The 54902-nt window shown below is 72.0% G+C and carries 55 protein-coding genes and 1 tRNA gene (1 of these 56 running past the window's edge); 17 read left to right on the top strand and 39 right to left on the bottom strand.

Going from position 1 to position 54902, the window contains the following annotated elements:
• Nucleotides 1–204: 204 nt before the first annotated feature.
• Together ACGFR7_RS22065 and ACGFR7_RS22070 are read right to left on the bottom strand one after the other, a co-directional pair.
• Nucleotides 205–747, bottom strand: coding sequence for a GNAT family N-acetyltransferase (locus ACGFR7_RS22065; protein ID WP_393321787.1), 543 nt, complete (start codon nt 745–747; stop codon nt 205–207).
• A gap of 419 nt (nt 748–1166) precedes the next feature.
• A complete protein-coding gene (locus ACGFR7_RS22070; RefSeq protein WP_393321790.1) occupies nt 1167–2303 on the bottom strand; it encodes a glycerophosphodiester phosphodiesterase in 1137 nt (378 codons plus the stop codon).
• A gap of 307 nt (nt 2304–2610) precedes the next feature.
• Here ACGFR7_RS22070 and ACGFR7_RS22075 point away from each other — a divergent pair, with 307 nt between their 5' ends.
• Complete coding sequence (locus tag ACGFR7_RS22075) at nt 2611–3279, top strand: 1-acyl-sn-glycerol-3-phosphate acyltransferase (RefSeq protein WP_085925955.1); 669 nt, start codon at nt 2611–2613, stop codon at nt 3277–3279.
• 104 nt (nt 3280–3383) lie between these two features.
• Here ACGFR7_RS22075 and ACGFR7_RS22080 read toward each other — a convergent pair whose 3' ends face one another.
• From ACGFR7_RS22080 to ACGFR7_RS22105, 6 genes are all read right to left on the bottom strand, one after another.
• A complete protein-coding gene (locus ACGFR7_RS22080) occupies nt 3384–5354 on the bottom strand; it encodes a bifunctional metallophosphatase/5'-nucleotidase (RefSeq protein WP_393321794.1) in 1971 nt (656 codons plus the stop codon).
• 267 nt (nt 5355–5621) lie between these two features.
• Complete coding sequence (locus ACGFR7_RS22085; RefSeq protein WP_393321797.1) at nt 5622–7166, bottom strand: MFS transporter; 1545 nt, start codon at nt 7164–7166, stop codon at nt 5622–5624.
• A complete protein-coding gene (locus tag ACGFR7_RS22090; RefSeq protein WP_350249912.1) occupies nt 7163–7714 on the bottom strand; it encodes a helix-turn-helix domain-containing protein in 552 nt (183 codons plus the stop codon). The genes ACGFR7_RS22085 and ACGFR7_RS22090 overlap by 4 nt, the downstream gene beginning before the upstream one ends.
• Before the next feature lie 154 nt (nt 7715–7868).
• Nucleotides 7869–9311, bottom strand: coding sequence for an argininosuccinate lyase (argH, locus tag ACGFR7_RS22095; protein ID WP_393321800.1), 1443 nt, complete (start codon nt 9309–9311; stop codon nt 7869–7871).
• 118 nt (nt 9312–9429) lie between these two features.
• Nucleotides 9430–10623: an argininosuccinate synthase gene (locus ACGFR7_RS22100; protein ID WP_393321803.1), complete on the bottom strand. Its 1194-nt coding sequence runs from the start codon at nt 10621–10623 to the stop codon at nt 9430–9432.
• A 117-nt stretch (nt 10624–10740) separates the two neighbouring features.
• A complete protein-coding gene (locus ACGFR7_RS22105; protein ID WP_393321806.1) occupies nt 10741–11109 on the bottom strand; it encodes a DUF488 domain-containing protein in 369 nt (122 codons plus the stop codon).
• A 151-nt stretch (nt 11110–11260) separates the two neighbouring features.
• On the opposite strand from ACGFR7_RS22105, the gene ACGFR7_RS22110 reads away from it, so the two are divergent.
• Nucleotides 11261–11334 (top strand) — tRNA-Pro (locus ACGFR7_RS22110).
• A 159-nt stretch (nt 11335–11493) separates the two neighbouring features.
• On the opposite strand, the gene ACGFR7_RS22115 is transcribed toward ACGFR7_RS22110, so the two are convergent.
• From ACGFR7_RS22115 to argC, 6 genes are all read right to left on the bottom strand, one after another.
• Nucleotides 11494–12579 (bottom strand): mechanosensitive ion channel family protein, encoded by a 1086-nt coding sequence (locus ACGFR7_RS22115; RefSeq protein WP_393321808.1) that lies wholly within the window; start codon nt 12577–12579, stop codon nt 11494–11496.
• A 268-nt stretch (nt 12580–12847) separates the two neighbouring features.
• The gene (locus ACGFR7_RS22120; protein WP_393321811.1) at nt 12848–13405 is read right to left on the bottom strand and encodes an arginine repressor; all 558 of its coding nucleotides are present in this window, start codon (nt 13403–13405) and stop codon (nt 12848–12850) included.
• An 8-nt stretch (nt 13406–13413) separates the two neighbouring features.
• On the bottom strand, nt 13414–14649 hold the full coding sequence (locus ACGFR7_RS22125) for an acetylornithine transaminase (protein ID WP_393321814.1): 1236 nt from the start codon (nt 14647–14649) through the stop codon (nt 13414–13416).
• Nucleotides 14646–15575, bottom strand: coding sequence for an acetylglutamate kinase (gene argB / locus ACGFR7_RS22130; protein WP_393321817.1), 930 nt, complete (start codon nt 15573–15575; stop codon nt 14646–14648). The genes ACGFR7_RS22125 and argB overlap by 4 nt, the downstream gene beginning before the upstream one ends.
• 64 nt (nt 15576–15639) lie before the next feature.
• A complete protein-coding gene (gene argJ, locus ACGFR7_RS22135) occupies nt 15640–16818 on the bottom strand; it encodes a bifunctional glutamate N-acetyltransferase/amino-acid acetyltransferase ArgJ (protein WP_393321820.1) in 1179 nt (392 codons plus the stop codon).
• Between the two features lie 76 nt (nt 16819–16894).
• Nucleotides 16895–17923, bottom strand: a complete 1029-nt coding sequence (gene argC / locus ACGFR7_RS22140) for an N-acetyl-gamma-glutamyl-phosphate reductase (RefSeq protein WP_393321822.1) — start codon at nt 17921–17923, stop codon at nt 16895–16897.
• Between the two features lie 237 nt (nt 17924–18160).
• On the opposite strand from argC, the gene ACGFR7_RS22145 reads away from it, so the two are divergent.
• The 3 genes from ACGFR7_RS22145 (at nt 18161) to rox (ending at nt 22236) form a co-directional block, all read left to right on the top strand.
• On the top strand, nt 18161–18982 hold the full coding sequence (locus ACGFR7_RS22145) for an alpha/beta fold hydrolase (RefSeq protein ID WP_393321824.1): 822 nt from the start codon (nt 18161–18163) through the stop codon (nt 18980–18982).
• A gap of 183 nt (nt 18983–19165) precedes the next feature.
• Nucleotides 19166–20293 carry an MFS transporter gene (locus tag ACGFR7_RS22150; RefSeq protein WP_393322385.1) on the top strand — a complete coding sequence of 376 codons (1128 nt, stop codon included), beginning with the start codon at nt 19166–19168 and terminating at the stop codon, nt 20291–20293.
• Nucleotides 20294–20757: 464 nt separating this feature from the next.
• Nucleotides 20758–22236, top strand: a complete 1479-nt coding sequence (gene rox / locus ACGFR7_RS22155) for a rifampin monooxygenase (protein ID WP_393321827.1) — start codon at nt 20758–20760, stop codon at nt 22234–22236.
• Nucleotides 22237–22299: 63 nt separating this feature from the next.
• Here the strand turns inward: rox and ACGFR7_RS22160 are convergent, their stop codons facing one another.
• The 3 genes from ACGFR7_RS22160 to ACGFR7_RS22170 form a co-directional block, all read right to left on the bottom strand.
• Nucleotides 22300–22833 (bottom strand): flavin monoamine oxidase family protein, encoded by a 534-nt coding sequence (locus ACGFR7_RS22160; protein WP_393322388.1) that lies wholly within the window; start codon nt 22831–22833, stop codon nt 22300–22302.
• 24 nt (nt 22834–22857) lie between these two features.
• Nucleotides 22858–23694 carry a class I SAM-dependent methyltransferase gene (locus ACGFR7_RS22165; protein WP_393321830.1) on the bottom strand — a complete coding sequence of 279 codons (837 nt, stop codon included), beginning with the start codon at nt 23692–23694 and terminating at the stop codon, nt 22858–22860.
• A 191-nt stretch (nt 23695–23885) separates the two neighbouring features.
• Nucleotides 23886–24467 (bottom strand): TetR/AcrR family transcriptional regulator, encoded by a 582-nt coding sequence (locus ACGFR7_RS22170; RefSeq protein WP_393321833.1) that lies wholly within the window; start codon nt 24465–24467, stop codon nt 23886–23888.
• A gap of 136 nt (nt 24468–24603) precedes the next feature.
• Between ACGFR7_RS22170 and ACGFR7_RS22175 the strand changes: the two genes are divergently transcribed.
• Nucleotides 24604–25722: an FAD-dependent oxidoreductase gene (locus ACGFR7_RS22175; protein ID WP_393321836.1), complete on the top strand. Its 1119-nt coding sequence runs from the start codon at nt 24604–24606 to the stop codon at nt 25720–25722.
• Between the two features lie 129 nt (nt 25723–25851).
• Here ACGFR7_RS22175 and ACGFR7_RS22180 read toward each other — a convergent pair whose 3' ends face one another.
• Nucleotides 25852–26235 carry a DUF5997 family protein gene (locus ACGFR7_RS22180; RefSeq protein ID WP_393321838.1) on the bottom strand — a complete coding sequence of 128 codons (384 nt, stop codon included), beginning with the start codon at nt 26233–26235 and terminating at the stop codon, nt 25852–25854.
• Between the two features lie 58 nt (nt 26236–26293).
• On the opposite strand from ACGFR7_RS22180, the gene ACGFR7_RS22185 reads away from it, so the two are divergent.
• Nucleotides 26294–27088, top strand: a complete 795-nt coding sequence (locus ACGFR7_RS22185) for a LysR substrate-binding domain-containing protein (RefSeq protein WP_393321841.1) — start codon at nt 26294–26296, stop codon at nt 27086–27088.
• A gap of 159 nt (nt 27089–27247) precedes the next feature.
• Here ACGFR7_RS22185 and ACGFR7_RS22190 read toward each other — a convergent pair whose 3' ends face one another.
• On the bottom strand, nt 27248–27439 hold the full coding sequence (locus ACGFR7_RS22190; RefSeq protein ID WP_350249934.1) for a DUF1059 domain-containing protein: 192 nt from the start codon (nt 27437–27439) through the stop codon (nt 27248–27250).
• Between the two features lie 179 nt (nt 27440–27618).
• Here ACGFR7_RS22190 and ACGFR7_RS22195 point away from each other — a divergent pair, with 179 nt between their 5' ends.
• From ACGFR7_RS22195 to ACGFR7_RS22205, 3 genes are all read left to right on the top strand, one after another.
• On the top strand, nt 27619–28707 hold the full coding sequence (locus ACGFR7_RS22195) for a class I SAM-dependent methyltransferase (RefSeq protein ID WP_393321844.1): 1089 nt from the start codon (nt 27619–27621) through the stop codon (nt 28705–28707).
• Between the two features lie 207 nt (nt 28708–28914).
• Complete coding sequence (locus ACGFR7_RS22200) at nt 28915–29664, top strand: LuxR C-terminal-related transcriptional regulator (RefSeq protein ID WP_393321847.1); 750 nt, start codon at nt 28915–28917, stop codon at nt 29662–29664.
• 223 nt (nt 29665–29887) lie between these two features.
• Nucleotides 29888–30340, top strand: a complete 453-nt coding sequence (locus ACGFR7_RS22205; protein ID WP_393321850.1) for a YybH family protein — start codon at nt 29888–29890, stop codon at nt 30338–30340.
• A gap of 33 nt (nt 30341–30373) precedes the next feature.
• Here the strand turns inward: ACGFR7_RS22205 and ACGFR7_RS22210 are convergent, their stop codons facing one another.
• Nucleotides 30374–30748 (bottom strand): DUF4333 domain-containing protein, encoded by a 375-nt coding sequence (locus ACGFR7_RS22210; RefSeq protein ID WP_393321853.1) that lies wholly within the window; start codon nt 30746–30748, stop codon nt 30374–30376.
• A 5-nt stretch (nt 30749–30753) separates the two neighbouring features.
• Nucleotides 30754–31470 carry a hypothetical protein gene (locus tag ACGFR7_RS22215; RefSeq protein WP_393321855.1) on the bottom strand — a complete coding sequence of 239 codons (717 nt, stop codon included), beginning with the start codon at nt 31468–31470 and terminating at the stop codon, nt 30754–30756.
• A gap of 218 nt (nt 31471–31688) precedes the next feature.
• On the opposite strand from ACGFR7_RS22215, the gene ACGFR7_RS22220 reads away from it, so the two are divergent.
• Nucleotides 31689–31982 carry a hypothetical protein gene (locus tag ACGFR7_RS22220; protein ID WP_393321857.1) on the top strand — a complete coding sequence of 98 codons (294 nt, stop codon included), beginning with the start codon at nt 31689–31691 and terminating at the stop codon, nt 31980–31982.
• A gap of 12 nt (nt 31983–31994) precedes the next feature.
• On the opposite strand, the gene ACGFR7_RS22225 is transcribed toward ACGFR7_RS22220, so the two are convergent.
• The 3 genes from ACGFR7_RS22225 to ACGFR7_RS22235 form a co-directional block, all read right to left on the bottom strand.
• Nucleotides 31995–32567 (bottom strand): histidine phosphatase family protein, encoded by a 573-nt coding sequence (locus ACGFR7_RS22225; RefSeq protein WP_393321860.1) that lies wholly within the window; start codon nt 32565–32567, stop codon nt 31995–31997.
• 43 nt (nt 32568–32610) lie between these two features.
• Nucleotides 32611–33063 (bottom strand): GNAT family N-acetyltransferase, encoded by a 453-nt coding sequence (locus ACGFR7_RS22230; RefSeq protein WP_393321863.1) that lies wholly within the window; start codon nt 33061–33063, stop codon nt 32611–32613.
• 189 nt (nt 33064–33252) lie between these two features.
• Nucleotides 33253–34758 (bottom strand): PLP-dependent aminotransferase family protein, encoded by a 1506-nt coding sequence (locus ACGFR7_RS22235; RefSeq protein WP_393321866.1) that lies wholly within the window; start codon nt 34756–34758, stop codon nt 33253–33255.
• On the opposite strand from ACGFR7_RS22235, the gene ACGFR7_RS22240 reads away from it, so the two are divergent.
• Together ACGFR7_RS22240 and ACGFR7_RS22245 are read left to right on the top strand one after the other, a co-directional pair.
• Nucleotides 34757–35746, top strand: coding sequence for a DMT family transporter (locus ACGFR7_RS22240; protein WP_393321868.1), 990 nt, complete (start codon nt 34757–34759; stop codon nt 35744–35746). The genes ACGFR7_RS22235 and ACGFR7_RS22240 overlap by 2 nt on opposite strands.
• A gap of 288 nt (nt 35747–36034) precedes the next feature.
• A complete protein-coding gene (locus ACGFR7_RS22245) occupies nt 36035–36244 on the top strand; it encodes a DUF1918 domain-containing protein (protein WP_393321871.1) in 210 nt (69 codons plus the stop codon).
• 123 nt (nt 36245–36367) lie between these two features.
• Here the strand turns inward: ACGFR7_RS22245 and ACGFR7_RS22250 are convergent, their stop codons facing one another.
• Nucleotides 36368–37597 carry a glycoside hydrolase family 10 protein gene (locus tag ACGFR7_RS22250; protein ID WP_393321873.1) on the bottom strand — a complete coding sequence of 410 codons (1230 nt, stop codon included), beginning with the start codon at nt 37595–37597 and terminating at the stop codon, nt 36368–36370.
• A 168-nt stretch (nt 37598–37765) separates the two neighbouring features.
• Here ACGFR7_RS22250 and ACGFR7_RS22255 point away from each other — a divergent pair, with 168 nt between their 5' ends.
• Both ACGFR7_RS22255 and ACGFR7_RS22260 read left to right on the top strand, forming a co-directional pair.
• Nucleotides 37766–38623, top strand: a complete 858-nt coding sequence (locus ACGFR7_RS22255; RefSeq protein ID WP_393321876.1) for a 3-hydroxybutyryl-CoA dehydrogenase — start codon at nt 37766–37768, stop codon at nt 38621–38623.
• 332 nt (nt 38624–38955) lie between these two features.
• Nucleotides 38956–39213: a hypothetical protein gene (locus tag ACGFR7_RS22260; protein WP_393321879.1), complete on the top strand. Its 258-nt coding sequence runs from the start codon at nt 38956–38958 to the stop codon at nt 39211–39213.
• A 55-nt stretch (nt 39214–39268) separates the two neighbouring features.
• Here ACGFR7_RS22260 and ACGFR7_RS22265 read toward each other — a convergent pair whose 3' ends face one another.
• From ACGFR7_RS22265 to ACGFR7_RS22275, 3 genes are all read right to left on the bottom strand, one after another.
• The gene (locus ACGFR7_RS22265; RefSeq protein WP_393321882.1) at nt 39269–39799 is read right to left on the bottom strand and encodes an NUDIX domain-containing protein; all 531 of its coding nucleotides are present in this window, start codon (nt 39797–39799) and stop codon (nt 39269–39271) included.
• Between the two features lie 59 nt (nt 39800–39858).
• Nucleotides 39859–41196 (bottom strand): transcriptional regulator, encoded by a 1338-nt coding sequence (locus ACGFR7_RS22270; RefSeq protein WP_393321885.1) that lies wholly within the window; start codon nt 41194–41196, stop codon nt 39859–39861.
• A gap of 186 nt (nt 41197–41382) precedes the next feature.
• Entirely contained in the window at nt 41383–41976 is a 594-nt protein-coding gene (locus tag ACGFR7_RS22275; protein WP_393321888.1) for a TetR/AcrR family transcriptional regulator, read from the bottom strand.
• 82 nt (nt 41977–42058) lie between these two features.
• On the opposite strand from ACGFR7_RS22275, the gene ACGFR7_RS22280 reads away from it, so the two are divergent.
• Nucleotides 42059–42997 carry an oxidoreductase gene (locus ACGFR7_RS22280; protein ID WP_393321891.1) on the top strand — a complete coding sequence of 313 codons (939 nt, stop codon included), beginning with the start codon at nt 42059–42061 and terminating at the stop codon, nt 42995–42997.
• On the opposite strand, the gene ACGFR7_RS22285 is transcribed toward ACGFR7_RS22280, so the two are convergent.
• The 8 genes from ACGFR7_RS22285 to infC form a co-directional block, all read right to left on the bottom strand.
• Nucleotides 42972–44192, bottom strand: a complete 1221-nt coding sequence (locus tag ACGFR7_RS22285; protein ID WP_393321893.1) for a PP2C family protein-serine/threonine phosphatase — start codon at nt 44190–44192, stop codon at nt 42972–42974. The genes ACGFR7_RS22280 and ACGFR7_RS22285 overlap by 26 nt on opposite strands.
• Nucleotides 44193–44565: 373 nt before the next feature.
• Nucleotides 44566–47091, bottom strand: coding sequence for a phenylalanine--tRNA ligase subunit beta (pheT, locus tag ACGFR7_RS22290; RefSeq protein WP_393321896.1), 2526 nt, complete (start codon nt 47089–47091; stop codon nt 44566–44568).
• Complete coding sequence (gene pheS / locus ACGFR7_RS22295) at nt 47091–48242, bottom strand: phenylalanine--tRNA ligase subunit alpha (protein WP_393321899.1); 1152 nt, start codon at nt 48240–48242, stop codon at nt 47091–47093. Before pheS ends, pheT begins: the two co-directional genes overlap by 1 nt.
• 227 nt (nt 48243–48469) lie before the next feature.
• Nucleotides 48470–49630, bottom strand: a complete 1161-nt coding sequence (locus ACGFR7_RS22300) for an ATP-binding protein (protein ID WP_393321902.1) — start codon at nt 49628–49630, stop codon at nt 48470–48472.
• Nucleotides 49631–49713: 83 nt separating this feature from the next.
• Nucleotides 49714–50568, bottom strand: a complete 855-nt coding sequence (locus ACGFR7_RS22305) for a TrmH family RNA methyltransferase (protein ID WP_393321905.1) — start codon at nt 50566–50568, stop codon at nt 49714–49716.
• A 131-nt stretch (nt 50569–50699) separates the two neighbouring features.
• On the bottom strand, nt 50700–51083 hold the full coding sequence (gene rplT, locus ACGFR7_RS22310) for a 50S ribosomal protein L20 (protein ID WP_006607577.1): 384 nt from the start codon (nt 51081–51083) through the stop codon (nt 50700–50702).
• Nucleotides 51084–51188: 105 nt separating this feature from the next.
• Complete coding sequence (gene rpmI, locus ACGFR7_RS22315) at nt 51189–51383, bottom strand: 50S ribosomal protein L35 (RefSeq protein WP_016576627.1); 195 nt, start codon at nt 51381–51383, stop codon at nt 51189–51191.
• Nucleotides 51384–51508: 125 nt separating this feature from the next.
• Entirely contained in the window at nt 51509–52219 is a 711-nt protein-coding gene (gene infC, locus ACGFR7_RS22320) for a translation initiation factor IF-3 (protein ID WP_159479917.1), read from the bottom strand.
• Nucleotides 52220–52551: 332 nt separating this feature from the next.
• Here infC and ACGFR7_RS22325 point away from each other — a divergent pair, with 332 nt between their 5' ends.
• Nucleotides 52552–52932: a DUF1844 domain-containing protein gene (locus ACGFR7_RS22325; protein ID WP_393321909.1), complete on the top strand. Its 381-nt coding sequence runs from the start codon at nt 52552–52554 to the stop codon at nt 52930–52932.
• A gap of 102 nt (nt 52933–53034) precedes the next feature.
• Here the strand turns inward: ACGFR7_RS22325 and ACGFR7_RS22330 are convergent, their stop codons facing one another.
• From ACGFR7_RS22330 to mycP, 3 genes are all read right to left on the bottom strand, one after another.
• Nucleotides 53035–53805: an MIP family channel protein gene (locus tag ACGFR7_RS22330; RefSeq protein ID WP_393321912.1), complete on the bottom strand. Its 771-nt coding sequence runs from the start codon at nt 53803–53805 to the stop codon at nt 53035–53037.
• A 115-nt stretch (nt 53806–53920) separates the two neighbouring features.
• Nucleotides 53921–54652 (bottom strand): SseB family protein, encoded by a 732-nt coding sequence (locus tag ACGFR7_RS22335; RefSeq protein ID WP_393321914.1) that lies wholly within the window; start codon nt 54650–54652, stop codon nt 53921–53923.
• A gap of 78 nt (nt 54653–54730) precedes the next feature.
• Nucleotides 54731–54902: the 3' end of a type VII secretion-associated serine protease mycosin gene (gene mycP / locus ACGFR7_RS22340; RefSeq protein ID WP_393321917.1), read on the bottom strand. 1001 nt of this gene lie beyond the right edge of the window; only the last 172 of its 1173 coding nucleotides appear in the window; the start codon falls outside the window, past its right edge; its stop codon occupies nt 54731–54733.

Genomic DNA, 54902 nt, shown 5'->3' on the forward strand with positions numbered 1-54902 from the left:
TAGGCGGATCTGCGCGCCCGTCCCTGTGGGGTGGTGGGGGCGCGGCGCCCTTCCCCCCCCGCCCGCCGCGTGTGGGGGGGCCCGGGGGGGGGGGGGCCCGGCCGGGGGCGGGGGCCGGGCCGGGCCACTCCCCATTTCTCACACCGGGGCGGCTTCACACCGGGGCGGCTTCACCGCCTGGGCAGCCTCACCGCCTGGGCGGCTTCACGCCTGGGCGGCGAACTCCCCCTGGCTCGGTTCGGCGGGCGTCCCCACGGCGGCGGCCTCCGCGCAAAGCTCCTTCTCCAGCGTCACCACGCTCAGCCGGGGGGTGCGCTGCTCGGTTCCCACGGGCGCATAGCCGCGGCTGCGGTACAACCGCAGATTGCCCTCGCTGCGGTGGCCGGCGAACAGGCGGTAGCGGGTGGCCGACCGCTCGGCCGCCAGCCGCTGCTCGACGGCGTCCAGCAGCCGCCCGCCCAGGCCGTGCCGCTGCATCCGCGGGTGCACGATGAGCTTGGCTATCCGCCCGGTGCCGTCCTCGTCGACCGTGCCGCGCACGGACCCGACCACCTCCTCGCCGAGCCTGGCCACCATGACGCAGCCCTCGCCCAGTTCGGCGCGCAGCGCCTGCAGCGTCTGGGTGAGCGGTTCGATGCCGTAGTCGTCGTACAGCGCGGCTTCCTGCTGGTAGCAGAGGTACTGGAGTTTGAGGATCTGCTCGGCGTCCTGGTCGGTCGCCGCAGAGATGGTCACGCTCGTGCCCATGCGCGTATGCCTCCCCTATTCGGTTCGTTGGTCCGGGCGCCGAGGGTGAGAGGGGTGCGCCCGGAACGATGTGCCCTGACGGACGGCGCCGTGGGGTACCCGTCGCCGCCATGACGTGGCTGACACTGCTTCTTCCGGGTTCCCCGGTATGTGGCAGCGGCAATCTCCGCCGCGAGCATTCTGCGCAGGCATATGGGGCAGACGGAACGGACCGGCACCGAGCTCTCCTGTGACATTCCCAACTCAGATGAGAGTGCGGGGAAGTCGGCGGAGAGCGCAGGGGAGATGGTGCCGGTCCGGACTCCGCCACGGCGGCGGTCCACCGCAGAGGGACCGCACCGGGGACGCGCCGGGGCCACGACGGGCCCCGGCGCGTCCCCGAAGGGCCCCCGAAGGGCCCCCGAAGGGCCCCCGGAGGGTCAGCTCTTGCGGAACTCCGCGGCCGCCAGCAGCGCGGTGTCCGGGTTGTCGGAGAACAGGCCGTCGATCCCCGTCCCCAGGAGCGCCTTGAAGAAGCGGAGGGAGTCGCCGTAGGCGTTCGGGTCGGTGCCGCGGCGCAAGTCCGCCGGCAGGAAGGTGTTCTCGTTGCGGACCGTGTAGGGGTGCAGCACCAGTCCGGCGGCGTGCGCGTCCTTGACCACGGAGCTGGGCTCGCCGAGCTTGCCGTCGGCGTCCCGCGGGATGATCACGGTCAGGTCCGGGCCGATGCCCTGGGCGAAGCCGGCGAGCCACTTCAGGCCCTCGGGCTTGACCAGGTCGGCCACGGTGCGCGGGTCACCGGACACCGTGAAGTCCCAGGGACGGTCCTTGAGGGTGCCCAGCAGGACGACCTTGGGGCAGTCGACCAGCTTGTCCAGGCGCTGGATGCTGCTCGGCTCGAAGGACTGCAGGAAGTTCGGGGAGTTCTTCCGGTGCCGGCCGTGCGCCCGCAGCGCCTTGGCCAGCCGCTCCTCCAGGCCGAGGCCGAGCTTCCGGAAGTAGGTGGGGTGCTTGGTCTCGATGTGCAGCCAGACGCGGCGGCCCCGCTTGCGGCCCTCGCGCTCGGCCCACTGCAGGACCTCCTCGAAGGTCGGCACCTCCCACACACCGTCGTAGAGGGTGTTGTGCTGGCGGGTGCCCGGTATGCGCTCCTTTGCGCGCAGGGTCTTGAGCTCCGCGAGCGTGAAGTCCTCGGTGAACCAGCCGGTCAGCTTGGCGCCGTCCACGGTCTTGGTGGTCTTGCGGTCCGCGAACTCGGGGTGCGCGGAGACATCCGTGGTGGCGGTGATGTCGTTCTCGTGACGGCAGACCAGGTGCCCGTCCTTGGTGGGGACGAGGTCCTGCTCGATGACGTCCGCGCCCATGTCGAGGGCGAGTTGGTAGGAGCCGAAGGTGTGCTCGGGGCGGTAGCCGCTGGCGCCGCGATGGCCGACGATCAGCGGCACCGGCAGCTCCTGGGGTGCGCCCTCGCGGGCACGGGCGCTCGCCTGGCCGGCTCCGCCGAATACCGCCGCTCCCGCGCCGAGGGCCGCGGCCCCCAGCACCGTCCGTCGTCCCGGCTGCTGCCACTTGTGCATGCCCACGCTCCTTGTCCGAGGTGATTTCGTGTGTTCCAGGTGCTTCCGGGTGTTTTCCGGCGTGCGGTGAGGCGTGTTGCACACCGGCCCACGGAACCGGGCCGATCGTAAGCACGGACGGGTCATGCCGGGGAGACGCCCACCAACATAGGGGGGAACATGGAGGTAACACACGTCAACCGTGGGTCAACTGTGCGTATCGACGTCATGAACCCGATGTGCGAGCCGCAGTGACCCGCGAGTATTGTCCTGGGCTGCAGAGGTCTGCGCCCGCTTGACGTTGACCAGTCGCGACCCGGAGGGCCCGTTGTCCCGCATTGTGCTGAAGGCGATTCTCGGATTCGTCATGCGTGTCCTGTACCGCCCGAAGGTTGAGGGCATGGAGCGCATTCCGGCGACCGGACCGGTGATCCTGGCCGGCAATCACGTCACCTTCATCGACTCGCTGTTCCTGAGCCTGGTGGTCAAGCGCCCGGTGTACTTCATCGGCAAGGACGAGTACGTCACCGGCAAGGGCGTCAAGGGCCGGCTGATGGCCTGGTTCTTCACCAGCGCCGGCATGATCCCGGTGGACCGCGACGGCGGGCACGGCGGTGTCGCGGCACTGATGACCGGCCGCCGGATCCTGGAGGAGGGCAGCGTCTTCGGCATCTACCCCGAGGGCACCCGCTCCCCCGACGGCCGTCTCTACCGCGGCCGTACGGGTATCGCCCGGCTCACCCTGATGACCGGCGCGCCCGTCGTCCCGTTCGCGATGATCGGCACCGACAAGGTGCAGCCCGGCGGCAAGGGCCGCCCGCACATCGCCCCGGTGACGGTGCGCTTCGGTGAGCCGCTGGACTTCTCCCGCTACGACGGCATGGACCGCGACCGCTATGTGCTGCGCGCCGTCACCGACGAGGTGATGAGCGACGTGATGGAGCTGTCCGGCCAGGAGTACGTCGACATCTACGCCACCAAGGCCAGGGCCGCCTGACCCGCCCTCGACCCGCAGCACGGGCCCCGTCCGATTCCCGGACGGGGCCCGTGCTGCGTGCGGTGCTCCCGCCCGAGGTCAGCAGGTACCCGGCCCGCCCCGGTTCAGCACGGCACCCGGAAGCCGCCGGGGGCACGCTGGCCCTCGGCGCCGCCGGTCAGCGCCGTACGCAGCGCCGCCTCGGGCCGCGGTACCACGCTGCCGTCGGCCTGGAGCAGTTGCTGGCGTTGGGTGACGGTGCCGGTGCGGGCGCCGGGCACCCCCGCGTTCTTGACCCGCACCCGGTTCAACGGTGCCGGCGTGAGCTGCTTCTTGGTGCGGACGAAGGAGATGAAGCTCTCGTAGTCGCGGGTGTGCCGGACCGGTGCGGTGAAGCCGGTGAAGGCGCTGAAGCCGTCCTGGTTGATGAGGGTGTACGAGGGGGCGGCGAGGCGGTAGCGGCGGGCGGTGTCGAGTGCGGTGCCGTCGATGAAGACGTCAGCGGGGTCGATCCGCCGGCCGACCCGTCCCGCGGCGTCGAAGGTGTAGCGGACGTTTCCGGAGACCGCGAGCGGTGAGAAGCCGAGGCCGCCGCCGGCGGTCGGCGCCCACTGTTCTTCCAGCGCGTCATGGATCTGCCGGCCGGTGACGGTGACGGTCAGGATCGGGTCGCCGAAGCCCACGGAGTTCCAGGCCTGCGCAAAGGTGACGGTGCCGTCGGTCTCCTGGCTGCGGATCAGATCTCCGGCGATCACCGCCTGGCCGACGCGCGGGGCGACCGCGATCACGGCGAGGTCGGCGGGGGTGTTGGGGTGGTCGGCGGGGTCGTCCATCGGACCGTGCGGCTGCCGGCCCGCCCACAGCGCCCAGTCGGCGACGAGGTTGCCCATGGTGGACTCCCCCAGCGCGTTGCGCCGCCGGGTGAAGGAGGCGGTCTGGGTGCCGATCTTGGTGCGGGCGCGGCGGGAGGCGTAGCCGGCCCAGTAGCCGGCGATCGAGCGCAGCTCGGGATCCGGCGTCACATCGCGGGTGTTGGGGTGGTTGGTGGAGGTGGTCAGCTCCCGGATCACCGCTCCGGTGTCCGGGTCGAGGCGGAGGTTGATCTCGTTGATGATCTGCCCGTAGCAGCCGGCCTCGACGAAGGGGCGGGGGTCGCCGTTGGGGTCGGGGAGCATCATGGTGAAGGCGCGGTGCCAGTGGCCGGTGACGATGGCATCGATGTCGGGCGAGACGCGCAGTGCCAGTTCGTAGGCGGGTCCCGAGGGGTTCTTGCCGCTGGAGAAGTCGCTGCCGGCCACCGCGCCGTCGTGCATGCTGAGCACGATCGCATGGACGCCGCGCTTCTTGAGCTCCGCGGCACAGCGGTTGGCGGTCTCCAGTTCGTCCAGGGTGCGCAGTCCCGGCTGGTAGGAGCCGGGGAACGACTCGGTGCCGATGGCGGTCAGATGGATGAAGCCGATCGCCAGCCGGCGGCCCCGGCCGGCGTCCACGTACTCGATGTTGTACGGCGCCAGTACGGGCTCGCCGGTCGCGTTCCACACCATGTTGGCGCAGTAGTAGGGGAACTTCGCGCCCTCGAAGCGGCGCCCGGTGGAGTCCTTGAAGTCGTCGTCCCGTCCGACCACCGGGAAGGCGTCACCGTCGCCCATGTGCGAGGTCAGGTAGGCCGCCGACTTGTCGAACTCGTGGTTGCCGGTCGAGGCGAAGTCCATGCCCATGGCGTTGAGCGCCTCGATGGTGGGCTCGTCGGCGAAGGAGGAGGCGTCGAACTCCCAGCCGGAGAAGAGGTCGCCGGGGGCGAAGAAGAGCGAGTTGTCCCGGCCGTCTCTCAGCCGCTCCAGGTGGGCGGCCATGTAGGCCACGCCGCCCACGGTGTACGTCTTCCCGCCGGCACCGGTGATGAGGGAGTTGGCGCCCGGGGCGCCCTGCAGATAGCCGTGCAGATCGGTGATGTTGAGGAGCTGGACATCGACGTATTCGTCGGCGGTGGCCGCGTCGCGGGCGTGGCCGGTGGCGTAGGCGTTGCTTCCGATGGCGCTCGCGGTGGCCAGGGCCCCCGCGGCGGTGATGAAGGAGCGTCGTCCGATGTCGCGCACTGCGTCACTCTCCTGAACGAGCCGTCCGTAGGGGGACGACGGGAGAGTCAAACGAGCCGCGCCGGACGGCCGGTCACCAGCACACGTACCGGGCGTGAACGGGCGAGGGACAGTCGCCCCCAGGGCGTGTCCCGTGGATCATGGCCGGTGCACGGCACCGTGATCCACAGGACACGCCCTGAGGCGCGGTGGGTGCCCGCCGTCCGGCGGATCGGCCCTGGGGTGTTCCCCCGGTCTCGCGGCCCGCGGAGTGCGGCGAAACGCCCGCTAGCTGTTCGCCAGCTCCTGGCCGCGGAGCAGGAACCAGGCGGCCACCGCGGCGGACAGCAGGACCGCCGCACCCACCGCTGCCGCGGCGTCCACCCCCGCGACGAAGGAGTGCTGTGCGGCCTTCACCAGCGCCGCGGCCTGGTCGGCGGGGAGGTGGCGGGCCGCCTCGAAGGCGCCGCCGAGCGATTCGCGGGCGGCGTCCGCGGCCGGTGCCGGGACCCCGGGCGGGGCGGTGAAGCCCCGGTAGATGCCGGTCACGATGGAACCCAGCAGCGCGATGCCGAGCGCGGCGCCCAGCTCGTACGCCGTCTCGGAGACCGCGGAGGCGGCTCCCGCCTCCTCCTTGGGGACGCTGGAGAGGATCACATCGGCGGTGACGGTGAACGAGAAACCGGCGCCGATGCCGACGACGAAGAGGATCAGGCACAGTGCGGCGGTGCCGGTGTCGCCGTGCAGGGTGGTGCAGCCGACCAGCGAGAGCCCGACCACGGCGAGGCCGCCGGCCACCACGATCCGCACGGACAGCCGACGGGCGACCCAGCCGGCCGCAAGACCGGCGCCCACCGCGCCGATCGCGGCCGGTAGTTCGGTGAGCCCGGCGTTCAGCGGCGAGCGCAGCTGCACCATCTGGAGGAACTGGGAGAGGAAGAAGACCAGGCCGGAGAGTCCGAGGATGGTCAGCAGGTCGGCCAGCACCGCCCCGGAGAAGCCGCGGTGGTGAAAGAGCTTCATGTTCAGCAGCGGCGAGGCGAGGGTGAGCTGCCGCCGGACGAACACGAACAGGGCGAGCACCCCGATGACGGCGGCCAGCGCGATATCCCAGCGGTAGCCCTCCACCGCCGCTTCCTTGATGGCGTAGACGACGGCGACGATGCCCACCAGGGCCAGCAGCACGCTGGGGATGTCCCACGGACCGGGATCCGGATTACGCGACTCGGGGATGACCCTGGCGCCGACGGCCACCAGCAGCGCCATCACCGGCAGGTTGATCAGGAAGACCGAACCCCACCAGAAGTGGCCCAGCAGGAAGCCACCGAGGACCGGCCCCACCGCCATACCGGCCGAGGCCATCGCGCCCCAGATGCCGATGGCCAGACTGCGTTCCCTGGGGTCGTGGAAGAGGTTGCGGATGAGCGCCAGGGTGGCCGGCATCAGCGTGGCGCCGGCCACGCCCTGCAGCGCACGTGCGGCGATCATCATCTCCGGGGTGGCGGCGTACGCGGCGAGCACCGACATGGCGCCGAAGCCGACGGAGCCGATCAGCAGCAGCTTCTTCCGGCCGATGCGGTCGCCGAGGCTGCCCATGGAGACCAGCAGACCGGCGATGACGAAGGAGTAGATGTCACCGATCCACAGCAGCTGCGTCCCGGACGGCCTGAGGTCTTCGCTGAGGAAGGGGGTGGCGAGGCCGAGGACCGTGGCGTCGACGCCGACCAGCAGGACGGCGAGGACGAGGACGGCGAGCGCGAGCCAGCGTCCCGGCCGGGGCTGGTCGTCCACATGAGCCGAGCCGGCCGGTTCTGACGCTATGGTCTCGGTCATTTCTCCATGCTCCGTCGGATGCCGCCGAGCAGCAGCTCGGCGATCGAGTGGTTGAGGTCATTGCGGGCGACCCGTCCTTCGTGGACGGCCCAGGCCCCGGCGCCGATCAGGCCGTAGAAGGCCTCGGTGAGCCAGGCGGCGCTCAGCTCGATGCGGAAGTCGCCCTCTTCCTGGCCGCGGCGGAAGAGGGCGGAGATACGGGCGTCCAGCTCCGCCCAGCCGGCGTTGATCTCGCCGTCCTCGAAGAGCTGGTTCTCGGTGAAGAGGAAGGCCAGGACGGCGGCGACCGGTTCGGCCTCGGCGATCAGCCGGCGCAGCGCCTCGACGGCGTCCCCCTCCTCCAGCCGCGCCGCGTCCATCGCCTGCACGAACTGTGCGATGCCGTGCTCCTCCAGCGCCCTGATCAGTGCGTCCCGGCCGGCGAAGTGCCGGTGCAGCGTCGCGCGGCTGATGCCCGCGGCGCGGGCGATCTCGTCCATCGGCGTCGATGCCCGGCGCGTGAGCAACGCGGCGGCTTCCTTGAGTACCCGTTCACGATCCACAGCCATGAGACACACAATAGCTGAATGAGACGCCGATGTCTCACATGACCCTCGCCGCGCACACGACGACGGCCCGCCCCCCGGTCTGACCCGGGGGCGGGCCGTCGTCACACACTCCTGCGACCAGGGGGTTCTCCCCCCAGGACAGCTCGATGGCCTGCTATGACAACGCGGTGGCCTGCTTGGCCGCCGCCCACTCCTGCTGCTTCACCAGATCGGCCCGCACCTCGGCGAGCTGGACAGCCACCGCGGAGGGCGCGGTGCCACCCCGGCCGCTGCGCGAGGCGAGCGCGCCCGGGACGTTGAGGACGCCGCGGACCTCGGGGGTCAGATGCGGTGAGATCTTGGCGAACTGCTCGTCGGTGAGCTGGTCCAGCTCGATGTCGTGCGCCTCGCACTCCGTGACGCACTCACCGGCGACCTCGTGTGCCACCCGGAACGGCACGCCCTGCTTGACCAGCCACTCCGCGATGTCGGTGGCCAGCGAGAACCCGGCCGGGGCCAGCTCTTCCATCCGCTCACGGTTGACGGTCAGGGTGGCCATCATGCCGGTGAACGCCGGAAGCAGCACCTCCAGTTGGTCACAGGAGTCAAAGACCGGCTCCTTGTCCTCCTGGAGGTCACGGTTGTAGGCCAGCGGCAGCGCCTTGAGCGTCGCCAGCAGGCCGGTCAGATTGCCGATGAGGCGGCCCGACTTGCCCCGCGCCAGTTCCGCGATGTCCGGGTTCTTCTTCTGCGGCATGATCGAGGAGCCGGTCGAGAAGGCGTCGTGGAGCGTGACGAAGGAGAACTCCTTCGTGTTCCAGAGGATGATTTCCTCGGCGATCCGCGAGAGGTTCACCCCGATCATCGCCGTGATGAAGGCGAACTCCGCGACGAAGTCACGGGAGGCCGTGCCGTCGATGGAGTTGCCTGCCGAGCCGTGCTCGAAGCCGAGGTCGGCCGCGACCGCCTCGGGGTCGAGGCCGAGCGAGGAGCCGGCCAGCGCACCCGAGCCGTACGGGGAGACGGCGGTGCGCTCGTCCCACTGCCGCAGCCGCTCCGCATCCCGGGACAACGACTGCACATGCGCCAGTACATGGTGCGCGAAGAGCACCGGCTGGGCGTGCTGGAGGTGGGTGCGGCCCGGCATCGCCACGTCCGGGTGGGCCTCGGCGAGGGAGACCAGCGTCTCCTGGAGGCCGGCGATCAGCCCGCCGATGATCCGCGCGTGGTCGCGCAGATACATCCGGAAGAGCGTGGCGACCTGGTCGTTGCGCGACCGGCCGGCCCGCAGCTTGCCGCCGAGGTCCGGGCCGAGCCGCTCCAGCAGCCCGCGCTCCAGGGCGGTGTGGACGTCCTCGTCGGCGATGGTGCCGGTGAACGAGCCGTCGGCGACGTCCGCGGCGAGCCGGTCGAGGCCGGCGAGCATGCGGGTCAGCTCGTCGTCGGTGAGCAGCCCGGCCTTGTGGAGCACCCGGGCGTGCGCACGGGAACCGGCGATGTCGTACGGGGCCAGCCGCCAGTCGAAGTGGACGGACGCCGACAGTTGGGCCAGCGCCTCGGCCGGCCCATCGGCGAAACGACCGCCCCAGAGCCGGACGTCACCGGTATTGCTGCTCACTGCTGCTCCTCAAGGCTGCTTCGGATACGCGACCTCCCCCTGGGTCCCGAGGACCAGGGGGTACCCCCGCCGCGAGAGGCGGGGAGGCGGGCCGTCGTACGGAGGTAACGAGACGGGCTCAGGCCAGGTCGCGCTTGGCCGCGATCTTGCTCGACATACCGAAGAGCTCGATGAAGCCCTTCGAGAGCGACTGGTCGAAGGTGTCGCCGGTGTCGTACGTCGCGAGGTTGAAGTCGTAGAGCGACTGGTCGGACTTCCGGCCGGTGACCACCGCGCGGCCGCCGTGCAGGGTCATCCGGATGTCGCCGCTGACCTGCTGGTTGGCCTCGTTGATGAAGCCTTCCAGGGCGCGCTTGAGCGGCGAGAACCACAGGCCGTCGTAGACCAGCTCGCCCCAGCGCTGCTCGACCTGCCGCTTGTAGCGGGCCAGTTCGCGCTCGACGGTGACGTTCTCCAGCTCCTGGTGCGCGGTGATCAGCGCGATGGCGCCGGGCGCCTCGTAGACCTCGCGGGACTTGATGCCGACCAGCCGGTCCTCGACCATGTCGATCCGGCCGATGCCCTGGCCGCCGGCGCGCTCGTTGAGCTGCTGGATGGCCTGCAGGACGGTGACGGGCTTGCCGTCGATCGCGACCGGGACGCCCTCCTTGAAGGAGATGACGACCTCGTCGGCCTCCCGCTGGGTGGCCGGGTTCTCCGTGTACTCGTACACGTCCTCGATCGGCGCGTTCCAGATGTCCTCCAGGAAGCCGGTCTCCACGGCCCGCCCGAAGACGTTCTGGTCGATGGAGTATGGCGACTTCTTGGTGGTCGCGATCGGGAGGTTCTTCTCCTCGCAGAACGCGATCGCCTTGTCCCGGGTCATCGCGTAGTCGCGGACCGGGGCGATGCACTTCAGGTCGGGTGCGAGGGAGGAGATGCCGGCCTCGAAACGGACCTGGTCGTTGCCCTTGCCGGTGCAGCCGTGGGCGACGGTGGTGGCGCCGTGCTTCTTGGCGGCGGCCACCAGGTGCTTGACGATGGTCGGCCGCGAGAGCGCGGAGACCAGCGGGTAGCGGTCCATGTACAGGGCGTTGGCCTTGATCGCCGGGAGGCAGTACTCGTCGGCGAACTCGTCCTTGGCGTCCGCGACCTCGGCCTCGACCGCACCGCAGTCGAGCGCACGCTTGCGGATGACGTCCAGGTCCTCGCCGCCCTGGCCGACGTCCACGGCAACGGCGATGACCTCGGCGCCCGTCTCCTCGGCGATCCAGCCGATACAGACAGAGGTGTCCAGGCCGCCCGAGTAGGCGAGTACGACGCGCTCGGTCACGGGTTTCTCCTTACGGTGCATACGCTGATGGGTATAAGTATGCACTCCACCGTATGTTTCGTCAACGGGAAGGTGAACACGCAGGTCAAGCGGCGGGCCGCCGGCGCAGCGGAACCCTCAGGCCTCCTCCCGCAGCACCTCGACCAGGACGTTCACATGACTCACGGAGACGTCCTTCGTGGCCGTCAGCAGCGTCAGCGGCCCCTGCGCCGCCCGCTCCCGCAGCCCCTCCAGCGCCGGCCGCACCGCCTCCTGTGCCAGCTCCTGGCGATATCGCTCGGCGAACTCCGCGAACCGCGGTCCCTCGTGGTGGAACCAGCGGCGCAGCTCCGACGAGGGGGCCACGTCCTTGCACCACTCGGTGAGCTGCGCGTCCTCCTTGGACAGCCCGCGCGGCCACAGCCGGTCGACCAGCACCCGCGCCCCGTCCGCCGGCTCCGGCGCCTCGTAGACCCGTCGCACCCGGAGGTCTTCCTTTGCGGACATTTCATCCATAACACCATCGAACCACGCCGGCCGGGGCTTCGCCGGAGGCCCGGGACGACGCCTGCGAGCACCCGCTTTGGATTCATGGCCCCGGACAGGGTATTTTTCTTCTGCACGCCCCGGCCGGGAGTTCTCCGGCCGGCACGGGCACCGGGACGTGGCGCAGCTTGGTAGCGCACTTGACTGGGGGTCAAGGGGTCGCAGGTTCAAATCCTGTCGTCCCGACGGTGCAGAAATGGGCTGAGAGCCCAGGTCAGGGCCTTGTTCTCGCTTCGGCGGGAGCAAGGCCCTTGATCGTTTTCTGCGGGAGAGTGCCTTACGGTGCGAACCCGGCCGCCCCGGCGGGGGAAGGCCCGCGCGGGGCGGCCGGGTTCGCGGCCGGGTCTACGGCACCGGCGGAACCGGGGCCGAGGCGTCGCGCTGGTGCGGTATCGCGATCTCGTCCGGCTTCTGGAGGGCCACGGTCCGGGCCGGGGAGGGGATCCGGATGCCCTCGGCACGGTAGCGCTGGTGCAGCCGCTTGATGAACTCGTGCTTGATCCGGTACTGGTCGCTGAACTCGCCGACGCCCAGGATCACCGTGAAGCTGATCCTGGAGTCGCCGAAGGTGTGGAAGCGGACGGCCGGCTCGTGGTCGGGGTCGCCGCCGTCGACGCCCTTCATCACGCTCTCGACGACCTCGGTGGTGACCCGTTCGACATGGTCGAGGTCGCTGTCGTAGCCGACGCCCACCTGCACCAGGATCGTCAACTTCTGTTCAGGGCGGGTGAAGTTGGTCATGTTGGTGCCGGCCAGCTGGGCGTTGGAGATGATCACCAGGTTGTTGGAGAGCTGGCGGACCACGGTGTTCCGCCAGTTGACGTCCACGACATAGCCCTCCTCGCCGCTGCTGAGCCGGATGTAGTCACCGGGCTGCACCGTCTTGGAGGCGAGGATGTGCACGCCCGCGAAGAGGTTGGCGAGGGTGTCCTGGAGTGCCAGCGCGACGGCGAGGCCGCCCACCCCCAGGGCGGTGAGCAGCGGGGCGATGGAGATGCCCAGGGTCTGCAGGACGACGAGGAAACCCATCGCCAGAACGATGATGCGGGTGATGTTGGCGAAGATGGTCGCCGATCCGGCCACCCCGGAGCGGGACTGCGCGAAGGTCTTCACCACTCCGGTGATCACCCGGGCCGCGGTGAGCGTGACGACCAGGATGAGCAGCACCGTCAGCGTCCGGTTGACGGTGCGTCCCACCGCCTCCGTCAGCGGCAGCGCCGCGGCCGCCGCCGCCAGACCGCCGGTGATCGCCGCCCAGGGCACCACCGCCCGCAGCGCGTCAACGAGAATGTCGTCCCCGCTCCACCGGGTTTTGAGGGCGTGTCTGCCCAGCCACCGCAGGGCGACCCGCAGCAGCAGGCCCGCCACGATGCCGGCCGCCAGCGCGGCCCCGGCCACGATCAGATCGTGCAGTGTCACCGCGCGGTTCACCGGCCGGCTCCTCCTGCGACCGGAAGGAGCGAACCTGCTATGAGCCGGATGTGATGTCTCGTCACCATGCCACCTGCTTGTCTCTAGGGCTGCGTAGGCGCCGGGACATCCGGGGACGTCCCGGCGCGAACTGCCATCCTGCCGTATGGGGTTCGGCAGGCAGCGGGTGGCTCGGGTGGGATGGTGCACGGTGCGCACGGCCGCCGCCGGGGGCGGCGCGGTCCGCTCCCCGGCGTGACGAAAGGCGCGGGGAGCGGCGCGGGTGGTGTCAGTGCGCCTTTTGCGCCAGGCGCAGCAGATGGTCGGCGAGGGCCTGGCCGCCCGCCGGGTCGCGGCTGATGAGCATCAGGGTGTCGTCGCCCGCGATGGTGCCGAGGATGTCGTGGAGTTCGGCCTGGTCGATGGCCGAGGCCAGGAACTGGGCGGCGCCCGGCGGGGTGCGCAGGACCACGAGGTTGGCGGAGGCCTCGGCGGAGATGAGGAGTTCGCCGGAGAGGCGGCGCATCCGCTCCTCCTTGGCCGACTCCCCCAGCGGCGCCCGCGGCTTGCGGTCGCCGCCCTCGCTGGGCACCGCGTAGATCAGCTCGCCGCCGGTGTTGCGGATCTTCACCGCGCCCAGCTCGTCCAGATCGCGCGAGAGCGTCGCCTGGGTGACGGACAGACCGTCGTCGGCGAGCAGCTTGGCGAGCTGGCTCTGGGAGCGGACCGGCAGCCGGTTGAGGATGTCCACGATCCGGCGGTGGCGGGCGGTGCGGGTCTGCGGTACGGCCTGGCCGCCGTTCTGCGCCTCGTTGTCCTGCGCCTCGTTGCCCTGCAGCTCGGTCATCGTTGTCGTCAGTCTCCGGCTCGTCGTTCCCCGTCGGCCCCTTGGCGGACCGTGTTCAGGACGCCGGGGAGCTTGTGGAGGAACACTTCCGCTTCGTCGTCGGAGACGATCAGCGGCGGGGCGAGCCGGATGACATCCGGCGCGACCGCGTTCACCAGCAGGCCCGCGTCCTGAGCCGCCTGCTGCACCTGTGGCGCGAGCGGCTCCGTCAAGACGATACCCAGGAGGAGGCCCGCACCGCGGACCTGGCCGACCAATGGGTGGCCCAGGGCCTCGGTCCCGCTCCTCAGCCGCTCGCCGACCCGCTTGACGTTCTCCAGGACGCCGTCGGCCTCGATGGTGTCCAGGACGGCGAGGGCGCCGGCGCAGACGACCGGGTTGCCGCTGAACGTCGAGCCGTGCGACCCGGGCGTGAGCAGCTGGGCGGCCGGGCCGAAGGCCAGCGTGGCGCCGATCGGCAGACCGCCGCCCAGGCCCTTGGCGAGGGTGACGATGTCGGCCTCGATGCCCTGCGCCTGGGACTCCAGCCAGTGTCCGGTCCGGCCGATGCCGGTCTGGATCTCGTCCAGGACCAGCAGGGTGCCGGTGGCGGCGGTGATCTCGCGGGCGGCCTGGAGGTAGCCGGGCGGCGGGACGATGACGCCGTTCTCGCCCTGGACGGGCTCCAGGATGACGAAGGCGGTGTCGGTGGTGACGGCGGCCCGGAGCGCTTCGACGTCCCCGTACGGGACGTAGTCGACGTCACCGGGCAGCGGCGCGAACGGTGCCTGCTTCGCGGGCTGGCCGGTGAGGGCGAGGGCGCCCATGGTGCGGCCGTGGAAGCCGCCGGCCGTGGAGACCATGTGGCGGCGCCCGGTCAGCCGGCCGATCTTGAAGGCGGCTTCGTTGGCCTCGGCTCCGGAGTTGGAGAAGTAGACCCGGCCGGGCCGTCCGGCCAGCGCGAGCAGGCGCTCGGCGAGGGCCACGGTGGGCTCGGTGACGAAGAAGTTCGAGACATGTCCGAGGGTGGCGACCTGGTCGGAGACCGCACGGACCACCGCGGGGTGGGCGTGGCCGAGGGCGTTGACCGCGATGCCGCCGAGGAAGTCCAGGTACTCGTTGCCGTCGGCGTCCCACACCTTGGCGCCCTCGCCCCGGACGAGCGGGATACGGGGGGTGCCGAAGTTGTCCATCATGGCGCCCTGCCAGCGGCCGGCGAGTCCTGCGTTGGTCACCGGGCCGTGGCCGTGTGCCGCGTCGTTCATGTCGCCCCCTCGATCGTGTTCGCGTCCGGCACGACCATCGTGCCGATTCCTTCGTCGGTGAAGATCTCCAGCAGAATCGAGTGCTGGACCCGCCCGTCGATGACCCGGGCGGTGTGGACGCCGTTGCGGACGGCGTGCAGGCAGCCCCGCATCTTGGGGACCATGCCGCTGGCCAGGTCGGGCAGCAGCTTCTCCAGTTCACTGGCGGTGAGGCGGGAGATCACCTCGTCGCTCTGCGGCCAGTCCTCGTACAGCCCCTCGACATCGGTGAGCACCATCAGCGTCTCGGCGCCGAGGGCCGCGGCCAGCGCGGCCGCGGCGGTGTCGGCGTTGACGTTGAAGACACCGGAGGCCCCTGAGGCGGTGTCCTCCGCGTCGCTGCTGCGGGCGATCGAGGAGATGACCGGGATCCGGCCGTCGTCCAGGAGCGCGTGGACGGCCCCGGGGTCGATACCGGTGATCTCGCCGACCCGGCCGATGTCCACCCGCTCGCCGTCGATGTCGGCGAAGTGCTTGGTCGCGGTCATCAGATGGGCGTCCTCGCCGGTCATGCCGACGGCGAGCGGGCCGTGCTCGTTGAGCAGCCCCACCAGCTCGCGCTGCACCTGGCCGGCCAGCACCATCCGCACGACGTTCATCGCCTCGGGCGTGGTGACCCGCAGGCCGCCCTTGAACTCCGACTCCAGGCCGAGCAGATCCAGCTGGGCGCTGATCTGCGGGCCGCCGCCGTGCACGACGACCGGGCGCAGTCCGGCGTGCCGCAGGAAGACCACGTCCTGGGCGAAGGCCCGCTTGAGCTCTTCGTCGACCATGGCGTTGCCGCCGAACTTGATGACGACGGTCTTGCCGTGGTGCCGGGTCAGCCAGGGCAGCGCCTCGATGAGGGTCCGGGCCTTGGGGAGCGCGGTGTGTTTGCGGGTACTCATGAAGGGGCCTCGCTTCTGGGAGCGCGCCGCGGGCACGGCACGCGCCGGTGATGGATGCACTCGCTCATGAGGAGTACGCGCTGTTCTCGTGGACGTAGTCGGCGGTCAGGTCGTTGGCCCAGATGACCGCGGACTCGGTGCCGGCCGCGAGGTCGGCGGTGATGCGGACCTCCCGGTAGCGCATGTCGACCAGGTCGCGGTCCTCGCCCACCGAGCCGTTCTTGCAGACCCAGACGTCGTTGATGGCGACGTTGAGCTGGTCGGGCTCGAAGACGGCGGAGGTGGTGCCGATCGCGGACAGCACCCGGCCCCAGTTGGGGTCCTCGCCGTGGATGGCGCACTTGAGGAGGTTGTTGCGGGCGATGGAGCGGCCGACCTCGACCGCGTCGTCCTCGTCGGCCGCGCCCACGACCTCGATCCGGATGTCCTTGCTGGCGCCCTCGGCGTCCCCGATCAGCTGTCGGGCGAGGTCGTCGCAGACCGTGCGCACGGCCTCGGCGAACGCGGCGGTGTCCGGTACGACCCCGGAGGCGCCCGAGGCGAGCAGCAGGACCGTGTCGTTGGTCGACATACAGCCGTCGGAGTCGACCCGGTCGAAGGTGGTGCGGGTCGCTTCGCGCAGCGCCGTATCGAGCGCGGCGGCCGGCAGATCGGCGTCGGTGGTCAGCACGACGAGCATGGTGGCCAGGCCCGGTGCGAGCATGCCGGCGCCCTTGGCCATCCCGCCGACGGTCCAGTTGTCCTGGGTGACGACGGCGGTCTTGTGCACGCTGTCGGTGGTCTTGATGGCGATGGCGGCCTTCTCACCACCGTGCGGGGTGAGTTGGGCAACCGCCTGGTCGACACCGGGCAGCAGCTTGTCCATCGGCAGCGTGACGCCGATCAGGCCGGTCGAGCACACGGCGACCGTGCCCGCGTGATGACCGCCGGTTTCGTCGTACCCCGCGGTGTTCAGCGACTCGGCGACCTTCTCCGCGGTGGCGTGGGTGTCCTGGAAGCCCTTGGGGCCCGTACAGGCATTGGCGCCACCGGAGTTGAGGACGACGGCGGACAGCTCTCCGCTCTTGAGCACCTGCTCCGACCAGAGCACCGGCGCCGCCTTGACGCGGTTGGAGGTGAAGACACCGGCGGCGGCCAGTCGTGGCCCGTTGTTCACCACGAGGGCGAGGTCCGGGTTGCCGTTCTCCTTGATCCCGGCGGCGATGCCCGCCGCCGTGAACCCTTGTGCTGCCGTGACGCTCACTGCTTCTTCTCCTCCATCACTTCGCCGGCCTCGCCGGCCCCGCCCCTCACGCCCTGCCGCCCCGGGTCCGTCCCTGTCACGGCGCCACCCCGACCTTCGGAAGCCCGGTCCCCTCCGGGAGGCCGAGGGCGATGTTCATGCTCTGCACCGCGCCGCCCGCGGTCCCCTTGGTGAGGTTGTCGAGGGCGCTGATCGCGATGATCCGGCCGGCCGCCGCATCGAGCGCCACCTGCAGCTGGGCGGTGTTGGACCCGTACACGGCGGCGGTCGACGGCCACTGCCCCTCGGGCAGCAGCTGCAGGAACGGCTCGTCGGCCAGCGCCTTCTCGTACGCGGCCCGTACGGCACCGGCGTCCACGCCGGGCTTCGCCTTCGCCGAGCAGGTGGCGAGGATGCCGCGCGACATGGGAGCCAGGGTCGGGGTGAAGGAGACGCTGATCCGCTCGCCGGCCACCGCGCTCAGGTTCTGGATCATCTCGGGGGTGTGCCGGTGCCCGCCGCCGACGCCGTACGGGCTCATCGAGCCCATGACCTCGGAGCCCAGCAGATGCGGTTTGAGGGCCTTGCCGGCGCCGGAGGTGCCGGTGGCCGCGACGATCACGGCCTCGGGCTCGGCGAGCCGGTCCGCGTACGCGGGGAACAGGGCGAGCGAGACGGCGGTGGGATAGCAGCCCGGGACCGCGATGCGCCGGGTCCCCTGGAGCGCGGCGCGGCCCCCGGGCAGCTCCGGGAGGCCGTACGGCCAGGTGCCCGCGTGGGCCGAGCCGTAGAAGGCCTCCCAGTCGGCGGAATCGCTGAGCCGGAAGTCGGCGCCGCAGTCCACGACCAGCACCTCCGGCCCGAGCTCCTCGGCGACCGCGGCGGACTGGCCGTGCGGCAGCGCGAGAAAAACGACGTCGTGCCCGGCCAGCACCTCGGCGGAGGTCGGCTGGAGCTCCCGGTCGGCCAGCGGCGCCAGGTGCGGCTGCAGCCCGCCCAGGCGCTGCCCGGCGTTGGAGTGCCCGGTCAGCGCCCCGATCTCCACCTCCGGGTGCCCCAGAAGCAGGCGCAGCACTTCACCGCCCGCATACCCGCTCGCACCGGCCACTGCTGCTCGTACCGTCATGGACCTCTCCTCCTTGATGGCATGACTATACGGATAGCGGCAGGGTTATGCAATGGGCCAGGGGTGCGGATGCGGAGGCACGGCCGAGCACTCCGGTCGGCGACACGGCGGCCGGCGGGCTCGGCGCGACGAGGGGCGGCGCGCACTCGACACACCGAGATTCACGCGAGCGCATTTAAACATACGTCTTATACGTTCGTCTTGTACGTCCGTACAGATCTGCTCTACGGTGAAACCATGGACACCGCCACCGCCACCGCCACCGACACCGACACCGACACCGCCAGGCGCTCCGCGCTCACCGTCGCCGGCCGCGCCCTTTCCTACGTGGACTTCGGCGGCCCCGGCCGGCCGCTGCTCGCCCTGCACGGGCACATGTCCGAGGGCCTGTCGTACGCCGAGCTCGCCGCCCGTCTCACCCCGGAGTGGCGGGTCATCGCCCCCGATCAGCGCGGCCACGGCGAGTCCGACCGGGCGGCCGACTACGGCCGGGAGGGCTACCTCGCCGATCTGGAAGCCCTCATGGATCACCTGCGTCTGGACCGGGCGGCCCTCCTCGGCCACTCGCTCGGTGCGATCAACGCCTACCAGTTCGCAGCCCGCCGCCCCGAGCGCGTCACCGCACTGATCAATGCCGAGGGGTGCGCCGAACTCGGCCTGGACGGCAGCAACCCGCTGGCGTTCGTCCTGAACCTGCCGGCGGGCAGCACCCCCGGCCGGGAGGCGCTTGTCGCGCAACTCGGCCCGCTCGCACCGCACTTCGAGTCAGCCGTCCGCGAGCGGCCGGACGGCACCTGGGGCCTGCACTTCCACCCCCAGGACATCTACGACTCCGAGGACCACGTGCACGGCGACCACTGGGCCGACTGGACCGGCTCCACCTGCCCGGCGCTGCTGGTGCGCGGCACCAAGGGAGGCGTGCTGCCGGCGGACCAGGCAGAACGGATGGTCACCCGACGCCCCGGCACCCGCCTCGTCGAACTGGAGACCGATCACTTCGTCTACGCCAACGACCCGGCCGGCTTCGCGGCTGCGGTCCACGGCTTCCTCGCCGGATGAAACGTTCACCCAGGACGTGGTGAGGCCGAGCCGGGAATGGGGTTGCGGCGGGACCGCTGAGCCCGGTGAGCTACTTCCATGAACGGTGCCACCGAGCAGGAGCGACCGGTGAGGGCAGGGAGAGTCCGTGCGATCACCGGGCGACCGGCGCCTTGGCACGGACCGGCAGTGCTCGTGGCCCTGATGCTGGCCGCCTTCACCTTCAACACCGCGGAGAACCTGCCGATCGGCCTCCTGGGGCTCATCTCCGTGAGTCTTCGGGTGTCCCTGCCGGCGGTCGGCCTCCTGGTCACGGGTTACGGCGTGACGGTGGCCGTCGCATCGTTGCCGCTCGCCCACGCCCTGCGGGCGGTGGCCCGACGACATGTACTCACGGCGCTACTGGCCGTGCTCGTCGTCTCCAGCCTGGTCGCGGCGCCGGCCACCTCCTACTGGCTGCTCCTCGTGGCACGGCTGCTGACCGCGCTCGCCCAGGCCCTGTTCTGGGCCGTGGTGGGGCCGGTCGCGGTGGGCCTGTTCGCGCCCCAGGTCCGCGGGCGTGTGGTCGGGGCGCTGTCCGTCGCCGGTTCACTCGCCCTCGTGATCGGTGTTCCGGCCGGAACCTGGCTGGGTCAGCACAGCGGCTGGCGGGTGCCCCTCGCCCTGCCGGCGGCCCTGGGGCTCATCTCCCTGGTGACGATCGCCGCTCTCCTGCCGACCTCGCGTCCGGAAGAAGAACCTGCTGCCTACGGAACCGTCCCGGATGCCCGCCGGTTCGGTACGGTGCTTGCGGCCGGGGCCCTGTCCGCCACAGGGGCGTTCGCGGGATACACCTACATCGTGAAGTTCCTGGGCGACGTGAGCGGGTTCTCCCCGGGCACGGTCAGCGCCCTGCTCGTGGCTTTCGGCGTCGCGTGCCTGGCCGGGGTGAGCATCACCGGCGCGCTGCTGGATCGCTTTCCGCAGTCCGCGCTGGGCACTGCCGTCGCCACGCAGGCGGTGGGGATGCTCGGCCTGTACGCGGCCGGCACCGACCCGGTGGCGGCGGTGGTGTTCCTGGTGCTGATGGGCGGTGCACTCGGGCCGGTGTTCATGGCCACCCAGAACGCGATGCTGCGTTGCGCACCGGGCCGCACGGACCTCGCACTCGCGGCGAACTCCGGTTCGTACCATGCCGGTATCGCGGCGGGCGCCGCGCTCGGGGGGCTGATCCTGCCGCTGGCCGAGGTGCGGGGCACCTTCCTCGCCGGCGGGCTGCTGACGCTCGGGGCCTGCGCGGTGCTCCTCGGTGGGGCGGTGCTCCTCGGTGGGCGGGTGTCCGCCCGGCGGTGACAGCGCCCGTACCACTGCGCCGGCAACGGACTCCACCGACAACGGGCTCACCAGCCCGGCCGGCCCGCCACCCCGCCGCGGCCATTCGTTCTTCACTGGGCCCCAACGCTGGCGCTGTGCGGCCGCGAAACGGGCGTCTTCGCCGGGGGTTTGTCCGTAAACCGTTCACGGTCGGCACCGGCAACACAAGGCAAAGGCAAGGAGGTTGCCCACTCCTTGCCACTCTTAACTTATAGCGCACCGGGGGGCTTGCGGCAAGGCCCAGGGTGTGCCGCAGAATGCTCGACCAAGGCCAGGACCTGCGGAAATCGCAGATTTGCGACGTTCGTGGGCTGTTGTTGGCGTAGCTCGATGCAGGTCGGCACCCGCCAACGGCGCAGAGGGGCGGCGGTGCGGTGTACGTGCCGCCGGACTGCGCGTGGGGCAGCCGGCCGGAATCCCATCTCGTGGAACGGGGCGTTTTGATGATTGATGTGATCGTGGCCGGCGGCGGGCCGACCGGGTTGATGCTCGCCTGCGAGCTGCGGCTGCACGGTGTGGGGGTGGTCGTGCTGGAGAAGCTGACCGAGCCGACCGGGGAATCCCGCGGGCAGGGTCTGCACGCGCGCAGCGTCGAGCTGATGGACCAGCGTGGCCTGCTGGACCGGTTCCTCGCGGTCAGTGAGAAGTTCCGGGCCGGCGGGCTCTTCGGCGGCATCATGAAGGCGTGGCCGGACCGGCTGGAAACGGCTCACCCGTACGCACTCGCCGTCCCGCAGCCGGTCACCGAGCGGCTGCTCCATGAGCGTGCCGTCGAACTCGGCACCGAGATCCGGCGCGGCTGCGAAGTGGTCGGGCTGAGCCAGGACGAGGACGGGGTGACCGTCGAGCTGGCGGATGGGGGTACCTCCGCCCATGGGGGCGTGGCCGCCACGGGCGGAGGAGGGGGAGGCACACACCTGCGGGCGCGCTACCTCGTCGGGTGCGACGGCGGCCGCAGTGCGGTGCGCAAGCTGCTCGGCGTCGGTTTCCCCGGCGAGGCCGCCACCGTCGAGACGCTGCTGGGTGAGATGGAGGTGACCGAGGATCCGGCGACGATCGCCTCCGTCGTCGAGGAAGTCCGCAAGACCCAACTGCGGTTCGGTGTCGCCCCCCAGGAGAACGGGGTGTGCCGCGTCATCGTGCCCGCCGACGGGGTGGCCGAAGACCGTGCGACCGCGCCGACCCTGGAGGAGTTCAAGCAGCAGCTGCGGGCGACGGCGGGCACCGACTTCGGGGTGCACTCGCCGCGCTGGCTGTCCCGGTTCGGTGACGCCACCCGGCAGGCCGAGCGCTATCGGGTGGGCCGGGTCCTGCTGGCCGGCGACGCGGCGCACATCCACCCGCCGACCGGCGGGCAGGGGCTCAATCTCGGCGTGCAGGACGCGTTCAACCTCGGCTGGAAGCTGGCCGCCGAGGTCGGCGGCTGGGCGCCAAAGGGGCTGCTGGACAGCTACCACGCCGAACGGCACCCGGTGGGTGCCGCCGTGCTGGACAGCACCCGCGCGCAGATGACGCTGCTGGGAACCGACCCGGGGGCGACCGCGCTACGGGAGCTGTTCTCGAAGCTGATGGATTTCGAGGAGGTGAACCGGTACGTGACCGGGATGATCACCGCGGTCGCGGTCCGCTACGACTTCGGCGAGGGCCACGAACTGCTCGGCCGGCGGCTGCGGGACGTGCAGCTGAAGCAGGGGCGCCTCTACGAGCTGATGCACGGCGGCCGCGGACTGCTGCTCGACCGGACCGGCCGGCTCTCGGTGGCGGGCTGGGCGGACCGGGTCGACCACGTCGTCGATGTCAGTGAGGAACTGGACGTGCCCGCGGCGCTGCTGCGGCCGGACGGCCATGTGGCCTGGGTCGGTGACGACCAGCACGACCTGCTCCGCCTGCTGCCCCGGTGGTTCGGCGCTGCCGGCAGCTGAGCACGGCGGCGGTCCGGCCGCTTCGAGACGCGCGGGCCGGGCAAGCGGGTCGGGGCAGGCGGGTCAGGGAGAGCGGTCCGGGAGGCCGGCGGTCTGCCGGGCGCGTGCCAGCGCGACCAGGATGTCCTGGGCGGCTCGCTCGCCGGAGCGCACCGCTCCCTCCATCAGGCCGTGCATCAGCGTGGCCGACTCGGTACCGGCCCAGTGGATCCGGCCCACCGGCTCGCGCAGCGCACTGCCGTAAGGGACGGGCGACCGGGGTGCGAGTGTCTGTCCGGACAGGTGCTGCTCGCGCCAGAACGGCTGTGGGTACACCGTGTGCACCCGGATGATCGCCCCCGGCACCACCCGCTGCGGCAGATGGCTGTAGAGAGCGGGCAGCGGCGGATCGAACGTGATCCGCCCCGCCGGCACCGGGGGCGTCGCCACGATCACCCGCTGCGCCCGCACGGTGAGCGAGGGGGAAACCACCTCGATGCCGGTGGCGTCGTGGGCGATCCGCTGAACGGGGCTGGACAGGTGCACCCATGCCCCCAGCTGCTCGGTTGCGGGATGACGCGCTGTCCGGGCGGTGAGGTGCCGATCGGGTGGTGGAATGCCAACGGTGGTGGGGTGCCTGCTTTATCGGGCGGTGGTGCGCCCGGCGCGCAGCACATGGCCGCTGAACGCGTCGGCATCGGTGACGGCGTCGGTGTCGCCACCGGGAGCGGGTTCGCCCAGGTATCGCGCCAGCAGTTCGGGCCCCGTGAAGTCCTCGATGTCGTCCAGCTTCATCGCGCGCAGCTCATCGGCGATGCCGTCCGGGGTGAAGTGGCTGAGCCAGGGTTCGCCGAACTCCGCCACCCGCCGTGTGGCGGCCTCGTACGCGGCGCGGAGCTCCGGCGCCATCGACGGCGACGGTTCGACGTAGTAGTCGAACACCACGTGGACGGGCGCGGTGTGCTCGGCCACGCAGCGCAGTGTGGCGAGGACGGCGTCCCGTGTCAGGTAGGGCGTGACCCCGAGCCAGATGAAGAACGCCGGTCGGGTGCGGTCCAGTCCGGCCGCGTCCAAGGCCTCGGCGAGGGTGTCGCGTTCGAAGTCGGTCGGCGCGAAGGCCAGCGACGGCGGGAGGGCGATCCCGGCCGCGGCCATCTGCTGCCGCTTCCACTCCTGGGTGTCCGGATGATCGACCTCGAACACCGTCAAGCCGGCGTGGGGGTTGCGGTAGGCGAAGGTGTCCAGGCCCGCGCCGAGGACCACGGCCTGCCGGGTGCCGGCGGTCACCGCGGCGGCGAGCGAGTCCTCGGCGAAGCGGCTGCGCGCGGCGACGAACCGGATGTTGTGCCGGGCGACCGGGTCGTCGGGCGGTGGCGGCAACGCGCCGGGCTCGAGGTGGAGGACCTTCGACGCCAGCGGGTCGGTGAAGACCCTCCGGGGATCGGCCTGGTGGCGCGCACGGGCGTGCGCTGCCCTCATCGCGGTACGGCTCGGCTGACCGGCTTCCATGTGTACCCCCAGAAACTTCCGACTCAAGGACCTCAGGCATTTCGTGTGCAACGCCGGAGTATGCCGTGTGTGACGCCGGTCCGTCCGGGGTTTCCGGTCTTCTCGCCCCGCCCGGAGCTGGTCGGTCCTGGTCGGCCCCGGTCGGCCCCGGTCGGTCCCGGTCAGTCCTCGGGGTGGGTGGCCGCCCAGCCGTGTTCGAGCAGGGCGAAAGCGCCTTCGGCGGCCCGGCGCGGGTCGGTGTGCCGCTGGAGGAGCCCACGGGTCTCCAGCGCGAAACGGGCGAGGGCGGCGCAGGTGACGTCGCCCTCGGGGGCGCCGGTCTCCTCGGTGATGGCCCGTGCGACGGCCGTTTCGTGGCGCATCCACATGCGGTGGGAGTAGTCGCGCAGTGCCGGGGTGTCCTCGACCATGCGCAGGAACGGGGCGCACCTCGGGTCCTTGGCGAGGTCCTGTGTCAGCAGGATGTGCGCGCACAGCGCCTGCGGGATCGACTGTCCGGGGGCGCGTTCCCGCACGGCGGCGACGAGCGCCGCCTCGATGTCGTCCTCCTCGTCGAAAACCAGCGCTTCCTTGCTGGGGAAGTGCTTGAACAGGGTGGTCACCGACACGTCGGCGGCGTCGGCAACCTCCTTGACGGAGACCTGGTCGTAGCCGCGGTCGAGGAAGAGCTCCAGTGCGGCGTCGGCCAGCGACTTGCGGGTTCGGGCCTTCTTGCGCTCACGGCGCCCGGTCGGTTCGGTCACCGTCGCAGCGTATCCCGAAGGGCATCACGAAGCGCACTCACTGCGAAAGTAAACTCATTGCACTTATTTAGTGGGTGTGCTTTCTTGGTCGTGCCGGATCTCCCGGCGGATCACCCACGTCCGAGGGGACAGCCCCATGCACTCCACTCGTCACCCCCGCATCGCCGTCGTCGGCGCCGGCCCGGGCGGCCTTACCTGCGCCCGCGTCCTGCAGCGCCACGGTCGCTCCGTCACCGTCTTCGAACGGGAGCCCTCCGCCGGAGCCCGCCCGCAGGGCGGCTCTCTCGATATGCACGGCAGCACCGGTCAGGCCGCCCTGCGCGCGGCGGGGCTGCTCGACGGCTTCCGCGCCCTCTCCCGCCCCGAAAGCCAGGAGTGGCGCCTGCTCGATCCCGCCACCGCCGCCGTCCTGCCAGCGCAGGGCCCGCCGGACGACCACGGCGAGGAGGACAGGCCGGAGATCGACCGCGGTCAGCTGCGCGGTCTGCTCCTGGATTCCCTCACCGCGGGCAGCGTGCGGTGGGACCGTGCCGTCAGCGGCGTCACCCCGCTCGCGGACGGCACCGGCCGCCTGCTCTTCGGTGACGGCACCACCGAGGACTTCGACCTGGTGATCGGCGCCGACGGCGCCTGGTCGCGGGTGCGCCCGGCCCTGTGGGACGCCGTACCCGGCTATACCGGTGTCACCTTCGTCGAGGCCGGCTTCGACGACTGCGACACCCGTCATCCCGATCTTGCGCGGATGGTCGGCGCCGGCACCATGGTGGCCAGGGCCGACAGCAAGGTCCTGTTCGCCCAGCGCAACAGCGACGACCACCTCCGCGTCTACATAGGCTTCCGCGGACCGGAGGACTGGCAGGTGGCCGCGGGCGTGGAGCTCGGTGACACGGCGGCCGTGCGGGCGCACCTGCTGACGATGTTCGACGGCTGGGACGAGCGCCTGCTCGCTCTGCTGCGCGACCACGACGGCGACTTCATCCAACGGCCCCTCTTCGCGCTGCCCGTCCCGCCCACCTGGGAGCACGTCCCCGGCGTCACGCTGCTCGGCGACGCCGCGCACCTGATGCCACCGCTCGGGCTCGGCGCCAATCTCGCCATGCTGGACGGCGCCGAACTCGCCCAGGCCCTCGTCACCGAACCCGCCGTCGACGATGCCGTCCGTGCGTACGAGAGCGTCATGCTGCCGCGCTCGGCCGAGGCCGCCAAGGGCTGTGCGGAGGGGCTGGCGCACCTCCTTCCCCCGACGGGCGCCTGACCACGCCCCGGTGCCACTACGGGTACCGGGTCGGGGCGGCCGGGCGGGAAGGAGCGGGACCAGCGGCAGGAGCCGGAGCGGGGATCAGACGCGAGAACGGGACCGGGACCAGGAACGCGGACGGCCGGGCTACTCGCCCCGGGCCGCGTTCTTCTCCTTGATACGGGCCGCTTCCTTGCGGACCTCGGCCTGGGTGGCGCGCTCCTTCTGCAGCCACTCGGGGCTGTCCTTCTTCAGCGCATCGATCTGCTCCGTGGTGAGGGGCTCGGTGACACCGCCCCGCGCGAGGCCGGAGATGGAGATGCCCAGCTTCGCCGCGACCACCGGCCGGGGGTGCGGGCCGTTGCGCCGCAGGTCCTGCAGCCACTGGGGCGGATCGGCCTGCAGGGCGTTCAACTCGGTGCGCGAGACGACACCCTCCTGGAACTCGGCGGGGGTGGCCTCGAGGTACACACCCAGCTTCTTCGCCGCGGTGGCGGGCTTCATCGTCTGGGTGCTCTGGTGCGACGTCATGATGTCCAGGGTATCGATCGTGTGCGCTACCTCCGACCACGACCGGTAACCTGTCCACGTGACTGGCCCGGAAGATTCCCCTTCGTTCCGTCTCGCGTATGTCCCGGGGGTGACGCCCACGAAGTGGGTGCGGATCTGGAACGAGCGGCTTCCCGACGTTCCCCTGACCCTCGTCGCGGTGTCCGCCGCGGAGGCGTTCGGCGTCCTGCGGGGCGGCGACGCCGACGCGGGCTTCGTGCGGCTGCCGGTGGACCGGGCGGACCTCAGCGCGATCCCGCTCTACACCGAGACGACCGTCGTCGTGGTCCCGAAGGACCACCTCGTGACGGCCGCCGACGAGGTGTCCGCCGAGGATCTGGCCGACGAGATCGTGCTGCACCCCCTCGACGACACCCTCGACTGGGAGCACCGGCCGGGACGGCCCGCGAACGAGCGCCCGGCCACGACCGCGGACGCCGTGGAGCTGGTGGCGGCGGGGGTGGGCGTCCTCGTCGTCCCGCAGTCCCTCGCCCGTCTGCACCACCGCAGGGACCTCACCTACCGTCCGGTGTCGGACGCCCCGGCCTCACGGGTCGCGCTGTCGTGGCCGCAGGACGAGACCACCGACCTGGTGGAGGACTTCATCGGGATCGTCCGCGGGCGGACCGTCAACAGCTCACGCGGGCGCCGCCCGGACCCGGACCCGGCGCAGCCGAAGGGCAAGCGCGGCGAGACGGGCGGCGCGCGGCGAAAGCCCACGGCCGGGAAGCCGTCCGGAAAATCGGCGGGGAAGCCGTCCGGCAAGAGTCCACGGGGCGGCGGTTCCGGCGGTGCGAGGGGCGCCAAGCGCGGCAAGCCCCGGCGCCGGTCGTAGCCCGCGGGGGCTGCCCGCGGCACCCGCGCGACCGCATCCGGACAGCCCGAGGCCGCCGTCCCGCCACGGGGACGGCGTACCACCGACCACGCCTCAGACGTACCGCCGCATCGCCTCGGGCATACCGCCGCCGCACCTCGGGCCTGCCGCCGCCCTGCCTCAGGCGTGCTGCGGAACCTCGTCCTTCATGGCCGCCCTGATCTGTTCCCGCAGTTCCGGGCTGTCCTGGTGTCCGTGGACGGATACCGCGTGTTCACTGGCGGCGCGGAGCACTTCTTCCTCCTCGCCGGCGATGACGAGGGTGCAGTTCATCTCGCTGGGCTGATCCCGGCAGTCGATCTTCTTGCGCATGGTGCACCTCCATGTCCCCTTGTGTCCCCCTCGTATCTCCTCCTCTCCTCCAGTGTCGTCCGGGGGCGACACCCGCCGTATACGGCGAATCCCGTATGGCGCGCGGGGTGACCGTCCTGCTGCAGTGGGACAAGGACGAGAGTGGGACAAGGACGAGGAGGGACGGGGAGGTGAGAGACATGACGGCTTCCGCGGATGTCACCTCCGGCGCCGCGGTGGACGAGGACCGGGTGCAGGAGTTCCTGGAGAGAGTGATCGCCGACAGCGGCGCCGCGATGGCCGGCCTGTGCACCTCGCTCGGCGACCGGCTCGGCCTGTACCGGGCGATGGCCGGCGCCGGTCCCCTCACCTCCGCACAACTCGCCGCCCGCACGGGGCTGGTCGAGCGCTACGTACGCGAATGGCTGACCTCCCAGGTCGCCGGCGAATACATCGGCTACGCGCCCGGCACCGATACCTACCTCCTGCCCGACGAGCACGCCGCCGTCCTGGCGGACCCGGATCTGCCGACGTACGCGGCGGGGTTCTCGACCGTGCTGCAAGCTGTCTACGCCACCGAGGACATCCTCCTGGAGGCCTTCCGCACCGGTGAGGGCATCGGCTGGGAGGAACACGGAGCGGCGCTGTTCGCCGGCACCGCGAAGTTCTTCCGCCCCGGTTACTCGGCCGCGCTGGTACCGGAGTGGCTGACCGCGCTGGACGGCGTGGTGGAGAAGCTGGAGCGCGGCGCGCGCGTCGCGGACGTCGGATGTGGCTACGGCTACTCCACGACGCTCATGGCACAGGCCTTCCCCCGGTCGCGCTTCGAGGGCTTCGACTTCCACCGGCCGTCCGTCGAAGCGGCCCGCGGCATCGCGGCCGAGCGGGGACTGGACGACCGGGTCAGCTTCCAGGTCGCCACCGCCCAGGACTTCCCGGGCGAGGACTTCGACCTGATCACGTTCTTCGACTGCCTGCATGACACCGGTGACCCGGGCGGCGCACTGCACCACGCCGAGCAGGCACTGGCCGACGGCGGCACCTGCATGGTCGTCGAGCCGAACGCCTCGGGCAACGCCCAGGAGAACGTCAACCCCGTCGGACGGGCGCTGACCGCAAGCTCGGTTGCCGTGTGTCTGCCGTCCGCGCTGGCCCAGCACGGGCCGCAGGCACTGGGAAACCACGCGGGAGAGGAGGTGATGCGGCAGCTCGCCGACGAGGCCGGACTCCTTCACTGGCGACTCGCCGCACAGAGCCTCGTCAACCGCGTCTATGCCGTCGGGCGCTGAGGCGTCTGACGCGCCCGGCCGGTCTTCCCCCGGCCGGCCGGGTGGCCCTCGTGCGACCGTCCTGTGCCCGCCGGCACGCGTGTGACCGGCCTGTGCCCCCCTCGGCACGCGTGTGACCGGCCTGTGCCCCCTCGGCACCCGTTTGACCGGCCTGTGCCCCCTCGGCACCCGTTTGACTGGCCTGTGCCCCCTCGGCACGCTGGAGGTATGAGCGCGGCCGCGGAGGCCGGCCTGCGGCGCATTCTCGCCGTCGTGGACCTCCTGATCGATGCCGTCGACGAGGACACCCTGGTCCCGGCGCTGCTGCCGCTGCTGCTCGGTGCCATCCCCGGTGACAGCATCATCTGGTCCCCCCGCGCCGGCTCCACCGACCGGCCGCTCACGATGCCCGCGGGTCTGTTGACCCAGGACATACGGGAGGCGTTCGCCCGCGAGTCGGCGGCCGATTCCCTCGTCACCCACACCACCCTGGGCCCCGGCACCCCGATGCGCCGCTCCACGCTGCAGACCCGCAGCGCCTTCCACGCCCTCGCCGCCTACGCCGACGTCTACCGGCCGCTGGACGCCGAGCAGCAGCTCGCGATGTCGTTTCCGGCAGGCTACGCGGCCGGTGTGCCGCGAAAGGTGTGTGTGGCGATCAGCCGCAGCGGCAGCGACTTCTCCGACGACGATGTGGCGGCCGCGGCCCTGCTGCGCACCCGGCTCAGCCGCGTCCTCAACCGGCTCGCCCCGCCCACGCCTGCACCGTCCCCCGTCACCCGCCGCGAGTCCGCCGTACTCACCCTGCTCGCCCGGGGCCTGACGAACCAGCAGATCGCCCGCCGGCTGGCGATCAGCCCGCGCACGGTCGACAAGCACCTGGAACACGCCTACGCAAAGCTGCAGGTGGGCGGGCGGGTGGAGGCGGCGAACGCCTGGCTGACCCGGGGGCCGACGGCGCTGCGGCTCGCGCCGTAGGGCCAGGCCCGCGCGGCGGTTCCTCGCCCCCTCGCTGCCTCCTCGCTGCCCCCTCGCCTCCTCGCTCCTCTCCTCCCGCGGGGTTCGCGACTTCCGCGGGGTTCGCGACTCCCGCGGGGTTCGCGACTCCCACCGATGATTTTCCGTCCGCGGCGGCGTCTACCCGTTGCACGGACATTCCGTGCGCACGGCGCCCCGGCGCCGTCCGACGGGAGGAATCCTCATGACCACCGACACCACACGCAGCGCCGACGAGGCGCAGATCCGGGAACTGCTGGAGGACCGGGCGGCCGCGACGACACAGCGGGACGCACGGCGGTTCCTCGCCGCCTGCGCGCCGGACCTGGTGGACTTCAGTCTCGCTCCTCCGCTGCAGTTCACGGGGCCACAGGCGCTGGACCAACAGGCCGTCGAGACCTGGTACGCGACGTGGCAGGGACCGATCGAGGTGTCACTGACCCAGGTCGAGGTCACGGTCGGCGACGACGTCGCCTTCAGCCACAGCATCAACCGGATGCACGGGACGAAGACGGACGGCTTCGAGGTGGAGCTGTGGAGCCGGGCGACCGTCGGCCTCCGCAAGATCGACGGCACCTGGAAGATCACGCATACGCACAGCTCGGTGCCGTTCCTGATGGACGGGTCGGGGCGTGCCGCGCTGGACCTCAAGCCGTAGGGCACCGGGCGTCCTTGCCCGCACCGGCACCGCTCACCGCGGCAGGGCGTGGCGCCGGTAGGTGACCTTGTTGTGGCGGACCTGGGTGACCTCGACGCTCAGGTGCCGGTCCAGCCCGAAGGGGAAGTGAGCCGTACAGCGCACCTCGTCGTACGGCACGGGCCGGAGGTCGCCGGAGCAGTGCACCGCATCGGGCCCGTTGCGGAAGGGCAGGTTGAGCTGGCCGCTGAGCGTTCTGGCGATCTCGGTGCGCAGCACGGTGTGGGTACCGCCGTCGACCTCGCTGGTGGCGTCGCGGGCGAGGAGGTGGACGGCGGCGAGGGTGCACACGCCCGCGAGGGTGAGGACCGCGGTGAGGACGGTGACGAGGCCGATGAGCAGGCCGCGCCGTGGTGGGTCCGTGGTCACGTCCGTCAGCTCCCGGTGCCGCGGGGGTGCCGCCGGCGGGCGAGGGCTCCCCAGCCGGCCGCGGCCAGCAACAGCAGTCCGCCCGCGGTCGTGGCCACCCGGCCGGTGCCGGCCGCGCCGCCCAGGCCGGTGTCCGCGCCGCCCTGGGGCACGACCCCGTCGGCGCCGCCGGAGACGATCATGGTGCCGGTGAGGGTCTTCCGGCCGTCGCCGGACTGCTCCCCGTACTCCTCGCCGCGTCCGCTGCCGTGGCCTTCGCCGTCCTCCCCGCCGCGCACCGCGCCGTCTTCCTCGTCGCCCGCCGGGCCGGTGTCCAGGGCGCTCTGCCGGGCCCGGGAGGTGCCGCCGCAGGTGAGGGTGACCCGGTAGGAGCCGGGCGCGGTGTTCTCCGGCAGGATCGCGGTGCCGCCGAGCCGCCCGCTCCGGCCGGCGAGCTGCAGCGGGGGGATGCCCGCGTCGTCGAAGGTGGCCTCCGCGGTGTCACCGGAGCACTGCCCGCTGTCGGAGACGGAGAAGGCGGCGCCCGGTGCCACCGGGTCGGGCTGTACGACCACCGCGTCCGCGGTGTCCGGCGCGGAGCCGGGCTCGGCGGCGGCTCCCGTCACCGTCCCGGTGACGGCCTCGGCAGCGGCATCGGCACCGCCGTCGTCGCCGAAGAGCAGGACGGACAACGCCAGGGCGCCGGCCGCCAGCGCGTACAGAGGAATCTGACGTATGGGCATAACCCGAGAGAAGCGTCCGGCCCGGCGGCGCGCACCTCGATGGCGGGCCCCGGCAAGGCCAACTTCCGCGGGAGACGCCGACCCACCGCCTCTTCCCGCAGGTCACAAGGGTGCGCACGCCCCGGACGGCGGAACGCGCCGGATGGGCTTTCCGGGTGGTGCCCGAGGGTTACCCCGGCACTTGAACCTCACGCCGCGTGAGGATGCATCGTTGCTCCATGAACGCCGCCACCCGGCAGGTCGGGGCCCTCGCCGAGGCGAGCGGATTGACCGTACGCACCCTGCCGGTCCTCACCGACTACCTGGACCTGGCGCCATGCACCGTCGCACCTTTCCGTATCGCCGTGGCCTCGACGCTGCCCGCCCTGCTCGCCGTTGTGGCCTGCGGTGTGCTCGCCGCGACCGGCGCCCTCGTCTGGCAGGTCCCGTGTGCCGGGCCGGTCGCGCTCGTGTTCCAGGGGATGCTGACCGCTGTGCGGCTGCGCCGCGGTCCGGTGGGTGACGCGTCGTAGCGCGGGGCCGCCTCATGCCTCCAGCTGGAGGTCCCACTTCTTGCCGGACCGGCCGGTGAGGGTGGTCACCGAGAGCGGCTGGACGTCTATCCGCCAGTACGAGTGCGGTGGTGCCTGGAGCGCATAGACCAGGGCGGCGCGGACGACACCGGGCTCGGCGACCGCGAGGAGTCCGTCGGCGTCCTCGACCGGCCGGGTGTCCAGCCAGCCGCCGACGCGCGTGATGAAGGCCAGCAGGGACTCACCGCCGTGCGGTGCCACGCGGGGATCGGCCAGCCAGGCCTCCACCGCGCGCGGTTCGTCGGCGGCCACCTCGCCCAGCGTGCGGCCGTGCCAGCGCCCCATGTCGCAGTCGCGCAGCGCCGGTTGCGGGAGCGGACGCAGGCCGAGGGCTTCGCCGGTGTCGCGGCAGCGGGCGGACGGCGAGCAGTAGCGCAGTTCGGCGGCGGCGAGCCGGCACAGGACGGGCGCGGCCCGCTCGGCCTCGTGCCATCCCGCTGCGTCGAGCGGGCGGTCGTCGCCGAACCGCGTTCCGAGCAGCGAGGAGCTGCGGCCGGCGGCGAGCAGCTTGAGTCGGGCGCTCATCCGCCGATGGTAAGAGCAGTACCGCCGCAACGGCCCCTCTTGATCAGATCTCGACAGGACCCGGATCGATCAGCCCGAGGGTCATCCACTGCTCCGGGGACACCAGGGGACGGAAGCCGACCTTTTCGTACACGCCGTGGGCGTCCTTGGTGGCCAGCGTCAGGCGGCTCGGCCCGCAGGGCGCCATATGGTCGGCGATGGCCTCGACCAGGGCGGTGCCCAGGCCCTTGCCGCGGTCGTCGCGGCAGATGTAGACGTCGCAGAGCCAGGCGAAGGTGGCGTGGTCGGTGACCACCCGGGCATAGCCGGCCTGGCGGCCGGAACCGGCCTCGTACAGACCGAAGTTGAGGGAGCCCGCGACGGCGCGGTCATGCAGTTCCCGGGACCGGCCCACGGCCCAGTAGGCGTCCGCGGACAGCCAGTGGTGGACCAGGTCGGCGTCCAGGCGCGCCGGGTCGGCGGAGATCTCGTAGCCGTCGAGGGCGTGATCGTTCATGCCGGGAGGTTCGCAGAAGGGCGGGGCGGCGTCGAGTCGTTACCGGCGCGGAGGGTTCCGGCGGCCCGCCGTTCTCAGGGGAAGCCTGTGCCCCCCTCTCCCAGGGGAAGGCCTGCGCCCCTCCCCCAGACGGAGGCCTGTGCCCGCTCCTCCAGGGGGAGGCCTGTGCCCCTCCCCCGCCCGGCTCGTTCAGTCCGCCGGGACCCCCAGCTCCTGGCACGCCGTGCGGAGCCTGCGGACGCCTTCCGTGATCTCGGCGGTGCCGGACGCGGCCGCGAAGCTCAGCCGCAGGTGCGCGGCCGGGGGCTCGGCGGCGAAGTACGGCCGGCCGGCGGTGACCGCGACGCCCGCCCGCAGCGCCGCACCGGTCAGCGCCGCCTCGTCGGTGCCGTCCGGCAGCCGCAGCCAGAGGTGGTAGCCGCCCGGCGGGACGTAGAGACCGCCCGGCCCGGAGTCGTGGCCGTGCGTCGCCCCGTGGCCCCCGCCCGGCCCGGTCAGGGCCGGCAGGTACCGGTGCAGGGCTGTGGTCAGGGCATTGCGGCGGACGGTCAACTCGCCGGAGATCAGCCGCAGATGGCGGGGCCAGGCGGGCGATCCGACGAGTTCCAGGGCGGTTTCCTGGAGCGGGCCCGGCACGAAGAAACTGTCGACGACCTGGATGGCGCGCAGCCGGTCGAGGACCGGGCCGTGAGCGGCCAGGGCGCCCACCCGCAGGTTGGGCGAGGTGGCCTTGGTGAGCGAGCGGACATGGACGACGGTGCCGTCCCGGTCGTCCGCCATCAGGGTCGGCGGCAGCGCGGGGGCGTCGCCGTGGACCAGCAGCCGTGCGAAGTCGTCCTCGATCACGAAGGCACCGGCCGCGCGGGCCACCCGCAGCACCTCGCGCCGCCGGTCGTCGGCCAGCACCGCGCCGGTCGGGTTCTGGAACAGCGGCTGGCAGACGAACAGCCGCGCGCCGCTGGCCCGGAAGGCGTCCGCGAGCAGATCCGTACGGACCCCGTCCGCGTCCACCGGTACGGGCACCGGCCGCAGTCCGGAGGCACGGGCGACGGCCAGCATGCCCGGGTAGGTCGGGGACTCGACGAGCACCGGGGCGCCGGGGGCGGCGAGGGCACGCAGGGCGGCGTTCAGCGCGCTCTGGCCGCCCGCGGTGATCAGGACGTCGCTGGCGGCCAGCGGGCCGCCGGGGCCGGCGATCTCTCGGGCGAACCAGGCCCGCAGCTCCGCCACCCCGCCGACCGTGGGCCGCCCCCAGACGCCCGGCCGCCGTCCGGCGCGAGCCAGCGCGGCGGCGAGGGCGCGCTCCGGCTGCAGATCGGGGTGCAGATAGCCGCCGACGAGTTCGATGACGCCGGGCGCCGGGGTGGCGAGCGTGGCGAGCACGCCCGAGGCGTCGACACTGCGCGGCACCTGGTCGCCGGCCGGCTCCGCGCTCAGCGCGATCTCCTGCCAGGAGGTGTCGATCGGCCGGGCCGCCTCGCCGCGCGGCTCGGCACGGAAAGCCCCGGCGCCCGGCCGGGTCACGACCAGGCCCTCCGCCGCCAGCTCGGCGAGCGCCCGGGAGACGGTCACCGGACTGACGCGATGCCGTTCCACGAGGGCACGGCTTGAGGGCAGCTTCTCTCCTGGAGAGTAGCGGTTCAGCTCGACTCGAAGGGTCGCGGCCAGCTCGGCGCCACTGCTACGCTCTTGCATGAGAGACAACGATAGCGCTACCGCCACGGCGACGATAGCGGTCAGCGCCCCGGGCGCCCCGGTCACCGCCGCTCCGGAGACCCAGCAGTCCCCCAAGGCCCCGGAGGCCGCCGGCCCCGCCGGCAGCGCCCCCGCCGGCCGGGGCGCCCTGCTCGCCGCGCTCGGCGTCGCCGCCTTCTCGCTCACCTTCCCCGCGACCGCCTGGGCGCTGGAGGGCATGGGGCCGTGGACGGTGGTGATGCTGCGCAGCGTGCTGGCCACCATGCTGGCCGGCGGCGCGCTGGCCGCGTTCCGGGTGCGCCTTCCCGAGCGGCGGCACTGGCTGGGCATCGCGGTCGTCACGGGCGGCGTGGTCCTCGGTTTCCCGCTGCTGACCACCCTCGCGCTGCAGACCTCCACCACCTCGCACGCGGCCGTCGTCGTCGGCCTGCTGCCGCTGACCACCGCGGCCTTCTCGGCCGTGCGGACCGGCGCCCGGCCCTCCCGGACGTTCTGGATCGCTTCGCTGGTCGGCGCGGCCGTCGTCATCGGCTTTGCGGTGCAGCAGAGCGGCGGGGCGCCGGGCCGCGGGGATCTGCTGCTGTTCGCATCGCTGCTGGTGTGCGCGGCCGGCTACACCGAAGGCGGCCGGCTCGCCCGCCATATGCCGGGCTGGCAGGTGATGGGCTGGGCGCTGGTGCTGGCACTTCCGGTCACGGTGACGGGCGCGGCCGTGGCGCTGTCCGCGGAGCCGCTGCGGCTGACGGCTCACTCGGTCGGCGGACTGCTGTGGCTGGCGTTCGGCTCGCAGTTCCTCGGGATGGTCGCCTGGTACCGCGGGATGGCCGCGATCGGTATCTCCAAGGCGAGCCAGCTGCAGCTCGCCCAGCCGCTGCTGACCCTGCTCTGGTCCGTGCTGCTGCTGGGCGAGCGGCTGCCGCCGGCCGCTCCCGCGGCGGCGCTGGCGGTCCTGGCGTGCATCGCGGTCACCCAGCGGACCCGTGGATGACCGCGGGGCACACCGGGGCCACCGGAGCCACCGGGGCCACCGGAGCCACCGGGGCCACCGGAGCCACCGGGGCCACCGGGGCCACCGGGGCCACCGCAAAGGGATGAACCCGCACCTTCCGGGGTGCGACCACGGCCCGCGGACGTAAACTTGCCGCGACGGCAGGTATCGCCGTCCGAGCCTTTGCCAGGCTCGTAGACCGTGGAAATCGTTGGCCGTTCAACCGCCGGCCGTCGCACTGGTTCGGCCCGCGGGTCGTACGGCCGCCCCGAGGCGGGGAGGACCCTGATGCACGCAAGCAGGGGCGACCGGCTGGTGGTGCACGGCAGGACCGTCGGGCATCACGACAAGGTCGTCGAAATCGTCGAAGTACTGGGCCCGAACGGCGATCCGCCCTACCGCGTCCGCGGCGAGGACGGACACGAGGCGATCATGTCTCCCGGCCCCGACTCGGTCGTCCGGCACAGCAAGGCCACCGACATCGGCACCGGACGGTAGACACCGCCGCCGGGCGGCGGACACCGGCGGGCGAGCACCGCCCCGGCCCGGCCCCGGCCCGGCACCGGAATCTCCTCACACGCCGCGGTCCGCGCGGACCCTCCAGGTCGGCGCGGGCCGCCGCTACGCCCGCGCCGCGCCGGCGTAGTGGTCACGCACGACCCTTGCCATGGCCCCCGTCCGGTCCTTGGCCACCTCCTTCGCCGAGAAGTAGACATGGCCGCCCACCTGCGGATAGCCACGGGCGAAGGTGAGGTGACGGGAGAGCTCGGCCGGGTCCTTCCAGGCAGCGGGCTGTGCGTCGCCCGCCTTGTACAGGGCCTCGCCGATGTAGAGGTCCACACCGGTGCCGTTGACGGTCCGCGCCCACCAGGGCACGAGTTCGGCGTAGTCGGCGGCGGTGAAGCCGAGGGGCCAGTAGACCTGGGGCACGAGGTAGTCGAGCCAGCCCTCGCGCACCCAGCGGCGGGTGTCGGCGTACAGGTCGTCATAGGTCTGCACCCCGGCCTGGGTGCGGGAGCCCTGCGGGTCGGTGGCGCGATTGCGCCAGACCGCGAACGGACTGACGCCGAACCGCACCCGGCGCCCGGCGCGCCCGCCCTCGTCCCGGAGCCTGGCCGCCACCTCGTAGACCAGCCGGTCGATGTTGTCCCGGCGCCAGGCCGCCCGGCTCCGGAAGCCGCTGCCGAACTCGTCGAACGCCGCCTCGTCGTCGAACTCCTGCCCCGCGACCGGATACGGATAGAAGTAGTCGTCGAAGTGCACCCCGTCGATGTCATAGCGCCGCACCGCGTCGAACATCGCGTCCTGGACGAAGCCGCGCACCTCCGGCAGGCCCGGGTTGTAGTAGAGCTTGCCGCCGTACGGCAGGACCCAGTCGGGGTGCCGGCGTGCCGGGTGGTCCGCTGTGAGCCTGCCGGGGTCGGTGTGGTTGGCGACCCGGTACGGGTTGAACCAGGCGTGGAGTTCGAGATTGCGCCGGTGGGCCTCGCGGACCGCGAAGTCGAGCGGGTCCCATCCGGGGTCACGGCCCTGCTGCCCGGTCAGGCACTGCGCCCAGGGCTCGTACGGGGAGGGCCACAGGGCATCCGCGGTGGGCCGCACCTGGAAGAACACCGTGTTCAGCTTGCGGGCGACGGCCGTGTCGAAGTGGGCGCGCAGTTCGCGCTGTTGCGCGGCGGGCTGGAGCCTCGTGCTGGAGGGCCAGTCCAGGTTGGCCACGGTCGCCAGCCACATGCCGCGCATCTCGCGCCGCGGCGGGCCGTCCGCGGGCGCCGCCACCCCCGTGGTGAGCAGCGAAGAGGCCGCTCCCAGCGCGGTCACGGCAAACCCTCTGCGTGTGATATGCCTCATCAAGAATTCCCCAGGTTGTCCGGTTCGTCCCGTCCTGAGGGTTCACAATGCCCGCCCCGGCGCCCTTGGCACAGCACCGCGCGGAGTAACGTCGGGCCCGAGGCGGCCGCCGGACCCTTACGGCGTAACGGCGTATCGCCGGTCCTGAAGATCAGCGAAAGGCACGATGTGACCGACATCGAACGCGTCGGAGTGGTCGGTTGCGGCCAGATGGGCGCAGGCATCGCCGAGGTGTGCGCCCGCGCCGGACTGGACGTCATGGTCGCGGAGACCACCGGCGAAGCTCTGGAGCTGGGTCGTACCCGTTTGACCAACTCTCTCGGCAAGGCCGCCGAACGCGGCAAGATCACTGCCGAGGAGCGCGACGCGACGCTCGACCGGCTCAGCTTCACCACCGACCTCGGTGAGTTCGCCGACCTCGATCTCGTCATCGAGGCCGTGGTGGAGAACGAGCAGGTCAAGACCGAGATCTTCCAGGTCCTCGACCAGGTGATCACTCGGCCGGACGCCATCTTGGCGTCCAACACCTCGTCGATCCCACTGGTGAAGCTGGCCGTCGCCACTTCCCGGCCCGACCAGGTCATCGGGATCCACTTCTTCAACCCGGCTCCGGTGCAAAAGCTCGTCGAGCTGATCCCCGCCCTGACCACCGGCGAGGAGACCATCAAGCGCGCCGAGTCCCTGGTGCAGGACGTGCTGGGCAAGCATGCGATCCGCGCCCAGGACCGCTCGGGTTTCGTGGTCAACGCCCTGCTCATCCCGTATCTGCTCTCCGCGATCCGGATGTTCGAGTCGGGCATCGCCAGCCGCGAGGACATCGACAACGGTATGGAGATGGGCTGCGCCCACCCGATGGGCCCGCTCAAGCTGGCCGATCTGATCGGCCTGGACACCGTGACCTCGGTCGCCGCCTCCATGTACGAGGAGTACAAGGAGCCCCTGTACGCCGCTCCCCCGCTGCTCGCGCGGATGGTCGACGCGGGCCGGCTGGGCCGGAAGTCCGGTTCGGGCTTCTACTCGTACTGAGCCCCGGGGGCGCCCGCCCGCCGCTCGGGGGAAAACCGGCGGGCGGACCCCGGGCCGGCGGGCGCCCGTCCGCCGGCTTCGGCCCCCGTGGCACTCTCGAGTCAACTCCGGCGCGGGCGCCCGCGGGAGCGTGTGAACCGCCCCGTCCGGGGTGCGCTCTTCACACCCCGTGCGCACGCCGCCCCGCCCGTCACACCCCGTCACCTCACACGGGGTGTGAACCGCAGACCCGCATATCCCCGCCGCACACGCTCCCGCCCTTCGCCGCAGCGCAGTTGACTGATGCCCGTACGGACAATGAAGTCGCTGACTGAAGGAATGAGGAGCGGACCGTGACCGCCCACCCCGAACCCGATCTGGTCACCGCCGACTTAGCCGAGCTGAGGCGTCTCCTGGACGTCCGCTCCGCCCGGGTCGACGGCCAACTCGCCCTGCTCGCCCAGCGCTCCGAGCAGCAGGTGCGGGACGCGGACGATGTGCAGGCCCGCGTCGCACGACTGGAGCACACCCGCTGGCCACTGCCGTCCCTGGCCGCGCTCACGGGGCTCGCGGGTCTGATGGTCGCGCTGTGGCAGGCAATCGGCCGGTGACCGCCGGTCGCGGTCACCGGCCGGGTCGGGCCAGGTCCGGTCAGGTCCCGCCGGGTCAGCCCAGGCGGAGATGATGCAGCATCAGCAGCGCGGCGGCCATTCCCGCGGCCGGCACCTCCCCTCGGGCCACCATGTCGGGCACCAGCTTCAACGGCACCCACTCCCGCCGCTCGGACTCGAATCCGTCCTGGGGCAGGCCGGTGTACTCGCCCTCCTCGGACCAGTAGACGTGATGCCGGGCGTCGGTGAGGCCGTTGGAGGGCTCCACCGTGAGGAGGTGGTGGAGGGGGCCCGGGCGCCACCCGGTCTCCTCCTCCATCTCCCGGGCGGCCGCCGCCGCGATGTCCTCACCGTCCTCGACGACACCGGCGGCCAGCTCCCAGCCCCAGGTGTCGGTGATGAACCGGTGCCGCCACAGCAGCAGCACCTCTTGGGCCTCGTTGACCACCGTGGCCACGGCGACGGGCCGCATCCGGATCAGATAGTGATCCAGGTGACGACCGTCGGGCAGTTCCACATCGGCCAGATTGACCCGGAACCACGGATTCGCATAGACGGGCTTTTCGCTGAGATTGTTCCAACGCACGTAACTGCCACCTTCCGCTGTAGTGCCGGCAAGGTGACACGAGCCCGGGCAGACACTCCCTACAGCGGAACGCGCAGCACCTCGTCGATGAGATCGGCAGCCTCGTCCGTCGCGGAGCTCCCGGTCTCCGCCAGATGCTCGCGCACCGCCCGCAGCCGGTCCCGCAGCCGTTGCGACTCCATGCCCCGAGCCTGCTCCGTCATCTGCGCGGCATTGGCCACGGCCCGGTCCGCATCGCCTTGACGCAGCTCGATATGGGTGAGCATGGCCAGCCGGTGGACCCGGCCGCGGTCGTGTGCGGGGGTGTCGACGGCGGCGTCCGCCTGCTCCCGGGCGGCCCGCAGGTCACCGAGGCTGAGCAGCGCCTCCGCCACTTGTACGTTCACCAGGCCGGGCTGGACGTAGCCGGTCTCGGCCGGCTCCTGTCCGGGCCGGATGCGCTCCGCGGCCGCCTCCGCACGCCGGATGCACGACAGCGCGCCGGCGCCGTCGCCGAGCCGTGCGTAGGCCTTGGCCTGCATCGCGTAGAGGTCCGCGGAGAGCGCAGGGGTGATCTGCGGGCCCGCGGCCCGCAGCGCCGCCTCCGCGAAGGCGACCGCCTGGCGGTACTCCCGTACGAAGAGGGACTGGTTGACCAGCAGCGCGATGACATACGCGCCGAGGCCGCGGTCCCCGCTGGCCTTGGCCAGCCGCAGCGCCTGATGGAAGTAGCGCTGGGCCAGCCCGAGAGCGTCCGAGTCGTACGCGCAGATGCCCGCGACCGCGACCAGTCCGCCGGTCGCCCGGTGGAGCTGACGCCCCGTCGCATCGCTGTAGCTGCCCCGCAGCAGCGGCGCCGCCTCGGTGTTGAGGAATCCCACGATGCGTGCTCTGGTAGCGATACCACCCGCCTTCCGGTACATCGTCTCGTAGTGCGTCCGCGCGGCGCGCAGCATCTCGATATCGGCCATGCCGACCCGCGTCAGCCCGTCGCGCGAGACATCGGAGTCCTCGGGCGGGTTCTCCCACTCCCATACGGGGATGACCGCGGAGGTGCCGGTGAGCGCGGGGGCGTCGAGGATGTGCGGCCGTTGCTGCTCGTCGGAGCGCCACAGCGCGGTGGCCCGCTCGACGAAACCGGAGAGCGGGGTGCCGGCGGCACGCCCCGCCCCCGGACCGCTGAGCCCGATGTCATCGAGCCCGACCGGCCGGTGCAGCCGTTCGCCGAGGATTTCGCAGATGAGGTCCGGTACCTGCCCGCGCGGCCGCTGGCCCTTCAACCACCGGGCCACGGCGGTGTGTTCGTACCGCAGCGCCAGGCCACGGCAGCGGCCGAGCCGGTTGATGCGCGCGGCGAGGCCGGCATGCGAGATACCGGCCTCGTCGAGGATCGCGTCGAGCAGGGTGTTGGGCTCCATACCGGCCTCCCGGTGAGCCGGGCCCGCCCACGGACCATCAGCTCATGGCCTTGTCGACTTCACCACTGTGTCAGTCGAGCGTAGTGAAGCGCCCCTCACACGGGGTGTGAAGGGTGCCGGTCGCGGTGAAGGATGCCGGTCGCGGTGAAGAGTGCCGGACGCGCTGAAGGGTGCCGGGCGGGCCGCTCAACTCGGCGCGCAGCCGCGCAACATGTACGTGATGACCGCATCGAGGCCGGAGGCGACGTCCTCGGCGGAGAGCACACCGCTCACCGCGAAGCTGGCGAAGCCGTGCAGGGTGGTGAACACCGGCATCGCGATGTCGTCGACGGGCCCCTCCCGCACCTCACCGCCGCGCTGGCCCTCCGCGACCAGCTCCGCCGCCGTCGCCCCCAGCCGCTGACCGGCCGTGATCAGCGCCTCGGACGCCGCCGGGTCGTGCTTGACCGCGTACATGAGGTCGAGCAGTTCGGCGTTGGCGACGGCGAAGTCCACATAGGCGCGGACGAGCCCGCCGAGCCGGTCGGCGAAGGCCTCGCCCGCCGCCGCCCGGGACGCGGCCAGCGCCTCGTCCAGCCGGTCGAATCCGGCCAGCGCCAGCGCGTCGAGCAGCGCCTGCTTGTCCTTGAAGTGCCGGCTCGGCGCGGCGTGGCTGACGCCGAGGTCGCGGGCCAGCTCCCGCAGGGACAGGGCGCCCGGCCCCTTCTCGCGGAGCGTCTGCTCGGCGCGGGTGAGCAGCGCGGCGCGCAGGTCTCCGTGGTGGTAACGACGAGTCTGCATGACCGCCATCCTATCCCCCGTGTATGCACTGGCTACATTGTTGTCATTGACATCATTGTAGGCGTTGCCTACATTGGAGCCCATGACTCACACCCCGAAGTGGAACGCGACCGACCTTCCCGACCAGACCGGCCGCACCGCCGTCGTGACCGGCGCCAACAGCGGACTCGGCATCGCCACCGTCGACGCCCTCGCCCGCGCCGGCGCCCATGTCGTCCTCGCCGTACGCGACACCGCACGCGGCGAGGCCGCCGCCGACACCGTGCGGGGCGCCCGGGGCAGCGTCGAGGTCCGCCGCCTCGACCTGGCCGACCTCGCCTCCGTACGCGCCTTCGCCGCCGCCTGGCACGCCCCGGTCGAGCTGCTGATCAACAACGCCGGCGTCATGAACATCCCGGAGTCCCGGACCAAGGACGGCTTCGAGAAGCAGTTCGGCACCAACCACCTCGGCCACTTCGCGCTGACCAACCTGCTGCTGCCCTACGTCACCGACCGCGTGGTGACCGTGTCCTCCGGAGCCCACCGGATGCCCGGCAACCGCATCCACTTCGACAACCGCAACCTGACCGGCGCCTACCGCCCCATCACCGCCTACAGCCAGTCCAAGCTGGCCAATCTGCTGTTCACCCTGGAGCTGCAGCGCCGTCTCGCCGCCGCGGGATCGCCGGTGCGCGCCCTCGCCGCGCACCCGGGCTGGGCCGCCACCAACCTCCAGGGCGCCGATGCCAGCGTGCTGCGGCGCGCGGTGATGCGGGTGGGCAACCGCGTGGTCGCCCAGGACAACAAGGCCGGTGCGCTCCCCACGCTCTACGCCGCCACCCAGGACCTGCCCGGTGCCTCCTACCTCGGTCCGGACGGCCTCGGCGAGATGCGTGGCGCACCGACGATGGTCGGCAGGACGGCCGCGGCCAGCGACCCGGCGAGCGCCCGGCGGCTGCGGCGGACGTCCGAGGAACTGACCGGCGTCACCTTCCCCTCCACCCTCGGCGGGGAGGTCACCGCGGAAACCGCTCGCCGGTAGGCGGGGTGCCGGCCTGCGCCGCCGGCACCCGCACCCGGTCATTACTCAGCATCACCAGCGCCACGTCGTCGGTGAGCCGCCCGTCCGCATGCCGCAGCAGCGCCTGCCGCACCTCCCCGACCACCCCCGCCGGCGAGGGTCCGCACGGCGCCGCGGCGGCCTCGACGCTGCTGCGCAGCTTCTGGGCCAGCGGAAAGAACTCCCCCGCCGCATCCCGGGCGTCGGCCGCCCCGTCGGTGTGCAGGAACAGCCCCTCCCCCGGCCGTAGTTGCCCGCACCGCACCGCGGACAGCTCCTCGGGCAGCGGGAACAGCCCCAGCGGCGGCATCGGCTCGGCCCGCGCCACCGGGGCGACCGCCCGGCAGGCGACCCGGTACGGCCAGGGATGCCCGCAGTTCAGCGCCGTGACGGACCCGTCCCGCGCCACCTCGAGAAGCAGCAGGGTCACAAACTCCTCGGCGAACACACTCACCGGGCCCCCGTCACCGGCCGCCGGCCGCTCCACGAGCGCCCGTTCCCGCAGATGCCGCTGGTGCGTCCGCTCCAACCGCCGCAGCACCTCGCCCAGTTCGGCTTCGTCGTGCGCCACTTCGCGGAAGCTGCCGAGCATCGCGGCGACCGTGCCTATGGCCTCCAGGCCGTGCCCGCGCACGTCCCCGATCACCGCCCGCACCCCGTGCCGGGTCCCCACGACCTCGTACAGGTCCCCGCCGACCACGGCCCCCTCGCTCGCGGAGAGGTGGTCGGCCGCCAACAGCACCCCGTCGACCCGCCGGGGCAGCGGTCGCAGCACCACCCGCTGCGCGGCGACGGCAACCTCCCGGGTGCGCTCCAGCTCCCGCAGCAGCCGCAGCCGCCGCCCGGCCGTCAGATAGCTGGCGCCGATCACCGCGAGGATCGCACCGCAGGTCATCACCCGCGTACCCGCCCCGGCCCCGGGCTCCACCGCGCCGAACGGCACCAGCGCGATCAGCGCGCACACCCCGCCGAGCAGCACACACCGGCGGCGGCCGGTACCCGCGCAGGCGATGGCCGGTGCGGCGGCGAGCAGTTGCAGCGGTTGGCCGCTGGTCGGGCGGCACAGCTCCCAGGCCACCACACCGAGCACCCACAGGCCGGGCAGAACGAAGACGAAGGCGCGCCGGACGGCCGCCGCTCCGGCGCCGCCGCCGCCCGGCGCCCAGGTTCGGATCATGCCGATGGTCCCCTTAGCCGGTCCGGTGGCCCCCAGGGGTCTCGTCGCACTCCCCAGCAGGCGTTGAGCGGCCCGGCCGGGCCCACCGCCGCGCTCACACGGGCCGCCGCAACCGGGTCGATTCTTGCGACGTTCCGTATCCACCCGGCGACCATCCGCACATCCGTCACCCGATCGAGTGATGCCGTACGGATCTGATCGTCTCCCCGCGGTCAGCGGCACGCCCACGAACGAACCACAGCCTCAGCGCCTTTGGCCCGCCCCGCCGGGCCCGCCCGCCGCATGCCACACACCGCACACGACGAGGGCGCGGACGGTCTCACCGTCCGCGCCCTCAGCCCTCAGCGCACGCCGTCGCGGGCCATGCCCACGCTCAGCCGCGCAGCACCGCGCCCGTCCGCTCCACGGCCGCCGCGACCGCCGCGTCACGGGCCGTCGAGGCCTCCTCCGCGGTCAGCGTCCGGTCGGCGGCACGGAAGCGCAGCGCATACGCCAGCGACTTCTTGCCCGCACCGAGCTGCTCACCGGTGAAGACGTCGAACAGCCGCAGCGATTCCAGCAGTTCACCCGCGCCGTCGCGCAGCGCGCCCTCGACCTCGGCGGCCGGGACGGTGTCGTCGACCACGAGGGCGACGTCCTGGGTCGCGACCGGGAAGGCCGAGATCTTCGGCGCGCGCAGCGGGCCGGCCCCGGCCCGCTCCAGGCGGTCCAGGTCGATCTCCATCGCGCAGGTGCGCTCGGGCAGGGCCAGCGCCTTGATGACCCGCGGGTGCAGCTCACCGGCGTTGCCGACAAGGATCTCCTCGCCGTCGGCGACGGCGAGCAGCGCCGCACAGCGGCCCGGGTGGAACGGAGCGTGCTGGTCCTGACGGATGATCAGCTCTACACCCGCCTCCCGTGCGACGGTCCGGCCCGCCTCGATGGCGTCCGCCCAGATCGCGGGACGTGCGCCGCCCCACCAGCCGGCCTGCTCACGGCCCCCGGCGAGCACCACGGCGGCGCGCCGCGGCTGCTGCGGGAGGGAGGCGTCCAGCGAGGCGATCTCGTCGTCGGTCGGCCGGCGGTCGACGACCAGCCGGGTGGCCGGCTGCTCGTCACCGGTCGCCCGGAAGACCGGTCCGGTCTCGAAGAGCGCCAGATCGTGCGTGCCCCGGCCGTAGTTGCGGCGCAGTGTGTTCAGCAGCCCCGGGATCAGCGTGGTGCGGAGGTCGGGCTCCTCGTCGGAGAGCGGGTTGACGAGGGTGACGGCCGCGCGGCGCGGGTCGTCCGGCTCGATGCCCAGCTGGTCGAGGATGTGCGAGCCGGTGAACGGGTAGTTCAGCGCCTCGACGTAGCCGGCGCCGGCCAGCGCCCGGCCGACCCTGCGGTGCAGCCGCTGACGCTCGGTCAGCCCCCGGCCGGCCGGCGGCTTCGGGAGGGTGGAGGGCAGGTTCTCGTAGCCCTCCAGCCGGATGACCTCTTCCGCCAGGTCGTTCGGGTCGCTGAGGTCAGGACGCCAGGACGGCACGGTCACGACCAGCTCGTCCTGGCCGTAGGCGTCGCAGCCGACCTGCTGGAGGCGGCGGACGACGGTCTCCCGGCCGTAGGCGACCCCGGCGACCTTGTCCGGGTGGTCGGCGGAGAGGGTGATCGTGCGCGGCCCGCGGGGTGTGACGACCTCGGTGACGCCTTCCCCGGGGGTGCCGCCCGCGAGCAGCACCAGCAGATCGACGGTGCGCTGCGCCGCGGCGGACGCGGCCTCCGGGTCCACCCCGCGCTCGAAGCGCTTGGCGGCCTCCGAGGACAGCTTGTGGCGACGGGCCGTACGGGCGATGGAGAGCGCGTCGAAGTGCGCGGCCTCGATCACGACGTCGGTGGTGCCCCGCGGCTCGCCGGTCTCGGCGTCGGTGACCGCACTCGCGATCTCGGTGTTGGCGCCGCCCATGACACCCGCGAGGCCGATGGGGCCGCGGTTGTCGGTGATGACCAGGTCCGCGGCGTCCAGCACCCGCTTGGTGCCGTCCAGGGTGGTCAGCTTCTCACCCGCGGTCGCCCGGCGGACGCCGATCGGGCCGTCCACACTGGTGCGGTCGTAGGCGTGCAGCGGCTGGCCGAGCTCCAGCATCACGTAGTTGGTGATGTCGACGGCCAGGGAGACCGGACGCATCCCGGCCTTCTGCAGCCGGCGCTGCAGCCAGAGCGGGGTGCGCGCGCCGGGGTTCAGACCGGTGACCGTGCGGGCGGTGAAGCGGTCGCAGCCGAGGGGGTCGGAGACCTGGACCGGGTAGCCGGCGGAGTTCGGCGGCGGCACGTCCAGCAGCGCCGGGTCGCGCAGCGGCAGGCCGTACGCGGTGGCGGTCTCGCGGGCCACCCCGCGCATCGACAGGCAGTAGCCGCGGTCCGGGGTGACGGCGATGTCCAGCACCTCGTCGACGAGCTCCAGCAGCTCGATGGCGTCGGTGCCCACCTCGTACTCCGGCGGCAGCACGATGATGCCGTGCGTGCCGTCGTCGCCCATGCCCAGCTCGTCGCCGGAGCAGATCATGCCGTGCGAGGTCTTGCCGTACGTCTTGCGCGCGGCGATCTTGAAGTCGCCGGGCAGCACGGCGCCGGGGAGGACCACCACGACCTTGTCGCCGACGGCGAAGTTCCGCGCGCCGCAGACGATTTCCTGGGGCTCACCGGTGCCGTTGGCCTGGCCGACGTCCACCGTGCAGAAGCGGATCGGCTTCTTGAAGCCCTCCAGCTCCTCGATGGTCAGCACCTGGCCGACGACGAGCGGGCCCTTGAGGCCCTCGCCGAGGCGCTCGACGGTCTCGACCTCCAGGCCGACGGCGATGAGCTTGGCCTGTACGTCACGCCCGGTTTCCGTCGCCGGCAGGTCGACGTACTCCCGCAGCCAAGAAAGCGGGACCCGCATCAGATCTCCATCCCGAACGGCCGGGTGAACCGGACGTCGCCTTCGAACATGTCACGCATGTCTTCCACGTTGTGCCGGAACATCAGCATCCGGTCGATGCCGAACCCGAAGGCGAAGCCGCTGTACTTCTCCGGGTCGACGCCACAGGCGATGAGCACCTTGGGGTTGACCATTCCGCAGCCGCCCAGCTCGATCCAGCCCTCGCTGGAGCAGGTGCGGCAGGGACGGTCGGGGTTGCCCACGGACTCGCCACGGCAGACGTAGCAGACCATGTCCATCTCGGCGGACGGCTCGGTGAACGGGAAGTAGTTCGGACGCAGCCGGGTCTTCATGTCCGGGCCGAACAGCGCCCTGACCATGTGGTCGAGGGTGCCCTTGAGGTCGGCCATGGTCAGGCCCTCGTCCACGGCCAGCAGCTCGATCTGGTGGAAGACCGGGGAGTGCGTGGCGTCCAGCTCGTCGGTGCGGTAGACCCGCCCCGGGCAGACGACGTAGACCGGCGGCTCGCGGTCGACCAGCGTGCGAGCCTGGACCGGCGAGGTGTGGGTGCGCAGCACGACGCCGCTCTCGTCGCCCTCGGTGCCTCCCCCGGACTCCGTCCGGGAGGTGCCCCCACCCTGGACGAAGAAAGTGTCCTGCATCTGGCGCGCCGGGTGGTCGGGCACGAAGTTCAGGGCGTCGAAGTTGAACCACTCCGCCTCGACCTCGGGGCCCTCGGCGACCTCGTAGCCCATCGCCACGAAGACGTCCGCGACCCGCTCCATGAAGGTGGTCAGCGGGTGCCGGGCGCCGGCCGGGGTGCGGTCGTAGGGCAGCGTGACATCCACCGCCTCCTCGACCAGCACGCGGGCGTCGCGCTCCGCCTCCAGCTCCTCCTGGCGGACCTTGAGCGCCTGGTTGACCCGGCCGCGGGCCTGGCCGACGCGCTTGCCGGCGTCCGCCTTGGCCTGCGGGGGCAGGGCGCCGATCTCACGGTTGGCGAGCGCGAGCGGCGAGCGGTCGCCGGTGTGCGCGACCTTCACCTCACGCAGCGCCTCCAGACCGTCCGCGGCGGCGATGGCGGCCAGCGCCTCGTCCAGCCGTGCGGCGATCGCTTCCGGTTTCAGGGCTTCGACCTCGACAGGGTCGTACGACTTATTGGGTGCGGACATCTCTTCCCGTGCTTCCGGTGGACTGGCTTGGCTTGGCTCGCGTCGCCTCGGCTGTTCGATCACCAACTTCGATCACAAACGTCGATGACGAACGTCGATCACGAACGTGGGATACCGAGCCCGCGTGTGCCCGCGATGCCTGTGCGCCAAAGGTGCCAAAGGTCAAGTCTAAGGGGGACGGGCCACGCGGCAGGCCCGAGCCCCTGCGGGGCGCCCGCCGCGTCCTGTCACGCCATGAAGGCGGGGGCCGCGACGGGCAGGCTGAATCGGAACTGGGCGCCGCCGGCCGGCGCCCGGCCGACCGTGATCGTCCCGCCGTGGGCCTCGACGATGCCCTTGACGATGTAGAGGCCCAGGCCGGTGCCGCCGCGCTTGCTGCCCCGCCAGAAGCGGGTGAACACGCGGCTCATCGATTCCTCCGGGATCCCGGGGCCCTCGTCGCTCACGGTGACGCTCGTCCCCTCCCCGCTGGTCGTATCCGCTACCGGTCCGACCTCGATGGTGACGGTTCCCTCGCCGTGGCGCACGGCATTTTCCAGCAGATTGCCCAGCACCTGGTCCACCTTGTCCGGGTCCGCCCACAGATCGGGCAGGGGGTCCAGCATCCGGATCAGGAAGCGGTCCGGGCGCTGGCCGGCGGTGGTCTGCGCCTGGACGTGCCGGCGGACCGCGGCGCTCATGTCGACCCGCTGGCGGCGTACCTCCAGCCGCCCCGAGTCGATCCGGGAGATGTCCAGCAGCTCGGCGATCAGGCGCGTGACGCGGTTGGCGTCGGCGTCCACCGTCTCCAGCATCAGCCGCTTCTGGTCGTCGGTGAAGCGTTCCCACTTCTGGAGGAGGGTGGCGGTGAACCCCTTGACGGAGGTCAGCGGTGAGCGCAGTTCATGGGCGACGGTGGCGATCAGCTCGGCGTGGCTGAGCTCCGTACGGCGCCGGGCCTCGGTGCCGCGCAGCGCGATCACCAGCCGCTGGACCGGCCCGGTCGGACGGCTGCGGACGTAGCGGGCGGAGACCAGCACCTCGCGGCCGCCGAGCAGCAGGTTGCGCTCGGGCTGGCCGCGGCGGATGGCGAGCCCGCCGTAGGGGTCGGTGAGCCGCCACCAGCGGCGGCCCTCGATGTCCTGGAGCGGCAGGGCGTGCTCCAGGGGGCGGCCGAGCGCGTCCCCGGGAAGGATGTCGGTGATCTTGGCCGCCGCGGTGTTGAAGCAGATCACCCGGCCGGTCTCGTCGGCGACCACCAGGCCGTCGGGCAGATCGTCGGGATCCAGCCCGAGACCGGCTTCCGCCGCGCCTCGTCCCGCCGCAGCGGTGGACGACGGCCCGCGTGCCGGTCCGCCGGACGGGCAGCTGTCAGCGGTGACCGCGGTGCCGGAAGTCCTCACGTCCATCCCCGTTACCCCCTTCCGGGCCCCCGAGCACGCAAGCCTACTAGCTCGGGCCGATGGCGCCGCGGAGTTCGTGAGGACGCCCCTCAGGCGGGTGACACCGCGCGGCATCCGCCGGGGCTGCGCTGAGCCCGGGCGGAGGCGTAGAGGCAGACCGCGGCCGCCGTCGCGAGGTTGAGGCTTTCGGCCCTGCCGTGGATGGGCACCCGCACCACCGCGTCCGCCAGCGCCCGGGTCTCCTCCGGCAGCCCCCAGGCCTCGTTGCCGAAGACCCAGGCGGTGGGGCCGCCCATCGAGCCGGTGTCCAGCTCGGCGTCCAGGTCACGGTCGCCCGCACCGTCCGCGGCGAGGATCCGCACGCCCGCGGCCTGCAGCCCGCTCACCACCCGCTCGACCGGGACGCCCACCGCGACCGGCAGGTGGAAGAGCGAACCCACTGACGCCCGTACGGACTTGGGGTTGTACAGGTCCACGGAGGCGTCGGTCAGCACGACGGCGTCCGCGCCCGCGGCGTCCGCGCAGCGCAGCACCGTACCGGCGTTGCCGGGGTCACGGACGTTGGCGAGCACCGCGACCAGCTGCGGGCGGGCGGCCAGGATCTCCTCGAACGGCGAATCGAGGAAGCCGCAGACGCCCAGCAGACCCTGCGGAGTGACGGTCTGGGAGATGTCGGCGACGGTCCGGTCGTCGGCGAAGTGGACCCGCACCCCGGCCGCGCGGGCCGCCTCGACGATCTCGGTGTGCCGCTCGGCGGCCTCGACCGTGGCGAACAGCTCGGTCAGCGTGGGCACCCCACCCGTGCGGTGCGCGATCGCCTCCCGTACGGCCTGCGGGCCCTCGGCGATGAACCGGCGCTCCTTGCCGCGGAAGGCACGGCGGGCCAGCCGCCTGGCGGCGGTGACACGCGGGGAACGCGGGGAGATCAGCTCGGGGGTGCCCATGGGCGGCGGCTCGCTTCTGTGGTTCGGTGCGTGGGGGCCGGTCCGCGGACGAGAGGGGGCCGGTCCGGAAAAGCGGCGGACCCGCAGGCCGGGGCCTGCGGGTCCGCGTCACAACGTCGTCAGGCTGAAGTTCAGGCAGCCTTCGGGGCGTTGACGTCGCTCGGAAGCGCCTTCTGGGCGACCTCGACGAGCGCGGCGAACGCGTTGGCGTCCGTCACCGCGAGGTCGGCCAGGATCTTGCGGTCCACCTCGATGTTGGCGGCCTTCAGACCCTGGATGAAGCGGTTGTACGTCATGCCGTTGGCGCGGGCAGCGGCGTTGATGCGCTGGATCCACAGCTGACGGAAGTCGCCCTTGCGCTTCTTGCGGTCGTTGTAGTTGTAGACGAGGGAGTGGGTGACCTGCTCCTTCGCCTTGCGGTACAGGCGCGAGCGCTGGCCACGGTAGCCGCTGGCCTGCTCGAGGATCGCCCGGCGCTTCTTGTGGGCGTTGACTGCCCGCTTGACGCGTGCCACTTGTTAACTCCTTGTAGCGGGGCCGTGGTTGTCGTCACACGGCCCGAATCGATTGAGTCCCGGTCCGAGCCGCGCGCCCCCTCCTGTTCAGTGGGGCGCGGCGGCTCACTTGCCGAGAAGCTTCTTGATCTTCGCGGCGTCGCCCGGGGCCATCTCGGCGTTGCCGGTGAGGCGACGCGTCACGCGGGACGACTTGTGCTCGAGCAGGTGGCGCTTGCCGGCGCGCTCACGCAGCACCTTGCCGGAGCCGGTGACCTTGAAGCGCTTGCTGGCACCGCTGTGCGTCTTGTTCTTCGGCATGCGCCGTTCTCTCCTCGTCAGTGGCGCTCCCGCAGGCAGAAACCGGCAAGCGGGAGCGTCAGATGTATCGGTTTGGTGTCCGGGGCGAGGTGCCCCGGCGGCAGCCGGGGCTCACGCCTCGGGGATCACGCCTGGGCGTGCTCCTCGGTGGGCTCCTCGGCGGGCTCGTCCACGGACTGCTCCGCGGCGACTCCGCCCTGGCGCTCCGCCTTGCGGGCGGCCTGCGCCTCGCGGGCCTCGGCCATCGCCTCGGTCTTCTTCTTGTGCGGACCGAGCACCATGATCATGTTTCGGCCGTCCTGCTTCGGATTCGACTCGATGAAGCCGAGGTCCTCCACGTCGGACGCGAGCCGCTGCAGCAGCCGGAAGCCCAGCTCGGGGCGGGACTGCTCGCGACCACGGAACATGATCGTGATCTTGACCTTGTCACCCTGCTTGAGGAACCGGACGACGTGACCCTTTTTGGTGTCGTAGTCGTGCGGGTCGATCTTCGGCCGGAGCTTCATCTCCTTGATGACCGTGTGCGCCTGGTTCTTGCGCGCCTCACGGGCCTTCATGGCCGACTCGTACTTGAACTTCCCGTAGTCCATGAGCTTGCAGACGGGCGGGCGAGCGTTCGCCGCCACCTCGACCAGGTCGAGGTCGTACTCCTGAGCAAGCTCAAGGGCCTTGGCAAGCGGAACAATCCCGACCTGCTCGCCGCTGGGACCGACAAGTCGCACTTCGGGAACGCGAATCCGGTCGTTGATGCGGGGCTCGGCGCTGATGGATCCTCCTCGGTAGCACCACGCGACGGCCTGGCGGACTGCCGCGTAACGTCTTTTCGGTGTGACCAACCGCGCGGTACATGAAAAATGCCCCGGACGGGACACAGGCGGGGCTCCACATAGATCTGGAGCACCGTCGCGAAGTCTCCGCGGGGCGCAGCCGGACCGTTGACCCGCCAACCTGAGGTCGGCCGGGTGGGAGATCGGAGCCTCCACTTGTGGGCCGGTCACATGCGTGTCCGGCCGGTCGGAACACCAGAATACACGAGTCAAGAGGGTGGCACCCACTCCTGTGCCGGCCCGGCCGTCCTCCGCGTCCAGGATGACACTCCCGGACGCGGGGCCCGGGCCCCCTGCCCATAGGCTGGAGCCGACCCCTCAGCAGGAAGAAGCCCGAAGACATGAGCGACCAGACACCGCAGCAGCCCGACGTCCCGAACGCGGCGAACCCTGACTTCGACTCCATGACCCGCGACATCGCCGAGGTGCCGGCGGTCGAGGTGATCACCACGGTCGCGGTGCATCTGATGAGTTCGGCGGCGGTCAACCTCGGGCTCGCCGAGGAGGGCGCGGCGCACAAGGACCTGGACGAGGCGCGCAAGCTCATCCAGGCGCTGGCCGGGCTGGTCACCGCCAGCGCCACCGAGATCGGCTCGTACCACGCGGCCCCGCTGCGGGACGGTCTGAAGTCGCTGCAGCTGGCGTTCCGCGAGGCCTCGGTCGTGCCGGACGAGCCGGGCCAGGGCCCCGGGGAGAAGTTCACCGGGCCGGTCCACGGCTGAGCCGCGCCACCCCGGTCCGCGGACGACCAGGTCCGCATACGACGAGCCCCGGCCCGGGAAGGGCCGGGGCTCGTGGCGCGCCGGGGTGCGGCGGCGGGCCGGTCAGCCGGATTCGGCGGACCGCGTGGTGGCTTCGGGCGGCACCGCGTCGTCGGCGACGAGGACCGGCTCGTGCGGTGGATGGGTGATCTGGTGCACCACCGCCGCGATCGCGCCGCCGATCAGCGGCGCGATGATGAACAGCCACAGCTGGGTGATGGCCGCGCCGCCCGCGAACAGCGCCGGGCCGATGGAGCGCGCCGGGTTCACGGAGGTGCCGTCCAGGGGGATGCCGATGAGGTGGACGGTGGCCAGGGCCAGTCCGATCGCCATCCCGTTGAAGCCGATCACCGCCACCTTGTGGGTGACCGACAGCCACACGTAGACCAGCAGGAAGGTCATCACCATCTCGGCGACGAACGCGCCGCCGAGGTTGAGGTGCACCGCCGAGCGGTCGCCCCAGCCGTTCGTGCCGAAGGCGCCATGGGTCTGCAGCCCCGGGACCTGCCGGGCCACCAGGAAGAGCAGCGCCGAGCCGACGATGGCGCCGACCACCTGGGCGATCCAGTATTCGGCGGCCGTCCGCAGGGTGAGCCTGCGGGCCAGCAGCATGCCCAGCGTCACCGCGGGGTTGAGGTGGCAGCCCGAGATCGGGCCGAGGGCGTAGGCAAGCGCCACCATGGTGAAGCCGAAGGCCAGGGCGATGCCGAAGGTACCGATGTATTCGCCCGCCAGCACGGCCGAGCCGACGGCGAAGAACACCAGGAGCAGCGTGCCGAGGAACTCGGATACGACCGTGCGGGTCAGTACCTTCGAGATCTCCGATTTCTCCATGGGGGCTCTCCTCGCGTGGATCTTGAGCTCTCCTCGCATTGTGCGGCCCTGGAGACGAACGCGCCCGTCGGCGGCCCGGGGCCCGCTCGTCGCACCCGGGCCCCGGCGGTGGTGGTCAGCGCCGGTAGAGCGGTTCTCCGGCCGTCGTGGCGCCGGGCGGCAGGAGGGCCAGGTCCAGGCCCTTCACGAGCCGGGCCCGCAGGATCTCGTCGGCGGCCAGCGCCCGGGCCAGCCGCTGGGCGACCTCGGCGGCCGGGGCATCGGGGGCGAGGCCGAGGGCGAGGGTGGCGTCGGTTTCGCCGGACGGGGCCAGACGGGCGACGAGCACGCCGGGCTCGGCGTCGAGCAGGGCGCGCAGGGCGTCGGTGACGGCCGGGTCGGCCAGCGGGTCGGCGCTCGTGCGGCCTTCGGCCAGGGCACGCAGGGCCGGACCGGTGAGCTGGTAGGTGACCGGGCCCGCCAGGTCGACGACGACCGTGTCGGCCTTCTCGTGGGACGCGGCGAGCAGCGCCTGCTGCAGCGGGACGGCGACGGGGCGGGCGTCGGCACGCCAGCGCCGTAGTGACTCCATGCAGGTGAAGGCGGGCAGGGCGCGGCGCCCGTCGGGGGCCTGGAGGGTGGGGACGGCCATATCGCTGGTCTTTTCGCGGCGCAGACCTCCGGGGCCGGTCTCCACCTCGCCGAGGACCGCCACCACGGGCACCAGGACGCGCGCGCCGGCCAGCGCGGACAGGAGCTCGGGCTCGGCGGCCCGGTCCGTCCCGTACGCCGCCAGGGCTGCCGCGAGCGCGGGGTCGGCGGAGCCGTCGTCGTCGGAGAAACCGGGGTCCGGGATGTTCTTCTGCACGAAGTGAGCGTATCGGCCGGGGGTGGTGCCTCTGACGTGCGGCCCGGTGGGGTTTCCCGCGCGTGGGGCGGGCGCCGGTCAGTGGTGCGCGGGGCGGCGGCGCCAGAGGACGACGGCGGCCGTGAGGAAGGCCAGGCCGGCGGCGCCGGCGGCCCAGGGCAGCCAGTTGGCGGGGGTGTCCTCGGCGTCGTCGGCGGTGGGTCCCGGGCCGAAGTAGCGGGTGGCGTAGCCGGCGGGGGCCGGCTTCTGC

This window comes from Streptomyces sp. NPDC048516 (assembly GCF_043199875.1).
GTDB lineage: Bacteria > Actinomycetota > Actinomycetes > Streptomycetales > Streptomycetaceae > Streptomyces.

Bases quoted from the DNA above. Each gene is read 5' to 3' on its own strand.
- ACGFR7_RS22270 (WP_393321885.1), bottom strand. From the start codon at position 41,196: ATGGAGCCCAACACCCTGCTCGACGCGATCCTCGACGAGGCCGGTATC.
- pheT (WP_393321896.1), bottom strand. From the start codon at position 47,091: ATGCGGGTCCCGCTTTCTTGGCTGCGGGAGTACGTCGACCTGCCGGCG.
- ACGFR7_RS22145 (WP_393321824.1), top strand. From the start codon at position 18,161: ATGGACACCGCCACCGCCACCGCCACCGACACCGACACCGACACCGCC.
- pheS (WP_393321899.1), bottom strand. From the start codon at position 48,242: ATGTCCGCACCCAATAAGTCGTACGACCCTGTCGAGGTCGAAGCCCTG.
- ACGFR7_RS22225 (WP_393321860.1), bottom strand. From the start codon at position 32,567: ATGAGCGCCCGACTCAAGCTGCTCGCCGCCGGCCGCAGCTCCTCGCTG.
- ACGFR7_RS22245 (WP_393321871.1), top strand. From the start codon at position 36,035: ATGCACGCAAGCAGGGGCGACCGGCTGGTGGTGCACGGCAGGACCGTC.
- ACGFR7_RS22105 (WP_393321806.1), bottom strand. From the start codon at position 11,109: ATGTCCGCAAAGGAAGACCTCCGGGTGCGACGGGTCTACGAGGCGCCG.
- ACGFR7_RS22180 (WP_393321838.1), bottom strand. From the start codon at position 26,235: ATGACGTCGCACCAGAGCACCCAGACGATGAAGCCCGCCACCGCGGCG.
- ACGFR7_RS22275 (WP_393321888.1), bottom strand. From the start codon at position 41,976: ATGCAGACTCGTCGTTACCACCACGGAGACCTGCGCGCCGCGCTGCTC.
- ACGFR7_RS22165 (WP_393321830.1), bottom strand. From the start codon at position 23,694: ATGAGGGCAGCGCACGCCCGTGCGCGCCACCAGGCCGATCCCCGGAGG.
- argC (WP_393321822.1), bottom strand. From the start codon at position 17,923: ATGACGGTACGAGCAGCAGTGGCCGGTGCGAGCGGGTATGCGGGCGGT.
- ACGFR7_RS22305 (WP_393321905.1), bottom strand. From the start codon at position 50,568: ATGGGCACCCCCGAGCTGATCTCCCCGCGTTCCCCGCGTGTCACCGCC.
- ACGFR7_RS22065 (WP_393321787.1), bottom strand. From the start codon at position 747: ATGGGCACGAGCGTGACCATCTCTGCGGCGACCGACCAGGACGCCGAG.
- ACGFR7_RS22330 (WP_393321912.1), bottom strand. From the start codon at position 53,805: ATGGAGAAATCGGAGATCTCGAAGGTACTGACCCGCACGGTCGTATCC.
- ACGFR7_RS22085 (WP_393321797.1), bottom strand. From the start codon at position 7,166: ATGACCGAGACCATAGCGTCAGAACCGGCCGGCTCGGCTCATGTGGAC.
- ACGFR7_RS22215 (WP_393321855.1), bottom strand. From the start codon at position 31,470: ATGCCCATACGTCAGATTCCTCTGTACGCGCTGGCGGCCGGCGCCCTG.
- ACGFR7_RS22150 (WP_393322385.1), top strand. From the start codon at position 19,166: ATGCTGGCCGCCTTCACCTTCAACACCGCGGAGAACCTGCCGATCGGC.
- ACGFR7_RS22120 (WP_393321811.1), bottom strand. From the start codon at position 13,405: ATGACCGAGCTGCAGGGCAACGAGGCGCAGGACAACGAGGCGCAGAAC.
- ACGFR7_RS22230 (WP_393321863.1), bottom strand. From the start codon at position 33,063: ATGAACGATCACGCCCTCGACGGCTACGAGATCTCCGCCGACCCGGCG.
- ACGFR7_RS22285 (WP_393321893.1), bottom strand. From the start codon at position 44,192: ATGATCCGAACCTGGGCGCCGGGCGGCGGCGGCGCCGGAGCGGCGGCC.
- rox (WP_393321827.1), top strand. From the start codon at position 20,758: ATGATTGATGTGATCGTGGCCGGCGGCGGGCCGACCGGGTTGATGCTC.
- rpmI (WP_016576627.1), bottom strand. From the start codon at position 51,383: ATGCCGAAGAACAAGACGCACAGCGGTGCCAGCAAGCGCTTCAAGGTC.
- ACGFR7_RS22220 (WP_393321857.1), top strand. From the start codon at position 31,689: ATGAACGCCGCCACCCGGCAGGTCGGGGCCCTCGCCGAGGCGAGCGGA.
- ACGFR7_RS22250 (WP_393321873.1), bottom strand. From the start codon at position 37,597: ATGAGGCATATCACACGCAGAGGGTTTGCCGTGACCGCGCTGGGAGCG.
- ACGFR7_RS22300 (WP_393321902.1), bottom strand. From the start codon at position 49,630: ATGGACGTGAGGACTTCCGGCACCGCGGTCACCGCTGACAGCTGCCCG.
- ACGFR7_RS22325 (WP_393321909.1), top strand. From the start codon at position 52,552: ATGAGCGACCAGACACCGCAGCAGCCCGACGTCCCGAACGCGGCGAAC.
- ACGFR7_RS22195 (WP_393321844.1), top strand. From the start codon at position 27,619: ATGACGGCTTCCGCGGATGTCACCTCCGGCGCCGCGGTGGACGAGGAC.
- argB (WP_393321817.1), bottom strand. From the start codon at position 15,575: ATGAGTACCCGCAAACACACCGCGCTCCCCAAGGCCCGGACCCTCATC.
- ACGFR7_RS22200 (WP_393321847.1), top strand. From the start codon at position 28,915: ATGAGCGCGGCCGCGGAGGCCGGCCTGCGGCGCATTCTCGCCGTCGTG.
- ACGFR7_RS22090 (WP_350249912.1), bottom strand. From the start codon at position 7,714: ATGGCTGTGGATCGTGAACGGGTACTCAAGGAAGCCGCCGCGTTGCTC.
- ACGFR7_RS22125 (WP_393321814.1), bottom strand. From the start codon at position 14,649: ATGAACGACGCGGCACACGGCCACGGCCCGGTGACCAACGCAGGACTC.
- ACGFR7_RS22280 (WP_393321891.1), top strand. From the start codon at position 42,059: ATGACTCACACCCCGAAGTGGAACGCGACCGACCTTCCCGACCAGACC.
- ACGFR7_RS22070 (WP_393321790.1), bottom strand. From the start codon at position 2,303: ATGCACAAGTGGCAGCAGCCGGGACGACGGACGGTGCTGGGGGCCGCG.
- ACGFR7_RS22235 (WP_393321866.1), bottom strand. From the start codon at position 34,758: ATGCAAGAGCGTAGCAGTGGCGCCGAGCTGGCCGCGACCCTTCGAGTC.
- ACGFR7_RS22205 (WP_393321850.1), top strand. From the start codon at position 29,888: ATGACCACCGACACCACACGCAGCGCCGACGAGGCGCAGATCCGGGAA.
- ACGFR7_RS22190 (WP_350249934.1), bottom strand. From the start codon at position 27,439: ATGCGCAAGAAGATCGACTGCCGGGATCAGCCCAGCGAGATGAACTGC.
- ACGFR7_RS22175 (WP_393321836.1), top strand. From the start codon at position 24,604: ATGCACTCCACTCGTCACCCCCGCATCGCCGTCGTCGGCGCCGGCCCG.
- ACGFR7_RS22240 (WP_393321868.1), top strand. From the start codon at position 34,757: ATGAGAGACAACGATAGCGCTACCGCCACGGCGACGATAGCGGTCAGC.